General features: G+C 69.8%; 40 protein-coding genes, 1 other RNA gene and 1 pseudogene (1 of these 42 cut by a window edge). 9 read left to right on the top strand and 33 right to left on the bottom strand.

Annotated features, from left to right (window positions below):
• Both BMZ18_RS04155 and BMZ18_RS04150 read left to right on the top strand, forming a co-directional pair.
• On the top strand, positions 1 to 2,464 hold a 2,464-nt coding region (locus BMZ18_RS04155), incomplete at its 5' end, for a type I restriction endonuclease subunit R (protein WP_083400152.1).
• Positions 2,451 to 3,176: a M48 family metallopeptidase gene (locus BMZ18_RS04150; RefSeq protein WP_068365938.1), complete on the top strand. Its 726-nt coding sequence runs from the start codon at positions 2,451 to 2,453 to the stop codon at positions 3,174 to 3,176. The genes BMZ18_RS04155 and BMZ18_RS04150, both read left to right, overlap by 14 nt.
• Positions 3,177 to 3,943: 767 nt before the next feature.
• On the opposite strand, the gene BMZ18_RS04145 is transcribed toward BMZ18_RS04150, so the two are convergent.
• From BMZ18_RS04145 to BMZ18_RS04135, 3 genes are read right to left on the bottom strand one after another with little or no spacing between them, the layout of a single operon-like run.
• The gene (locus tag BMZ18_RS04145; RefSeq protein WP_068365937.1) at positions 3,944 to 4,327 is read right to left on the bottom strand and encodes a hypothetical protein; all 384 of its coding nucleotides are present in this window, start codon (positions 4,325 to 4,327) and stop codon (positions 3,944 to 3,946) included.
• Complete coding sequence (locus BMZ18_RS04140; protein WP_244516401.1) at positions 4,324 to 4,770, bottom strand: ImmA/IrrE family metallo-endopeptidase; 447 nt, start codon at positions 4,768 to 4,770, stop codon at positions 4,324 to 4,326. The genes BMZ18_RS04145 and BMZ18_RS04140 overlap by 4 nt, the downstream gene beginning before the upstream one ends.
• 39 nt (positions 4,771 to 4,809) lie before the next feature.
• Positions 4,810 to 5,253, bottom strand: coding sequence for a helix-turn-helix domain-containing protein (locus tag BMZ18_RS04135; RefSeq protein WP_068101703.1), 444 nt, complete (start codon positions 5,251 to 5,253; stop codon positions 4,810 to 4,812).
• Positions 5,254 to 5,385: 132 nt separating this feature from the next.
• Between BMZ18_RS04135 and BMZ18_RS04130 the strand changes: the two genes are divergently transcribed.
• Positions 5,386 to 5,643, top strand: a complete 258-nt coding sequence (locus tag BMZ18_RS04130; protein WP_068365936.1) for a helix-turn-helix domain-containing protein — start codon at positions 5,386 to 5,388, stop codon at positions 5,641 to 5,643.
• Here BMZ18_RS04130 and BMZ18_RS04125 read toward each other — a convergent pair.
• The 9 genes from BMZ18_RS04125 to BMZ18_RS04085 all read right to left on the bottom strand — a co-directional run bounded on the left by BMZ18_RS04125 (position 5,618) and on the right by BMZ18_RS04085 (position 15,065).
• A complete protein-coding gene (locus BMZ18_RS04125) occupies positions 5,618 to 6,487 on the bottom strand; it encodes an acyl-CoA thioesterase (protein ID WP_068365948.1) in 870 nt (289 codons plus the stop codon). The two genes, BMZ18_RS04130 and BMZ18_RS04125, sit on opposite strands and share 26 nt — an antisense overlap.
• Positions 6,488 to 6,532: 45 nt before the next feature.
• Positions 6,533 to 7,951 (bottom strand): pyruvate kinase, encoded by a 1,419-nt coding sequence (pyk, locus tag BMZ18_RS04120; RefSeq protein ID WP_068365935.1) that lies wholly within the window; start codon positions 7,949 to 7,951, stop codon positions 6,533 to 6,535.
• Positions 7,952 to 8,076: 125 nt separating this feature from the next.
• Positions 8,077 to 8,730 (bottom strand): TM2 domain-containing protein, encoded by a 654-nt coding sequence (locus BMZ18_RS04115; RefSeq protein WP_068365934.1) that lies wholly within the window; start codon positions 8,728 to 8,730, stop codon positions 8,077 to 8,079.
• A complete protein-coding gene (lgt, locus tag BMZ18_RS04110) occupies positions 8,727 to 9,785 on the bottom strand; it encodes a prolipoprotein diacylglyceryl transferase (RefSeq protein ID WP_068365933.1) in 1,059 nt (352 codons plus the stop codon). The genes BMZ18_RS04115 and lgt overlap by 4 nt, the downstream gene beginning before the upstream one ends.
• On the bottom strand, positions 9,782 to 10,567 hold the full coding sequence (gene trpA, locus BMZ18_RS04105) for a tryptophan synthase subunit alpha (protein WP_170851446.1): 786 nt from the start codon (positions 10,565 to 10,567) through the stop codon (positions 9,782 to 9,784). Before trpA ends, lgt begins: the two co-directional genes overlap by 4 nt.
• Before the next feature lie 44 nt (positions 10,568 to 10,611).
• The gene (gene trpB / locus BMZ18_RS04100) at positions 10,612 to 11,880 is read right to left on the bottom strand and encodes a tryptophan synthase subunit beta (RefSeq protein WP_512700186.1); all 1,269 of its coding nucleotides are present in this window, start codon (positions 11,878 to 11,880) and stop codon (positions 10,612 to 10,614) included.
• Between the two features lie 53 nt (positions 11,881 to 11,933).
• On the bottom strand, positions 11,934 to 12,743 hold the full coding sequence (gene trpC / locus BMZ18_RS04095; RefSeq protein WP_068101721.1) for an indole-3-glycerol phosphate synthase TrpC: 810 nt from the start codon (positions 12,741 to 12,743) through the stop codon (positions 11,934 to 11,936).
• Positions 12,744 to 12,867: 124 nt separating this feature from the next.
• Positions 12,868 to 13,524 carry a TIGR02234 family membrane protein gene (locus tag BMZ18_RS04090; RefSeq protein ID WP_068365931.1) on the bottom strand — a complete coding sequence of 219 codons (657 nt, stop codon included), beginning with the start codon at positions 13,522 to 13,524 and terminating at the stop codon, positions 12,868 to 12,870.
• On the bottom strand, positions 13,521 to 15,065 hold the full coding sequence (locus BMZ18_RS04085; RefSeq protein ID WP_068365930.1) for an anthranilate synthase component I: 1,545 nt from the start codon (positions 15,063 to 15,065) through the stop codon (positions 13,521 to 13,523). Before BMZ18_RS04085 ends, BMZ18_RS04090 begins: the two co-directional genes overlap by 4 nt.
• 76 nt (positions 15,066 to 15,141) lie before the next feature.
• Between BMZ18_RS04085 and BMZ18_RS04080 the strand changes: the two genes are divergently transcribed.
• Positions 15,142 to 15,615 carry a MarR family winged helix-turn-helix transcriptional regulator gene (locus tag BMZ18_RS04080; RefSeq protein ID WP_068365946.1) on the top strand — a complete coding sequence of 158 codons (474 nt, stop codon included), beginning with the start codon at positions 15,142 to 15,144 and terminating at the stop codon, positions 15,613 to 15,615.
• Between the two features lie 16 nt (positions 15,616 to 15,631).
• On the opposite strand, the gene hisI is transcribed toward BMZ18_RS04080, so the two are convergent.
• The 12 genes from hisI to nadA form a co-directional block, all read right to left on the bottom strand.
• A complete protein-coding gene (hisI, locus tag BMZ18_RS04075) occupies positions 15,632 to 15,988 on the bottom strand; it encodes a phosphoribosyl-AMP cyclohydrolase (RefSeq protein WP_068365929.1) in 357 nt (118 codons plus the stop codon).
• Positions 15,985 to 16,758, bottom strand: coding sequence for an imidazole glycerol phosphate synthase subunit HisF (gene hisF / locus BMZ18_RS04070; RefSeq protein ID WP_068101733.1), 774 nt, complete (start codon positions 16,756 to 16,758; stop codon positions 15,985 to 15,987). Before hisF ends, hisI begins: the two co-directional genes overlap by 4 nt.
• Entirely contained in the window at positions 16,755 to 17,585 is an 831-nt protein-coding gene (locus tag BMZ18_RS04065; protein ID WP_068365928.1) for an inositol monophosphatase family protein, read from the bottom strand. Before BMZ18_RS04065 ends, hisF begins: the two co-directional genes overlap by 4 nt.
• Positions 17,582 to 18,328, bottom strand: a complete 747-nt coding sequence (gene priA, locus BMZ18_RS04060) for a bifunctional 1-(5-phosphoribosyl)-5-((5-phosphoribosylamino)methylideneamino)imidazole-4-carboxamide isomerase/phosphoribosylanthranilate isomerase PriA (protein WP_068365927.1) — start codon at positions 18,326 to 18,328, stop codon at positions 17,582 to 17,584. Before priA ends, BMZ18_RS04065 begins: the two co-directional genes overlap by 4 nt.
• An 11-nt stretch (positions 18,329 to 18,339) precedes the next feature.
• Positions 18,340 to 18,981, bottom strand: a complete 642-nt coding sequence (gene hisH, locus BMZ18_RS04055) for an imidazole glycerol phosphate synthase subunit HisH (RefSeq protein ID WP_068365926.1) — start codon at positions 18,979 to 18,981, stop codon at positions 18,340 to 18,342.
• A complete protein-coding gene (gene hisB, locus BMZ18_RS04050; protein ID WP_170851439.1) occupies positions 18,978 to 19,607 on the bottom strand; it encodes an imidazoleglycerol-phosphate dehydratase HisB in 630 nt (209 codons plus the stop codon). Before hisB ends, hisH begins: the two co-directional genes overlap by 4 nt.
• Positions 19,604 to 20,791: a histidinol-phosphate transaminase gene (locus BMZ18_RS04045; RefSeq protein ID WP_244516400.1), complete on the bottom strand. Its 1,188-nt coding sequence runs from the start codon at positions 20,789 to 20,791 to the stop codon at positions 19,604 to 19,606. Before BMZ18_RS04045 ends, hisB begins: the two co-directional genes overlap by 4 nt.
• Entirely contained in the window at positions 20,788 to 22,122 is a 1,335-nt protein-coding gene (hisD, locus tag BMZ18_RS04040; protein WP_068365925.1) for a histidinol dehydrogenase, read from the bottom strand. Before hisD ends, BMZ18_RS04045 begins: the two co-directional genes overlap by 4 nt.
• A 95-nt stretch (positions 22,123 to 22,217) precedes the next feature.
• Complete coding sequence (locus tag BMZ18_RS04035) at positions 22,218 to 22,688, bottom strand: SRPBCC family protein (protein WP_068365924.1); 471 nt, start codon at positions 22,686 to 22,688, stop codon at positions 22,218 to 22,220.
• A gap of 52 nt (positions 22,689 to 22,740) precedes the next feature.
• A complete protein-coding gene (nadC, locus tag BMZ18_RS04030; RefSeq protein WP_068365923.1) occupies positions 22,741 to 23,598 on the bottom strand; it encodes a carboxylating nicotinate-nucleotide diphosphorylase in 858 nt (285 codons plus the stop codon).
• A complete protein-coding gene (nadB, locus tag BMZ18_RS04025; protein WP_139203826.1) occupies positions 23,595 to 25,181 on the bottom strand; it encodes an L-aspartate oxidase in 1,587 nt (528 codons plus the stop codon). Before nadB ends, nadC begins: the two co-directional genes overlap by 4 nt.
• Entirely contained in the window at positions 25,178 to 26,224 is a 1,047-nt protein-coding gene (gene nadA, locus BMZ18_RS04020) for a quinolinate synthase NadA (protein ID WP_068365922.1), read from the bottom strand. Before nadA ends, nadB begins: the two co-directional genes overlap by 4 nt.
• 94 nt (positions 26,225 to 26,318) lie before the next feature.
• Between nadA and BMZ18_RS04015 the strand changes: the two genes are divergently transcribed.
• Entirely contained in the window at positions 26,319 to 27,017 is a 699-nt protein-coding gene (locus BMZ18_RS04015; RefSeq protein WP_068365921.1) for an NUDIX hydrolase, read from the top strand.
• Here the strand turns inward: BMZ18_RS04015 and BMZ18_RS04010 are convergent.
• Positions 27,001 to 27,609: a DUF2567 domain-containing protein gene (locus tag BMZ18_RS04010; protein WP_068365920.1), complete on the bottom strand. Its 609-nt coding sequence runs from the start codon at positions 27,607 to 27,609 to the stop codon at positions 27,001 to 27,003. The genes BMZ18_RS04015 and BMZ18_RS04010 overlap by 17 nt on opposite strands.
• 110 nt (positions 27,610 to 27,719) lie before the next feature.
• Here BMZ18_RS04010 and BMZ18_RS04005 point away from each other — a divergent pair, with 110 nt between their 5' ends.
• From BMZ18_RS04005 to treY, 4 genes are all read left to right on the top strand, one after another.
• Complete coding sequence (locus tag BMZ18_RS04005; protein ID WP_068365919.1) at positions 27,720 to 28,310, top strand: TetR/AcrR family transcriptional regulator C-terminal domain-containing protein; 591 nt, start codon at positions 27,720 to 27,722, stop codon at positions 28,308 to 28,310.
• A complete protein-coding gene (locus BMZ18_RS04000) occupies positions 28,307 to 29,227 on the top strand; it encodes an NAD(P)/FAD-dependent oxidoreductase (protein ID WP_068365918.1) in 921 nt (306 codons plus the stop codon). The genes BMZ18_RS04005 and BMZ18_RS04000 overlap by 4 nt, the downstream gene beginning before the upstream one ends.
• A 94-nt stretch (positions 29,228 to 29,321) precedes the next feature.
• Positions 29,322 to 31,673, top strand: coding sequence for a glycogen debranching protein GlgX (gene glgX, locus BMZ18_RS03995; protein WP_068365917.1), 2,352 nt, complete (start codon positions 29,322 to 29,324; stop codon positions 31,671 to 31,673).
• A gap of 9 nt (positions 31,674 to 31,682) precedes the next feature.
• Positions 31,683 to 34,034 (top strand): malto-oligosyltrehalose synthase, encoded by a 2,352-nt coding sequence (treY, locus tag BMZ18_RS03990; RefSeq protein ID WP_068365916.1) that lies wholly within the window; start codon positions 31,683 to 31,685, stop codon positions 34,032 to 34,034.
• Positions 34,035 to 34,097: 63 nt separating this feature from the next.
• Here treY and BMZ18_RS03985 read toward each other — a convergent pair whose 3' ends face one another.
• The 8 genes and pseudogenes from BMZ18_RS03985 to BMZ18_RS03950 all read right to left on the bottom strand — a co-directional run.
• Complete coding sequence (locus tag BMZ18_RS03985; protein WP_074921785.1) at positions 34,098 to 34,910, bottom strand: DUF1295 domain-containing protein; 813 nt, start codon at positions 34,908 to 34,910, stop codon at positions 34,098 to 34,100.
• Positions 34,907 to 36,196, bottom strand: a complete 1,290-nt coding sequence (locus BMZ18_RS03980; protein ID WP_068365613.1) for an SAM-dependent methyltransferase — start codon at positions 36,194 to 36,196, stop codon at positions 34,907 to 34,909. The genes BMZ18_RS03985 and BMZ18_RS03980 overlap by 4 nt, the downstream gene beginning before the upstream one ends.
• Entirely contained in the window at positions 36,193 to 37,455 is a 1,263-nt protein-coding gene (locus tag BMZ18_RS19605; RefSeq protein WP_068105776.1) for an SAM-dependent methyltransferase, read from the bottom strand. The genes BMZ18_RS03980 and BMZ18_RS19605 overlap by 4 nt, the downstream gene beginning before the upstream one ends.
• A gap of 60 nt (positions 37,456 to 37,515) precedes the next feature.
• Positions 37,516 to 38,193, bottom strand: a pseudogene (locus BMZ18_RS19600) (DUF1365 domain-containing protein); the annotation flags it as partial.
• Positions 38,193 to 39,497, bottom strand: coding sequence for an NAD(P)/FAD-dependent oxidoreductase (locus tag BMZ18_RS03965; protein WP_068365614.1), 1,305 nt, complete (start codon positions 39,495 to 39,497; stop codon positions 38,193 to 38,195). The pseudogene BMZ18_RS19600 and the gene BMZ18_RS03965, both read right to left, overlap by 1 nt.
• 68 nt (positions 39,498 to 39,565) lie before the next feature.
• Entirely contained in the window at positions 39,566 to 40,255 is a 690-nt protein-coding gene (locus BMZ18_RS03960) for an alpha/beta hydrolase (protein ID WP_068365615.1), read from the bottom strand.
• A gap of 99 nt (positions 40,256 to 40,354) precedes the next feature.
• Positions 40,355 to 40,725, bottom strand: a transfer-messenger RNA (tmRNA) gene (ssrA, locus tag BMZ18_RS03955).
• A 52-nt stretch (positions 40,726 to 40,777) separates the two neighbouring features.
• Positions 40,778 to 40,942, bottom strand: partial view of an SDR family oxidoreductase gene (locus tag BMZ18_RS03950; protein WP_068365627.1) — the end only. The gene runs 1,353 nt beyond the window's last position; the window shows 165 of its 1,518 coding nt (coding positions 1,354-1,518); its start codon lies off the right edge, out of view — the gene reads right to left on this strand; its stop codon occupies positions 40,778 to 40,780.

Here is a 40,942-nt window from a genome sequence, read left to right as displayed (position 1 = left end):
GGAACTCCTCTGGATGTGCAGCGGGCATGGCTCGGACTCCTCTCCTGCAGCAGCAACGCTACAGATCAGGTGTCCGGAGAACCGGGTCAAGCTCCTCTTCGACTCGGGTGTTAAGAAGGGCCCACGCCACAACCAGTACTTCGGCGTCAAAGCCGCCCAAGACCGCATCGCCAAGCGCGAAGGCGGCATCATCTGGCACACCCAAGGCTCAGGCAAGTCGCTGACAATGGTGTGGCTCGCCAAGTGGATTCGTGAGAACCAACCCGACGCCCGGGTGCTGCTCATCACCGACCGCACCGAACTCGACGACCAGATCGAGAAGGTCTTCAACGGCGTCAACGAGCAGATCTACCGCACCAAGAGCGGTGCCGATCTCATCAGCTCACTCAACGCCAGCGAGCAGTGGCTGATCTGCTCACTCGTCCACAAGTTCCGCGCCGCCGACAGCGACCACGGGGACGATGAGACGACCGCCGAGTTCATCGAAGAGCTGCATGCCACCATCCCGAAGGACTTCGAGGCCAAGGGCAACATCTTCGTCTTCGTCGACGAAGCCCACCGCACCCAGTCCGGCAAGATGCACACCGCCATGAAGGCGCTGCTGCCCGAGGCCATGTTCATCGGCTTCACCGGCACCCCGCTGCTGAAGGCCGACAAAGCCACCAGCATCGAAACCTTCGGCTCGTTCATCCACACCTACAAGTTCGATGAAGCCGTGGCTGACGGCGTGGTCCTGGACCTGCAGTACGAAGCCCGCAGCATAGACCAGGAGCTGACCAGCCCGGCGCAAGTCGACAAGTGGTTCGAGGTCAAAACCAAGGGCATGACCGACCTCAGCAAGGCCGAGCTCAAGAAGCGTTGGGGCACTATGCAGAAAGTCGTCTCCAGCGAGCCGCGCGCCAAACAGATCGTCAACGACATCCTGCTCGACATGGAGACCAAGCCCCGCCTGATGGACGGGCGCGGCAATGCCATTCTAGTCGGCTCGAGCATCTACCAGGCTTGCAAGTTCTACGAGATGTTCGTCGCGGCTGGCTTCAAGGGCAAGTGCGCCATCGTCACCAGCTACACCCCGAATGCCAGCGACATCGCAAAGGAAGACTCCGGCGCGGGCAAGACCGAGAAAATCCGCCAGTACGACATCTACCGCAAGATGCTGGCCGACTACTTCGACGAACCCGAAGACGCCGCCGTGAACAAGGTCGAGGAGTTCGAGCAAGCCGTCAAGCGCCAGTTCATCGAGAACCCCGGCCAGATGCGGCTGCTGATCGTGGTCGACAAGCTTCTCACCGGTTTCGACGCGCCTTCGGCTACGTACCTGTACATCGACAAGAAGATGCGCGATCACGGTCTGTTCCAGGCCATCTGCCGCGTCAACCGCCTCGACGGCGACGACAAGGACTACGGCTACATCGTCGATTACCAAGACCTGTTCAACTCCATCGAAAATGCAGTCGACGACTACACCTCCGGTGCACTGGACGGCTACGAGAAGAAGGATATCGAGGGACTGCTGTCCGACCGCATCGAGAAGGCCCGCGAGAACCTCGATGACGCTCTCGAACTCATCGCTGCCCTTGTCGAACCTGTAGCGCCGCCAAAGAACACGCTGCAGTACCAGCAGTATTTCTGCGCAGCGGAACAGGGCAACGCAGAGCAACTCAAGGCCAACGAGCCGAAGCGCGTCGAGCTGTACAAGGCCGTCGCGGCTGTCACCCGCGCCTACGCCAACGTCGCCAACGACATGGCCGACGCTGGCTACAGCGTGACCGAGGCTGAGGCAATCAAGAAGAAGATCGCGCACTACGTCGACGTACGCGCCGAAGTGAAGCTCGGTGCGGGTGAGAACGTCGACTTCAAGCAGCACGAGGCCGGCATGCGGTTCCTGCTCGACACCTACATCCAGGCCGGCGCCTCCGAAGTAGTCTCCAACTTCGAAGACACGGGTCTGATTGACCTGATCGTCAAGCTCGGTGCCGGGGCAATCGACAAACTGCCTACCGGAATCAGAAAGGACCCCGAAGCAGTCGCCGAGACGATCACCAACAACATGCGCAAGGTGATCATCGACGAGCACGCGCTGAACCCGAAGTACTACGACAAGATGAGCGAACTACTCGACGCCATCATCGAACAGCGCCGCCTGCAAGCTATCGACTACCAGGAATACCTGGCCAAGCTGCTCGACGCCGCGAAGCAGCTTGGCGCCAAGGAGTCGGACACGAAGTATCCCGACTGGGCGGACAACGGCGCACGACGCGCCCTGATCGACTTCGGCTGGCCCAATCCGGCAACGCCGATCCAGGTCGATACTGCGATCCTGACGAGCAAGCCGCACGACTGGGTGGGCAACACGATGAAGGAGAAGGTCGTCAAGCGGGCGATCAGCCGCACGCTTCCCGACGGCTTCGACCGACTCGACGAACTGTTCGAACTGGTGAAGGCGCGCGATGAGTACCGCTAATGCCAACCTCACCATTCGAGGCATCGACATCGACGTCATCTACAAGGACATCAAGAATCTCCACATCGGCGTCTATCCGCCGCTAGGTCGCGTGCGCGTGGCCGCACCCAACCGACTCGACAACGATCAGGTGCGCCTGGCCGTGATCCAACGTCTGCCGTGGATCAAGCGGCAGCGCGACAAGCTGCGTGCGGCCGAGCGCCAGTCCGAGCGCGAGATGGTGACCGGCGAGTCGCACTACGTTTGGGGTGTTCGTCGTCGACTCAAGGTCGTCGAGAGGCCAGGTCGGGCGCACCTCGAGACGGACGGCGACCGGCTGGTGCTCTACGTGCCCTCCGAGACTACTGCTGAGAAGCGGCGCACCCTTCTCGACCAGTGGTACCGCGACCAGCTCCGCCAGGCAGTTCCTGGTCTCGTCAGTAGGTGGGAACAGGTACTCGACGTAACCGTGCCCAAGTGGACGATCCGTCGCATGAAGACCAAGTGGGGCTCCTGTAACCGCGAGACGCGGCACATCTGGTTCAACGTCGAACTCGCCAAGAAACACCCGGACTGCCTGGAATACATCATCGTTCACGAGATGGTGCACTACTTCGAGCGCAACCACGGCGAGCGATTCACGAGCCTGATGGATCGACATTTACCGGATTGGCGTAGCCGACGAGATCAGCTCAATGCGGCACCGCTCGGACCTGAGGAATGGACAACGTAGTTGCGGCTGACACCCAGGCCCGGGACGTCAACCAATACAGGGGTTCGCGCTGGCCCTGGACCTCGCTGCTGACGGAGTGCCCGTCACAGCAACCTGCTGGGTTTTCGGACAACTGCCCAGGCCTCATACATCGGGAGCAGGACCCCGTCACGCAACACGATGAGACGACGCACGCCTCATCAACGCTGCCCGCGTCACCCCTGCTGATGTTCAAGCTTCAGCCAGCGCCTCGTCGCGAATGCAGAATCGAGGTCTCAGCACGAGCAGCCCTGCCGGCGCACGACAACGTCGTCAAAGCCCACCTCACCGCACAGCGGCCCAACGAGGTCGGGCTGACCGGCATCACCGAGCCTTCAGAGTGGCCACCCTCGGTAGTGCGATGCTTGCGCACGCCACTGGTCCAGTACAAGGCTTATCACGGTGAACGGGTCCGAGCCGGGCGGGTACGAAACGTCGATAGCGCGAGACCGACCGCCTTGACTGCCTGGAAACTGGTCCAGTCCACTGGCGAGTGCGACCTCTCCGTGAAAGGACCCACCGCCTCCTCTGCCCTCTAGTACCCCTACCTCGACACCGTCGAGGCGGATTCGGAGGTGGATGTCTGGATTCACGTACACATGGTCGCCCAGCCAAGGCGGTACGTGGAGCGTATCGGCGGATTTTGTGGTTCTCGTGCCAACCAGGCGTGAAGAATCGCCAACGTGGGTGTCCGCATCCGTCCCGCCACGGCCTAATTCAAGTCTGATCGTGGGCACCACAATCCATCGTCATCGCAGCGTCCGCACGTCCAGTGAGAACGTGAATCCCGGGTCGCCGTCACGCATCGCGATCCGAATCACGTGCCGCCCTGTTGTCCGGCAGCGCAACGCAATCGGGAACGCCACGGCCTGCTGCTCGCCGTCGAGAGTCCCGGAGACCGGCAGCACGGCAGTGTGCACCGGCTCGTCGCTCACGGTGTCCGACACCGACACGCGCATCTGTCCCGGCACCCCGACGTCGTCGGGCCCGCGCTGCAGGAGCACCACCAGATACGCCTTCAGGCTGTGCGTCAGATCCGGCAACACGCACCAGTCCCAGACCGCGCCGAGGACGTCGAGCTTGTCGTCCGCCCGGCGGGCGTAGTCGGCCAGGAAGGCCCCGGTCACGATCATGGTGCGTCACTTTCGTTCTCGGCGTTCGCCTCGATCGCCGCCTCGACGACCCGCCGTTCGAGCTCCGTCAGGGCGGTCAATCGTGCTCGCACGGCGGTCACGTCCACCCAGAGGTGCTCGGCGAGTTCCGCCAGGGATTCGGTGCCGCACCACCGGACGGCGTCGACCAGCGCGTCGAGCGACACCAACCGCCGCGCCGCGATCTGCTCGACCACGCGTTCCTCACGGCGCCGACCGCGAGCATCACCGACGGGACGTCCTCGCTCCAGATGAACCAGCTCGTGCGCGAGCGTGGCGCGGCGGCCGGCCTGCCCCAGCCCACGATGGAGCCAGATTCGCCGGCCGACCAGCGCGCCGTCCAACCCCGCCGCCAGCGCATGTCTGGTCACGACCTGCACTGTCGGGTCGTCGGCGATCTCGCGCCACGGGTCGTAGGGCTGCACGACGCGAGTGTGCCGGGACGGTCCGACAGCGTGATCCCGTCAGCTCCCCGCGCGACGTGCGGCGTGCAGTTCGCTCACGGGCGGCGGCGCATCGTCGTCCCGGAGCGCATCGTCGTCCCGGAGCGCATCGTCCCGCGGGGCCTCGTGACCGCTCGCCGCGGCGCGCGCGAGACGACGGCCGATGGCCGTGAGCAGTTCGTCGTCGCTCAGCGCGGACGCGCTGGCCGCCAACTCGATCGTCGCGTCGACCTCACCGGCCTCGAGATACCCGGCCACGACGAGCGCTTCGACCGGATTGCGACCGAAGTGCCGCGCCACCGCGATCACGCGGTCCGCGCTCGGCGTGTTCTTTCCCAGTTTCCAGCGCGAGACCGATGCCGGATCCACCCCTGCGGCCCGCGCGATCTCCACCTGTGATGCCTTGTCGGTGACGCGGTTCAGGTACTCCCACCACGTCTCCCCACCCCCGGACGTCTCCACCATGGCGCGAACACTACTGACACGGACGCAACTCCTCTCGGAGTGTCGCGGATTGCCCGGCTGCCATTGCGTGTGTACCTTCCCTGTCGTGTCCGCAACACCTGCGGCACGATCGATGACTCGGGGGGATTGTCGATGGCTGTCGTCAAGCTGGACAGAGCAGGTCTGGAACGTCTGCGTCGCTACGCGGACATCACCACGGACGGCGAACTCGCCGCCCGTATCGGGGTCGATCCCGCCACCGTGTCGCGCATTCTCAGCGGTAAGTGCGCGCCCGGCACCAAGTTCATCGCCGGCGTCCTGACCGAGTTCGGGTCGGACGCGTTCGGCGAGGTCTTCGTGGTCGTCGATTCGGGGGACGAGCGGGTCAGCGCGACGGGAGGTGGCGGATGAGCCCTTCCTGAACCACCGTCGCGACCAGATCGCCGTTGCGCGAGAAGAACCGACCGGTGGCGAGGCCACGGGATCCCGCCGCGACGGGGGATTCCGTGGCGTACAGCAGCCAGTCGTCGAAGCGGAACGGGCGGTGGAACCAGATGGAATGGTTGACCGTCGCGGCGACGATGCGGTCGAAACCCCACGACAACCCGTGCGTGGTGATGATGGAGTCCAGCACGGTGGTGTCGGACGCGTACCCGAGCGTCGCGACGTGCAGCGTCGGGTCCTCCGGGAGCGGCCCGTCGGCCTTCATCCAGACTCGGTTGTGGTTCAGGCGTTCGCCCGTGCCCTTCATGATCCAGGCCGGATCGTTGGCATACCGCATGTCGATGGGCTTGAGCGCCTCGACGAACATCTGCAGCCGGTCCTCGTACCCGTCGAAATGATTGCCCAGCGGCGGCAACTCCTCCGGGTAGGCGACCTCCGGAACGCTCACGCTGTGCTCGAGGCCGCCGCGCGAATCCTGGAACGCGGCCAGCATGACGAACAACTCCTCGTCCCCCTGCAGGGCCGTCACCTGCCGGTTGGCGAACGCGCGACCGTCCCGGTGGCGATCCACGCGATACTCGATGTCGCGCTTGACATCTCCGCCGCGGATGAAGTGCGCGTTGATCGCATGGACGGGCCGCCGGCCGTCGACGGTGCGACCGGCGGCGACCAACGCCTGCCCGATCAGCTGACCGCCGAACGTCCGACTGCCCACCTCCGCAGGATGGCGGCCGACGAACGTGTCCTCGCCGGTCTGCCTCAGGTCCAGAATGTCGAGCAGAACGCTCAGATCACGCGAACGTTCCTGCACGGCAGTGCGGTCCCCACCGCCTGCCGGCTCCCCCCGGTCGACCACTCAGCGGTCCTCTTCTCCGATTCGATGCACGTGGATCAAGTTGGTGGAGCCTACCGTGCCGGGGGGCGCCCCGGCGACGATGACCACCTGGTCACCGCGGTTGTACCGATCGAGTTGGAGCAGGGCCTTGTCGACCTCGACGACCATCCCGTCGGTGGTCTCGACGAACGGCACCAGGAAGGTCTCGGTGCCCCACGTCAGAGCCAACTGACTCCGCACCTCCGGGATCGAGGTGAACGCCAGCAGCGGCAGTCGCGAGTGCAGGCGCGCCATGCGGCGGACCGTGTCGCCGGACTGCGTGAACGCCACCAGCGCCCGGGCGTCGAGGCGCTCGCCGATGTCGCGCGCCGCGTAGGAGATGACACCGCGCTTGGTGCGCGGAATGTGGGACAACTGCGGAACCGCGTCGCCCTCCATCTCGACGGTCTCGACGATGCGCGCCATGGTCCGCACCGTCTCCATGACGAACTTGCCCACCGACGTCTCGCCGGACAGCATCACGGCGTCGGTGCCGTCGAGCACGGCGTTGGCGACGTCCGAGGCCTCGGCACGCGTGGGCCGGGAATTCTCGATCATCGACTCGAGCATCTGGGTGGCGACGATGACCGGCTTCGCGTTGGCGCGCGCGATCTGGATGGCGCGCTTCTGCACCAGCGGCACCTGCTCGAGCGGCAACTCCACGCCGAGGTCACCGCGGGCGACCATGACGGCGTCGAAGGCGAGCACGATGGCCTCGAGGTTGTCGACGGCCTCCGGCTTCTCGAGCTTCGCGATCACCGGCACCCGGCGACCGACGCGATCCATGACCTCGTGGACCAACTCGATGTCCGCGGGCGACCGCACGAAGGACAGCGCGATGAAGTCGACACCGAGCTCGAGGGCGAACTCGAGGTCGGCGATGTCCTTCTCCGACAGCGCCGGCACCGACACGTTCATGCCGGGCAGGGACACGCCCTTGTTGTTGCTGACGGGACCGCCCTCGACCACGCGGCAGACCACGTCGTTGCCTTCGACGCCGGTCACGACGAGCCCGACCTTGCCGTCGTCGACCAGCAGGCGGTCACCGGGCTGCGCGTCCTGCGCCAATTCCTTGTAGGTGGTCGACACGCGATCGTGCGAACCCTCGCACTCCTCGACCGTGATGCGCACCTGCTCGCCGTTGGCCCACGTGGTGCGCCCCTCGGCGAATCGTCCCAGGCGGATCTTGGGACCCTGCAGGTCGGCGAGAATGCCGACGGCCTTGCCGGTGGCGTTGGACGCCGCGCGCACGCGCTGGTAGTTCGCCTCGTGGTCGGCGTGCTCACCGTGGCTGAAGTTCAGACGAGCCACGTCCATTCCGCTCTCGACGAGATCCTTGATCTTCTCGTCGCTCGCGGTGGCTGGTCCCAGGGTGCATACGATCTTCGTCCGTCGGCTCACACGCCTCAGCCTAGCCGTACCGGGACCCGGTTCTCCATCGCCGCACGGCGGATATGTCTTGACAAAGAGGCTACCGACCAGTAGTTCATCCGCCCGCCGTGTGCGGTTGGGGCAATCGCCGGCGATCAGGGCCGCAACAGCCGCCCGGCGCCGTCACGCGGCGTCCCCGCCAGGACGACGATGCCGTCGACCAAGCACCACAACCACCCGATGACGAGCAGCGGAAGACCGAACACGATGCCGATGATCGTCAGGCACAGCAGAACGCCGACCACGAACACCGACAGCTGCGCGATCGCGACGGCGTTGGTCCCCATGTAGAACCGTCCGATACCGAGCGGCAGCGCGAACACCAGGGGCACGAGCTGCAGCAGGCCCGCCACCACCTTCGACTTCTCGCCGTACGGCTCACCGGTCTGCTGGTGACGGCCGTACGGGGCCGACGGGTCGACCCACCCGCCGAACGGTGGCGGAGCGTAGGGGTTCGAGGCGTACTGGTTCGAGGCGTACGGGTTGGGCTGTCCGTACTGCTGGGTCCCGTACTGCGGAAACCCCTGCTGACGGGATTCCTGCTGAGGAGATTCCTGCTGGGAGACGCCGTACTCGGGCAGCGGCGGGTAGGACGGGTACGTCCCCGAATCGCCGCTCGTGTCGCCCCACGATCCCGACCCCGCCGGGGCTTCGGACGCGGAGCCGTCGGCCCCCTTCTGCAGGTTCGGACGGTAGTGCTGGGTGTCCTGTGTCTCGTCCGGCCGATAGCGGTCGTAGGGCTCGCTCACGACGGCTCCTGTGTGCTCGATTCCTGCTGACCGGACTTGTGCGGGCTCGCCTTCTGCTCGCCCGACGACTCGGGCGCCGCTCCGGCGGTCACGGTGTCGTCGGACCCGGTCCGGTCCCCGTCCGTGTCCTTGTCCTCGGGCTCGACCGGGGTGCGGTCCGTCGTCGCCAGCGTCGCCGGGTCCTCGCGCCCCTTGCGCGCGAGCACCACGTACGCGGCGGCGAGCAGGAACACGATGCCCGACGTGAAGGAGTTCACCCGGATGCCGCCGATCAGCGTGGCGTAGTCGGTGCGCATCAACTCGATGACGAACCGGCCCGCGCAGTACCCCGCGACGTAGAGGGCGAACACGCGCCCGTGGCCGAGGCGGAACCGGCGGTCCACGATCACCAGCAGGATCACCACGACGACGTTCCACAGCAGCTCGTAGAGGAACGTCGGGTGGACGACCCGCTCGACCAGACCGGTCGAGACCCCGGCGAGGGAATCCACGCGACCGTTCGCGTCGACCCGCTGGTAGATCTCGAGGCCCCACGGCAGGGTGGTCTCCCGGCCGTAGAGCTCCTGGTTGAAGTAGTTGCCGATGCGGCCGATGGCCTGGGCCAGCAGGATCGGCGGTGCGACGGCGTCACCGAAGGCGGGCAGCGGGATGCCGCGACGACGGCAGGCGATCCACGCACCGACGCCGCCCAGCAACACCGCACCCCAGATACCGAGGCCGCCCTGCCAGATCTTGAGGGCGTCGACCGGGTTGCCACCCTCGCCGAAGTACGTCGGCGCGTCGGTGATCACGTGGTAGAGCCGGCCGCCGATCAGGCCGAAGGGCACCGCCCAGACGGCGACGTCGAGCACCGTGCCCTTGTCGCCCCCGCGGGCGACCCACCGGCGATCGCCCCACACGATGGCGACGACGATGCCGATGATGATGAACAGGGCGTAGGCGCGCAGCGCCAACGGCCCGACGTACCAGACGCCCTGGGGCGGACTGGGAATGTACGCGAGCAGCGAGGTGGTCCCGAGTGGAGCGCCCGCGACGGGGAACGACGCCGCGGTCATCGACCGGACTCCGCTGCCAAGCGCACGCCGCGGGCGAGTTCCTCGGTCAGCGACGCCACGGCTCCCGACCCCTCGTCCACGGCCGAGACCAGAGCGGATCCCACGATCACGGCGTCCGCGTAGGCGGCGATCTCCGCGGCCTGCTCACCGGACCGCACGCCGAGACCGATGCCGATCGGGATGTCGGAGTGCACGCGAATGCGAGCGGCGAGCTCCGGCGCAGCCGACGAGACGGCGTCGCGGGCACCGGTCACACCCATGGTCGACGCGGCGTACACGAAGCCGGACGACGACTGCACGGTCCGCGAGAGGCGCTCCTCGGTGGACGACGGCGCGACGAGGAAAATGCGGTCTAGGTGATGGTCGTCGGACGCCTGCAGCCAGTCCCCCGCCTCGTCGGGAATGAGATCGGGCGTGATCATGCCGAGGCCACCGGCCGACGCGAGATCGGCGGCGAAGCGGTCGACGCCGTACTTCATGACCGGGTTCCAGTAGGTCATGACGACGGCGGCGCCCCCGGCCTCCGCGACGGCCTCGACGACGGTGAAGACGTCGCGCACGCGCGCACCGTTGGCCAAGGCGGTGCCCGCCGCGGCGGCGATGGTGGGGCCGTCCATCACCGGGTCGGAGTAGGGCACCCCGACCTCGACGATGTCGCACCCGGACTCGACGAGCGCGCGGACCGCGTCCACGGACCCGGCCACCGTCGGGAACCCGGCGGGCAGATAGCCGACCAACGCCGCCCGGCCCTCCCCACGCGTGGCCTCGAAGACGCGATCCAGCCGAGCCGGACCCGCGTGCACCGGAATGGGAGTGGGAGTCTCGCTCACCGGATGTTGCCCTTCTCGTCCAGGATGCCGAAGTAGGTGGCGGCGGTGTCGACGTCCTTGTCGCCACGACCGGACAGGTTGACCAGGATCACCGCACCCTCGCCGAGCTCGCGTCCGAGGACCAGCGCGCCCGCGACCGCGTGCGCGGATTCGATGGCCGGGATGATGCCCTCGGTGCGACTGAGCAGACGGAAGGCGTCCATGGCCTCGGCGTCGGTGACCGGACGGTACTCGGCGCGACCGATGTCGTTGAGGTACGAATGCTCGGGACCGACGCCCGGGTAGTCCAGTCCGGCGGAGATCGAGTGGGACTCGACCGTCTGGCCGTCCTCGTCCTGCAGGAGGTAGGAGAACGCGCCGTGCAGTGCACCGGGCGAACCGGCACCGATCGTCGCGGCGTGTCGGCCGGTCTCGACTCCGTCGCCGGCCGCCTCCAGGCCCACCAGTCGAACACCCGGATCGTCGATGAAGGCGTGGAAGATGCCGATCGCATTGGACCCTCCGCCGACACAGGCGGCGACGGCGTCGGGCAACCGACCGAGGGTGTTCAGCACCTGCGCGCGCGCCTCGAGGCCGATGATGCGCTGGAAATCGCGGACCATCATCGGGAACGGGTGCGGGCCGGCGACGGTGCCGAAGCAGTAGTAGGTGCCGTCGGCGTTGGTGACCCAATCGCGCAGCGCCTCGTTGATCGCGTCCTTCAGAGTGCGGGAGCCGCTGGTGACCGCGACGACGTCCGACCCGAGCAGCTTCATGCGGGCGACGTTGAGGGCCTGCCGCTCGGTGTCGACCTCGCCCATGTAGACGACGCACTCGAGACCGAGCAGTGCGCACGCGGTGGCCGTGGCGACGCCGTGCTGCCCGGCGCCGGTCTCGGCGATGACACGCGTCTTGCCCATGCGCTTGGCCAGCAGGACCTGGCCCAGCACGTTGTTGATCTTGTGCGACCCGGTGTGGTTCAGGTCCTCCCGCTTGAGCAGGATCCGGGCGCCCCCGGCGTGCGCGGCGAGGCCGCGGGCCTCGAAGATCGGGGACGGACGGCCGGTGTAGTCCCGCTGCAGGCGGTCCAGTTCGGCGAGGAAGTCACGGTCCGCGCGAGCCTTCGTGTACTCGGTGGTGACCTCGTCGATCACACCCATCAGAGCCTCGGGGACGTACCGGCCGCCGTACTTGCCGAAGTGGCCGCCGAGGTCCGGATCGTGAGTCGTGCGATCGGTCAACCCGTCGCTGGACACGGGGAGCGGGTTCCGCCCGGGCGCAGAGATAATCACTCCACGAGTCTGCCCGATGGCGCGCCCACCCGACGAGTCGGGTGAGGTCAGCGGCGAGGCTTGGGGCAGGACGGATGCGTCCCCGCGGCCACCAGGTCACGCACCGCGGTCCGGGGATCCCCGCTGGTGACCAGGCCCTCGCCGACGAGCACGGCGTCGGCACCCGCGCCCGCGTACGCCAGGAGGTCCGCGGTCCCCTTCACCCCGGACTCGGCGACGCGGACGATGTTGGACGGCAGCCCCGGCGCGATGCGCGCGAACGTGTCCTGATCGACCTCGAGCGTCTTGAGATTGCGGGCGTTGACTCCGATGACGGTGGCGCCGGCCTCGAGTGCCCGGTCCGCCTCCTCCTCCGTGTGCACCTCGACGAGCGGCGTCATCCCGAGCGACTCGGTGCGATCGAGCAGCGAGACCAACGCGTCCTGTTCGAGCGCCGCGACGATCAGCAGAATCATGTCCGCGCCGTGCGCCCGCGCCTCGTGGATCTGGTACGGGCCGACGATGAAGTCCTTGCGCAGCACGGGGATGTCCACGGCGCGACGGACCGCGTCGAGATCGGCGAGCGAGCCACGGAACCGCCGTTCCTCGGTAAGCACGCTGATGACCCGAGCGCCGCCCTCCTCGTACGCCCCGGCGAGCACCGCCGGGTCCGGAATGTCGGCGAGCGCACCCTTGGACGGGCTGGCGCGCTTGACCTCGGCGATGACGGCGATGCCGTCCTCGGCCAGGGCGGCGGCGGCGTCCAACGGCGGCCGCGCGGCGGCGGCAGCCTTCTTCACGCTGGCGAAATCGACGACTGCCTCACGGGCCGCCGCGTCGGCGCGAACGCCGTCGAGGATCGAGTCGAGAACGGTCATCGTGTCCCCCGCGTCCTTTCGCCAGGTGCGTGGATGTGAGGTGTGGCTCATCCACGCACAGAGCCTAGAGGCCCCCGGAACGGCCACGGCCACTGGGTGTCCGGGTGGTCCGGATCGTCTCTCGTCAGGTGTGGTCGGGCCCGGTCGCGTCCGGCGCGGTCGGGTCCCGACCGGCGTCGAGCGCGTCCCAGAGCGCGCGCTCGGAGACGTCTCCCGTGTCCCCCGGGCTCCCGGAGCGCTCCCCTGCCGCGGTCGCGTTGCCGGCCCGTTCCCGGCGCACCGCCGGCGCGTCGTACCGCGAGGACAGTCCGCGCGTCGATCCGGCCGCCCGCGCGATCGTCACCGCACCGACGAGCGCCAGCACCGAGCCCAGCGCGGCCAGCGCGGCGGGCCACCGGGACGCGTCCGCCGAGAGCACCTCGGCACGGTCCGGCAGTTCCGCGAGCGCCGCCGCTCGGCCGAGGTCGACCGTCGTCACGAGCAGGGTCACCGCCGGAACGGCGGCCGCGACGGCGACGAGCACCACCACGGCGGCCACCACCAGCGTCCACCGTCCCCGTACCGCGAAGGTCGCGGCGATCGCGGCGATCAGCACCAGCGCCAACGGCGTCGTCGCGGCGGCCCAGGTCGCGCCCAGCAGCGAGTCCACGCGGGGTTCGCCCAGGCCGTCCGAGCTGACCACTCGCACCCACGTGGCGCGCGAGGACGCCCACAACGCGGCCGCACCGAGCGCGAGCAGCAGGACCGCCACCGCGAGCGGCCGGCGTGCCGACGTGCTCATCGGTCGTCCCCGTATCGACGCACCGTCTCCGCGGCCGCGACGGCGCCCAGGACGGCCATGGCCTTGTTGCGTGCCTCGGTGTCCTCGTACTCCGCCACCGAATCGGCCACCACGCCGGCGCCCGCCTGGACGAACGCCGTGCCGTCCTTCATCAGCGCCGAACGGATGCAGATCGCCGTGTCGGCGTCGCCGGCGAAATCGAGGTAACCGACGATGCCGCCGTAGACACCGCGACGGGTCGGCTCGAGCTCGTCGATCAGCTCCATCGCGCGCACCTTCGGTGCACCGGACAGCGTGCCGGCCGGGAAGCACGCGCGGACGGCGTCGAGCGCATGACGCCCGTCGTCCAACCGGCCGGTGACCGTGGAGACCAGGTGCATGACGTGGCTGTACCGCTCGACGTGCCGGTAGTCGGTGACCTTCACGGTGCCGGGCTCGCAGACGCGGCCGAGATCGTTGCGGCCGAGATCGACCAGCATGAGGTGCTCGGAGTTCTCCTTCTCGTCCGCGAGGAGATCCTTCTCGAGCAGGAGGTCGTCCTCCTCGCTCGCCCCGCGCCACCGGGTTCCCGCGATCGGGTGCGTCGTCGCCACCCCGTCAGCGACGGTGACCAACGATTCCGGGCTGGACCCGACGATGGAGAACGCGGTGGACCCGTCGGGCGCCGGTACGTGCATCAGATACATGTACGGGCTCGGGTTCGACGCGCGCAGCATGCGATAGACGTCGATCGGCGCAGCCTCGGTGTCCATCTCGAAGCGCTGCGAGAGCACAACCTGGAATGCCTCGCCCGCCTCGATCTCCGACACCAGGCGTTCGACGTCGGCGCCGAATCCCTCGGACGTGCGCTGGCGGCGGTAGACGGGAGTGGGGCGGGAGAACCCGGCCACCGTCGACTCCGCGGGAGCCGACAGCGCCGCGGTCATCCGGTCGAGCCGGGCGACGGCGTCGTCGTACGCCTCGTCGACTCGCTCGTCGGTGCCGTTCCAGTTCACCGCGTTCGCGATGAGCGTGATCGCCCCTTCGTGGTGATCCACGGCCGCGAGGTCGGTGGCCAGCAGCATCACCATCTCGGGGATCTGCAGATCGTCCTCGGTGGTCTCGGGGAGCCGTTCGATGTACCGCACGGCGTCGTACCCGAGGTAGCCGACCATGCCCCCGGTCAGCGGCGGTAGATCGGCGAGACGTTCGCTGCGCAGCAGTTCCAGCGTCGCCCCGAGCGCGTCGAGGGGATGCCCACCGGACGGCGCACCCGAGGGCACCTCGCCCATCCAGACCGCCTCGCCGTCGCGCACCGTCAGCGCCGACGGGCTGCCCGCGCCGATGAAGGACCACCGCGACCAGGACCGCCCGTTCTCGGCGGACTCGAGGAGAAACGTCCCCGGTCGGTCCGCCCCGAGCTTGCGGTAGGCCGACAGCGGAGTCTCCGAGTCGGCGAGCACCTTTCGCGTGACGGGGACGACGCGGTGCTCGGCGGCCAAGCGCCGGAAGACCTCGCGCGAGGTGGTGGCGGCATCGACGGGGTCGGTCGTGACGGACATGCGGTCATTGTCCCGGGTGGCGGCGTTCCGGGTGCCACGGCACCCGGGCGTTCGCGCCGGTGCGAGACTGACCGGCATGGCAGAGAAGCGGTGGCTGACCGCCGAACAGCAGACGGCGTGGCGGGTCCTGGTGGCGTTCACCACCCGTTTGCCGGCCGCGCTCGACACCCAGCTGCAACGGGACTCGGGACTGACGCACTTCGACTACTTCGTGCTGTCCACCCTCTCGGAGGCGCCCGATCGCCGACTGCAACTGCGGGTGCTCGCGGACTTCGCCAACGCCTCGCTCTCCCGGTTGTCGCACGTGATGACGAAACTCGAGAAGGCGGGCTGGGCGCGACGGGAGTCGACGCCGGGTGTCCGGGGGTCGCAGGCCGTGCTGACCGACGCCGGCTACGCGAAGGTGGTCGACACGGCGCCGGGGCACGTCGACACCGTGCAGTCCCTGGTCTTCGACGGACTCGACGACGAGCAGGTGCGCACCCTGACCGAGCTCGGCACCACGTTGTTGGACACTCTCGACGCCGGGATCGCGCGCGGCCGTCGCTGAGCGCGACGGCGGGGGTCTATCGGTCGTCGGACAGCAACACGTCCGCGTCGAAGCAGGTGTGGTCGCCGGTGTGGCAGGCCCCGCCCTCCTGATCGACCGTGAGCAGCACGGTGTCGCCGTCGCAGTCGAGTCGCACCTCGTGCACGTACTGCGTGTGGCCCGAGGTCTCGCCCTTCACCCAGTACGCCCCGCGCGAGCGTGACCAGTAGGTGCCCTTGCGGGTGGCCAGGGTCATGGCCAGCGCGGTGTCGTCCATCCACGCCACCATGAGCACGTCGCCGGTGCCGCGCTCCTGAGCGACGGCGCAGACCAAGCCGTCCCCGGTGCGCCTGAGCTTCGCGGCGATCGCCGGGTCCAGAGTGGGGGTACTCATCGAACCGGCACCCCCTCGCCGCGCATCGCGGTCTTGACGTCGCCGACGGTCATCTCCCCGAAGTGGAAGACGCTGGCGGCCAGGACCGCGTCGGCCCCGGCCTGCACGGCGGGCGCGAAGTGTTCCACGGCTCCGGCGCCGCCGCTGGCGATCACCGGCACCGACACTGCCGCGCGCACGGCGCGGATCATCGCCAGGTCGAAACCGGCCTTGGTGCCGTCCGCGTCCATGGAGTTGAGCAGGATCTCGCCGACCCCGAGCTCGGCACCCCGCTGCGCCCACTCGACGGCGTCGATGCCGGTCCCCCGCCGCCCGCCGTGGGTGGTGACCTCCCACCCGGACGGGGTCGGCGCCTCGCCCTCCGGCACCGTCCGCGCGTCGACCGACAGCACGATGCACTGCGAACCGAAGCGAGAACTCAGCTCGCGCAACAACTCCGGGCGTGCGATCGCCGCCGTGTTGACCGACACCTTGTCCGCACCGGCGCGCAGCAGGGCGTCGACGTCCTGCACGCTGCGGACACCGCCGCCGACCGTCAACGGGATGAAGACCTGCTCGGCGGTCCGAGTCACCACGTCGAGCATGGTGGCCCGCCCGCCCGACGACGCCGTGACGTCGAGGAACGTCAACTCGTCGGCACCCTCGGCGTCGTACTTCGCGGCCAACTCCACCGGATCGCCGGCGTCGCGGAGGTCGGCGAAGTTGACGCCCTTGACCACACGACCGGCGTCGACGTCGAGGCACGGAATGACGCGCACGGCGAGGCTCACGGGCGGGATCCTTTCGAACGATGATCGTCGGGGTCGCCGACACCCCGCACGAGGTCGAGCACCTCGTCGTGGACACCGGGGGCGGCGGCGAGGACCGATCGCGAGGCGATGGTCCACTCCTCGCCGGCGAGGTCGGTGACGACACCGCCGGCGGCGCGGACGAGCATCGCGCCGGCGGCGTTGTCCCAGGCGTGGTGACCGAACACCAGGGAGGCTCCGAGTGTTCCCGCGGCGGTGAAGGCGAGGTCGAGACCGGTCGAGCCGTGCATGCGGATGCGCGAGGACACCCGGCTGAGCTCGGTGAGGATCTGCAGCCGGTACGCGCCGGGCAGGCGCCCGCGACTGTCGGCGTTGAAGGCGCCGAATCCCACCATGGAGGACCCCAGAGTGGTCGGCTGCAGCGCGGGCAGCGCCTCGTCGCCGCGGTGGACCGACCCGCCGTCGACCGCCCAGAAACGATGGCCGGACAGCGGCAGCCAGGTCAGGCCCACCACGGGCCGACCGTCGACGAGCAGAGCGAGAAGCGTTCCGGCCGTGGGTAATCCGTAGGAATAGTTGAAGGTGCCGTCGATCGGATCGAGCACCCACACGGCACCGGACTCCAGATCGGGGCCGCCGAACTCCTCACCGTGCACGGGGATCGAGGTGCGATCCTCGAGCTCGGCCGTCAGGCGGCGTTCCAGCTCGAGGTCCACGGCGGTGGCGAAGTCGTCCGGCCCCTTGGCGACGGCACTGGGCGCGCCGACCCCGGCCAGGAAGCGGTCGTGGACACCGTCGAGCAGCAACCGCGCCTCGGCCGCCAACCGGTCGAGGTCCAGCGACGTCACGCGGACGCGCCCCCGGACACCGCGGCGAGCGCGTCGGGCAGCGTGAACTTCCCGGCGTAGAGCGCCTTGCCGACGATCGACCCCTCGACGCCGCGGTCCGTCAGGGTCGCGATGGCGCGCAGGTCGTCGATGGTGGACACTCCGCCGGACGCGATGACGGGCGCGTCGGTGGCGGCGCAGACCTGCTCGAGCAGCTCGAGATTGGGGCCGGTGAGCGTGCCGTCGCGGGTCACGTCGGTGACGACGTAGCGCGAGCAGCCGTCGCGATCGAGGCGCTCGAGCACCTCCCAAAGATCCCCACCGTCGCTGACCCAGCCGCGTCCGCGCAGCCGGTGTTCCCCGTCGACGATGCGGACGTCGAGCCCGACGGCGACGCGGTCGCCGTACTCGCCGATCGCCCGACGGCACCACTCGGGATCCTCCAGGGCGGCGGTACCGAGGTTGACCCGGGCGCAGCCGGTGGCGAGTGCCGCGCGCAGCGACTCGTCGTCACGAATCCCGCCCGACAGCTCCACCTTCACGTCGAGCTCCCCCACCACCTCGGCGAGCAGCTCCCGGTTCGAGCCTCGCCCGAAGGCGGCGTCGAGGTCGACCAGATGGACCCAGTCCGCACCGTCGTTCTGCCACGCGAGTGCGGCGTCACGGGGTGAGCCGTACGCGGTTTCGCTGCCGGCCTCCCCCTGGACGAGACGAACGGCTTGTCCGTCGGCGACATCGACGGCGGGAAGAAGTACCAGGCTCACGTGCGGAAAGATTACGCGAGGGTACGCACCCAGTTCTCGAGCAGGGTGGCGCCCGCGTCACCGGACTTCTCCGGGTGGAACTGGGTTGCGGACAACGGGCCGTTCTCCACCGCGGCGAGGAAGTCGCCGCCGTGATCGGCCCACGTGAGGACCGGAGCGGCGAGGCTGTCGCTGGGCAGCATCTCCCACGTCTGCACGCCGTAGGTGTGCACGAAATAGAAACGGGTGTCCGGGTCCATGCCGGCGAACAGAACGCTGCCCTCCCCGGGCCGCACGGTGTTCCACCCCATGTGCGGCAGCACCTCGGCCTGCAGCCGCTCGACCGTGCCCGGCCACTGGCCGCAGCCCGTGACCGGCTCGTCGAACTCCACGCCGCGATCGAACAGAATCTGCATGCCGACACAGATGCCGAGCACCGGTCGGCCGCCGGCGAGCCGCTTGTCGATCAGCTCGTCACCGCGCACGGAGAGCAGTCCGTCCATGCACGCGGCGAACGCTCCCACCCCGGGCACCACCAGACCGTCCGCCGCAAGGGCCACCCGATGGTCGTCGGTGACGGTGACGTCGGCACCCACGCGCGCGAGGGCCCGCTGCGCCGAGTGCAGGTTGCCCGAGCCGTAGTCGAGCAGGGCGACCGACGGGGACGAGGTCACAGGGTTCCTTTCGTGGACGGCACGCCCGTCACGCGCGGGTCGGGCTCGACGGCCTGACGCAGCGCCCGCGCGACGGCCTTGAACTCCGCCTCGGTGACGTGGTGCTGGTCGCGGCCGCAGAGAACCCGCACGTGCAGGGCGATCCGGGCGTTGAGCGCGATGGACTCGAAGACGTGACGGTTGATCACCGTCGCGTAGGGCGTCCCGGGGTAGCCGCCGATCACGGCGTGCAGCAGGTGATCCGGCTCGCCGGTGTGCACGCAATAGGGGCGTCCCGACACGTCCACCGCGGCGTGGGCCAACGTCTCGTCCATGGGGACGAACGCATCGCCGAAGCGGCGGATTCCCTTCTTGTCCCCCAACGCCTCGCCCAGCGCCTGTCCCAGCACGATGGCGGTGTCCTCGACCGTGTGGTGCGCCTCGATCTCGATGTCGCCCTGCGCGCGCACGGTCAGATCGAACGACGCGTGGGTGCCCAGCGCCGTCAACATGTGGTCGAAGAACGGCACCCCGGTGGAGACGTCCACGGCGCCGGCGCCGTCGAGGTTCAGCTCGACGGAGATCGACGACTCCTTGGTGGTGCGCTCGATGCGGGCGATGCGCGGGGGGCTCACGGTGCTGGTCACGGGTGTCCGTTCTGCGTCGAGGACGTGGAAGTGGTGGGCGCACGGCCCGGGAACAGGGACGACGCGAGCTGCGCGCTCACCTCGAGGAAGCGATCGTTCTCCGACTCCAGGCCGATGGTGACGCGCAGGTGGCCGTCGATGCCGACGTCGCGGATCAGCACGCCGTGGTCGAGGTACGTCGACCACACGGCGGCGGCATCGTCGAAGCGGCCGTAGAGCACGAAGTTCGCGCTCGACGGAATCACGTGGAAGCCGAGCCGGGCGAGCTCGGCGGACACCCGATCGCGCTCGGCGGACAGGGCCGCCACCGAGGCGAGGGTCTCGTCCGCGTGCCGCAGCGCGGCCCGCGCGGCGACCTGCGTCAGCACCGACAGGTGGTACGGCAGACGCACCAGCAGCAGCGCGTCCACGACGGCGGGCGCCGCCACCAGGTAGCCGAGGCGGCCGCCGGCGAACGCGAACGCCTTGCTCATGGTGCGACTGACGATCAACCGCGTCGGGAACTCGTCGATCAGCGTCACCGCACTCGGCGCGTCGGAGAACTCCGCGTACGCCTCGTCGACCACGAGGATGCCGGTGGTCGCCTCGGCGAGCCGGCGCACGTCCTCGGTCGAGAGCGCGTGACCGGTCGGGTTGTTCGGGCTGGTGACGAACACGACGTCGGGCGCGAGCCGGTCGAGCGCGGCCACTGCCGCGTCGACGTCCAGCGAGAAGTCGTCGCGGCGATGGACGTCGAGGAACTCGGTCTGCGTCCCGGCCGAGATGATCGGGTGCATCGAGTACGACGGCACGAAGCCGAGCGCGCGGCGACCCGGCCCGCCGAAGGCCTGCAGGACCTGCTGCAGAATCTCGTTGGATCCGTTGGCCGCCCACAGGTTGTCGGCGGTCACCGGCACGCCGGTGCGTCGCGCGACGTACGACGCCAGGTCGGTGCGCAACGCGACGGCGTCACGGTCCGGATACCGGTGCAACTCGGCCGCGGCGTCACGGACCGACGTGGCAACGTCGTCGATCAACGCCGCCGTCGGCGCGTGCGGATTCTCGTTGGTGTTCAGGCGGACGGGCACGTCCAGTTGCGGAGCGCCGTACGGCGACTTGCCGCGGAGCGACTCGCGCAGCGGCAGGTCGGCCAGCTCGGCGCGGCGTCCGGGGATCGCGTCGGGCACGCCGACGGAGCCGGTCACAGCGCCTCGAATCGCACCCGCACGGCGTCGCCGTGGGCGGGCAGGTCCTCCGCATTCGCCAGGGCGACGACGTGCTGCGCGACGTCCGCGAGGGCGTCGCGCGAGTAGTCGACGATGTGGATGCCGCGCAGGAAGGTCTGGACGGACAGTCCCGACGAGTGCCGGGCGCAGCCCGCCGTCGGGAGCACGTGGTTGCTCCCCGCGCAGTAGTCGCCGAGGCTGACCGGCGCCCAGGGTCCGACGAAGATCGCGCCGGCGCTGCGTACCCGGGCGGCGACGTTCGAGGCGTCGCGCGTCTGGATCTCGAGGTGCTCGGCGGCGTACGCGTCGACGGTCCGGATGCCGTCGTCGATCGTGTCGACGAGGACGATGCCGGACTGGTCACCGCCGAGCGCGGTTCGCACCCGGTCGACGTGCTTGGTCCGTCCGATCTGCTCCGCGACCGCCGCGTCGACGGCGTCGGCGAGCTCGGGGGACGTGGTGACGAGAACACTGGCCGCGAGGACGTCGTGCTCGGCCTGCGAGATCAGGTCGGCGGCGACGTGGACGGGGTCGGCGGTCTCGTCGGCGAGGATCGCGATCTCGGTGGGTCCGGCCTCGGAGTCGATGCCCACGACGCCGCGGCACAGGCGCTTGGCGGCAGTGACGTAGATGTTGCCGGGACCGGTGATCATGTCCACGGGCGCCAGCTCCGCGCCGTCCGTGTCCTGACCGCCGTGGGTCAGCAGCGCGACGGACTGGGCGCCGCCGACGGCCCACACCTCCTCGACTCCCAGCAGCGCTGCGGCGGCGAGGATGGTCGGGTGCGGCAGACCGCCGAACTCGGCCTGCGGCGGCGAGGCCACCACGAGGGACGTCACCCCCGCCACCTGCGCGGGCACGACGTTCATCACCACCGAGGACGGGTACACCGCGTTGCCGCCGGGCACATAGAGGCCCACGCGATCGACCGGCACCCACTTCTCGGTGACCGTGCCGCCGGGCACCACCTCGGTCACGGTGTCGCCGCGCCGCTGGTCACCGTGCACGATTCGCGATCGCTCGATGGACACCTCGAGGGCGGCGCGCACGTCCGGGTCGAGCTCCGCCAGAGCGCGGTCGAGCGCCTCGGCGGGCACACGCACGGTCGCCGGGCGCACCCCGTCGAACTGCTGCCCGTAGTCCAGAGCGGCCTCGGCGCCGCGCTCGCGCACGGTGTCGACGATGGGCGTCACCAGATGCAGCACCGAGTTCACGTCCACTCCGCCTCGCGGGAGCACCGACCGGAGTTCGGTCGTGGACGGGGAGCTGCCGCGAAGATCGACGCGTCTCAGCTCGGTGCGGGCGGTCATGTGAGGTCCTTTCGGGGGACGGCTCGACGAGGGATTTGCCCGTCGATTATCGCGCATCGCCGACGCCGTCACCCGACCGGAGTGCCGACGCGGTCCTAGCCGCGGTAGCGCGCGGCGAGCTTCTCGAGCGTGCGCTCGATTCCCTTCGCGTTCTGCGCCGGCATCTTCAGCAGTTCGAGCACCTTCGGTGCCTTGGCGGTGTCGTAGCGAAAGCTCTCGGTGACCTCGGTGGTCTCGGGACCGGTCGAGGCCAATTCCCAGCGCCACCGATGGCCCATCGGGTGCTGCCATTCCACGACGCGGTGATCACCGGTGGCGACCACCTCGGTCACCCGGCTCGTGATCTTGTAGGGCACTCCGTACTGCTTCATGGCCACGGAGAACTTGTCGCCGGTCGACACCGCCGTCGGACCGGTGACCTTGTCCTGCACGGTCCCGGAGCCGTCGAGTTCACCGTGTCGGTGCGGATCGGCCACCTGCGCGAACAGCTCGTCCACGGGAGCGTCCACCGTCACCTTCCGCGCGACCGTCCGGGCACCTCTGTCGACCTTCTGCACTGTTGCCATGTCTGCCCTGTTCCCGCTCGGACCGGGTGGGCAAACGCCGCCCGCGTCGGACTCAGCGAAAGTCGAGCCCCAGATCGAGCACGGTCACCGAGTGGGTCAGTGCCCCCACGGCGAGGTAGTCGACACCGGTCGCGGCGTAGTCGGCCGCCTGCTCGAGGGAGAGCCCGCCCGACGATTCGAGGCGGGTCGCCGGGTTGATCCGATCGCGTCGTTGCACGGCCGTCTGGGTCTGCCACAGCGGGAAGTTGTCCAGCAGCACCAGGTCGGCGCCCTCGGCGAGCACCTCGTCGAGTTGTTCGAGGGTGTCCACCTCGACTTCGCAGGGCAGGTCGGGCGCGACCGCGCGGACGGCGCGGAGCGCGGCGACCACGGATCCGGCGGCGACCACGTGATTGTCCTTGATCAGCGCCGCGTCCCCGAGACCGAGGCGGTGGTTCTCTCCCCCGCCCGCGCGCACAGCGTACTTCTGCAGCAGGCGCAACCCCGGCAGCGTCTTGCGGCTGTCCCGCACCACGCAGCGGGTTCCGGCGACCGCGTCCACCCACGCCGCCGTCGCCGTGGCGATGCCGGACAGATGACACAGCAGGTTCAGCATCGTCCGCTCCGCCGTGAGGACGGGGCGGGTGAGTGCCTCGACCTCGAGGACCACGTCGCCGGGCGCCACTGCGTCGCCGTCGGTCAGCCGCTGCAGGATTCGGTACTCGCCCACCACCTCGTCCAGCACCGCGAGCGCCACGTCGACGCCCGCCACCGTGCCCTGCGCGCGAGACACGACCGCCGCGCGGGTGCGCGCGTCCTCGGCGACGGTGGCGAGGGTGGTGACGTCGGGCCCGTACCGCAGATCCTCGGCGAGCGCACGCCGGACGACGTCGAGAATCTCGTCGCGATCGACGGGAACGAGGGCGGTCATGACACTCCTGCGGGGACGAGGCGGCGGGCGAGGTCGCCGCGGCGGACGGTGAGGGCTCCGTCGCCGTCCCGGCTCAGCACGAGGCTGCGGCACTGCGCCGGGTCGGTGATCGGATGGTCGCGTCGGGTGTGGGCGCCGCGGGTCTCCGTCCGCAGCGCCGCGGCCGTCGCCGTCGCGTCCAGGAGCGTGGTCAGCGCTGCGTCCTCGACGTCGTGCACCGTGGTCAGCGGTCCGTCCACGGCACGCGCGGCGACCTGCCGGGCGGCTCCCACACCGTCGGCGTCGCGCACCACGCCGATGCCGGCCGACGCCGCGGCCTGCAGGACCGCGCGATCCAGCCGTCGGGCGGCGCGGGGCACCACCGGATCGCCGGGAGTGTCGGTGCCGACGCGATCGCGTGCGGCCGCAGCCACCCGCCGGCCGAGGACGACACCCTCGAGCAACGAGTTCGACGCCAATCGGTTCGCACCGTGCAGCCCCGTCCGCGCGACCTCGCCCGCGGCGAAGAGGCCCGGGACGCGGGTGCGTCCGACGAGGTCGGTGACGATGCCACCGCAGGCGTAGTGCGCCGCCGGGGCCACGGGGATCGGCGTCGTCACCGGGTCGACGCCCCGCTCGCGACACGAACGGGTGACCGTCGGGAACCGGTGGGCGACGTCGGGCACGCCCCGAGCGTCGAGCAGGACGTGCGAGGCGCCCGACTCGGCGAGTCGCGCCGCGACGGCGCGCGAGACCACGTCGCGGGGAGCGAGGTCGCCGAGCGGGTGGGCGTCGCCGACAACGGGGCGACCGTCGAGGTCGACGAGCCTCGCACCCTCCCCGCGCAGCGCCTCGCTGATCAGCGGGAGCCGGCCGTGCCCACCGGGGGCGAAGAACACGGTCGGATGGAACTGGACGAATTCGACGTCGGCGATCTCCGCGCCGGCCGCCAACGCGAGCGCGATGCCGTCGCCGGTCGCACCCGTCGGGTTGGTCCCGGTGGCGAAGAGCATGCCGCTGCCGCCGGTCGCGAGCAGGACCGCGGGCGCGTGGATCACGCCGACGGACTCGAGCGCGCCGGAGGGGGCGGCCGTCGCGACGACGACGCCCGCGGCGCCGTGCGGCCCGGTGATCACCGACCGCACCACCGAGTCGATGAGCGCGGTCGGACCCGCGGCCGTGAGGGCGCGTTGGATCTCCGCGCCGGTCGCGTCGCCGCCGGCGTGAACGATGCGGGCCGTGCGATGCCCGCCTTCGCGTGTGCGCGCGACGCGCCCGTCCGCGGTCGTGTCGAAGCGCGCACCGAGGGCGGTGAGGGCCGCGAACGCCGCCGTGCCGTCGCCGACGACGGACCGCACGGCCGCCGGATCGCAGAGCCCCGCACCGGCCGCGATGGTGTCCTCGGCGTGTGCGGCGACGTCGTCGACCGTCGAGGTCGCCATGCCGCCCTGGGCGTAGCGCGTCGAGGTGTCCCCCGCGTCCTTGGCGACGACCAGGACGCGCAGCCCGAGCCGGACCGCTTCCGTCGCCGCCGTCAGCCCGGCGACGCCGGCGCCGACGACCACGAGGTCGGCGGCGGCGTCCCAACCACCCGTCAGGGTCACTCGCCGCCGCCCGGCGATCCGATCGCGATCATGCGCTCGACGGACGTGCGGGCCCGCGCGGCGACGTCGGCGTCGACGTGGACCTCGTCGGCACCCTCGGTGAGGCACCGCAGCAACGCCGCCGGGGTGATCATCTTCATGTAGGGGCAGGACGCGCGTTCGTTGACCGCGCGGAAGTCGACCTCCGGTGCGGCGCGGCGCAATTGGTGCAGCATGCCGATCTCGGTGGCCACCAGCACCTGCCGGGCACCGGTCTCCCGAGCCGCGTCGAGCATGCCGCCGGTGGAGAGGATCTTGACCTTGTCCTCGGGCACGAACCCCTCGCCCGCGAGGTACAGCGCTGACGTGGCGCAGCCGCACTCGGGGTGGACGTAGAGCTCGGCGTCCGGATGCGCCTTGGCCCGCGCGGTCAGCTCGTCGCCGTTGATGCCCGCGTGGACGTGGCACTCGCCGGCCCAGATGTGCATGTTCGTGCGACCGGTCTGCCGACGGACGTGCGCGCCGAGGAACTGATCGGGCAGAAACAGCACCTCGCGGTCCGGATCGATGGACTGCACGACCTCGACGGCGTTGGACGAGGTGCAGCAGATGTCGGTGAGTCCCTTCACCTCGGCGGTGGTGTTGACGTACGACACCACGACGGCGTCGGGATGTTCGGCCTTCCACTCGCGCAGCTGGGCGGCGTCGATGGAATCGGCGAGCGAGCACCCGGCCCGCGCGTCCGGGATCAGCACCGTCTTGCTCGGCGACAGGATCTTCGCCGTCTCTGCCATGAAGTGGACGCCGCAGAAGACGATGGTCTCCTCCTGCGCCTCGGCGGCGATGCGCGAGAGCGCCAGGGAGTCCCCCACGTGGTGGGCGATGTCCTGGATGGCCGGCAGCTGGTAGTTGTGCGCGAGGATGGTCGCGTTCTTCTCCGCGGCCAGGCGCCGGATCTCCTCGGCCCACTCGGGTCCGGCGTCGACGCCCGTCCAGCCGGTGGGTCCGTCGTGGATCTCCGTGAACAGCCGGTCGGCGGTGGTCGACGGCGTGGTGATCGACATGGGTGTCTCCTCGCGTGCGTCCGACGCGGGGGTCGCATCGGGTGCGGACCCACTCGAGTGGACCCGGCCGGGTTTTCGACTTAGGGTCGAAAACATGTCACATGGTAGCACCGCCCGTCACGAGGTCCTCTCCGTGGTGTTCCGTGTGTCACCCCCGGCCCCCGACGCACCCGCGGAACTGTGCGTCCTGCTGTGGCAACGCGCCCTCGCGCCCGACCGCGGTGCCTGGGCTCTCCCCGGCGGCACACTGGGCGACGACGAGAACCTCCCCGACTCCGCGCGCCGCCAACTCGCCGAGAAGGTCGACGTCCGGGAGGTCCGCCACCTGGAGCAACTGTCGGTGTTCGCCGAACCCGGACGTGTGCCCGGACTACGCACCATCGCCTCGACGTTCCTCGGGCTGGTCCCCCTCGTCGCCGATCCGGTCCTGCCCGTCGACACCCGGTGGCATCCGGTGTCCGCCCTGCCGCGGACGGCGTTCGACCACGGCACCATGGTGAGCCACGCCCGTACCCGACTGGCGGCCAAACTCTCCTACACCAACATCGCGTTCGCGCTGGCCCCCGACGAGTTCACCCTCTCGACGCTGCGCGACATCTACTGCGCCGCACTGGGATACCAGGTGGACACCACCAACCTGCAGCGCGTCCTGACCCGCCGCGGCGTCATCGCCTCCACCGGCCGCACCGCTCCCCCGGGCCCCGCCGGCGGCCGGCCCGCCACGCTCTACCGCTTCGCCGACGCGCGGCTGCGCGTGACCGACGAGTTCGCCGCGCTCAAGCCGCCGGGCTGACGGGGCCGTCGTCCTTCCCGGGGCCGTCGTCGTCGCCCTCGGGACCGCCGGCGCCGGCGGTGTCGGTGTCGTCGTCGGTGTCGTCGGGCGCGAACGCGACGAGGACCACCAGCGTCACCGCCGCGGCCAGGGGCCCGGGCAGCACGGCCATCGGGGTGGCCAGATCCGGCGCGAGGGCCACCACGGTGCCGGCGGCGGCGCCGGCGGCGTCGGGATAGCGCCACGCGGCGAGTCCGAGACCCACACCGGCGGCGCTCACCGATCCGACCGCGGCGCTCGCCACGATGCCCAGTGCACGACGCGGAGTTCCCTGCCCCGCCCGCCACATCGCCGCGGCACCGACCACCCCCGCTGCCGCCGTCACCAGGGCGAACAGAGCCACCGCGTCGAACCGATGCAGGCTCTCACCGGTGAGCACGGCGGCCCGTCCGTCGCCGAGGACGCCGACGTGCCGAGGCGGGACGAGCAGCGCCCATCCGACACCGAGGAGGGCGCCGACCACGGCAGCGACGACGGTCCACCGTGCCCACTGTGTGGAGTGTGTCCACTGTGTCCACCCGGGGACGGACGTGCGAACGCCGGTTTCGACCACGACGACGACCCTAGTTCGTCGGCCCACCCGCTCGGCGGCCGTGCTCGCTAGGGTGGCGGCAGTTCGACGACCATCCGGCGTCGACGAGGCCGGGAAGGACGGACGATCGCGTGCAGCTGACTCGCACCGACGTGGTGGACGCCGCGGTCGCGCTGCTCGACGGGTACGGCCTCGCCGATCTGTCGATGCGTCGGCTCGCGACCTCCCTCGGTGTCGCCCCCGGCGCGCTCTACTGGCACGTCGCCAACAAGCAGGCGCTGCTCGGCGCTGTCGCCGACCGAATCCTGCTGCGCGTCGCCACGACCGACCTCCCGGCCGAGGACGAGTGGGATGCACGCCTGCTCGCCGTCGCCGGCGCTCTTCGCGACGCGCTCCTGTCCCACCGGGACGGCGCGGAAGTGGTCGCGGCCAGCCTCGCCGCCCGGCAGGTGAGCGTGCCGATCCGCGAGCGTCTCGCAGAGCCGGTGCGCGCCGCCGGGTTGGCCGAGGACGAGGCCGACCCCGCCGCGCTCGCGGTGTTGCACTTCGTCCTGGGCGCGACCACGGACGAGCAGTCCCGGATGCAACTCGATTCCCTCGGAGCCCTGCCCGACGACGAGGGACCGGTCGCGCTGGGGACCGACGCCGCGGCCGGATTCGCCCTCGGGCTGACGCTGTTCGTCGACGGCATTCGCCATCGCGTCCGTACGCTGGAGCGGTGAGCGAGACCCCCGTCACCATCGTCGGCGCCGGAATCTCCGGTGCTGCTTGCCTTCTCGCGTTGCGACGCGCGGGTGTCCCGGCGCGGCTCGTCGACCGGGGTCGCGCACCCGGCGGCCGCATGGCGTCGCCGCTCCTGCACGAGCGCCGCGTCGACATCGGCGCCGGCTACTTCACGGTGCGGGACGACGAGTTCGGCGCAATCGTCGACGACTGGGCCGACCGCGGCCTCGTGCGCGAGTGGACCGACACCTTCACCGTCCTGCGCGCCGGCGCCGAGCCGGAATCCAAGACCGGGCCGACGCGCTGGGGCACGCCGGGAGGACTGCGCTCGCTGGTCCGGGATCTCCTTCGTGACGTTTCGATCGAGCAGACCGACGTCGAGTCCCTCCCGCCGGGTGACGTGGTGCTCGCCATGCCGGATCCGCAGGCCGCTCGGCTCACCGCGGTACCGTACGCGGTCGCGTACGACCCGGTGATCACCGTGGTGCTCGGCCTGGCCACCGCGTCGTCGCTCCCCTTCACCGACGCCGCCTTCGTCCAGGACGACCCGGACGTGGAGTTCCTCGCGCTCGACGGCGCCCGTCGCGGCGACGGCGCGCCCGTGTTGGTCGCGCACACCACCGCCGCGCGCGCCCGCCGTCATCTGGACGATCCGGACTCGGCCGTCGATCCCGTCGTCGACGCCGTCCGCCGACTCACCGGCATCACGGCGCCGGAGTGGACGCACGCCCACCGGTGGACGTTCGCAAAGCCGTCGTCGAGTCACGAGGCGTCCTTCGGCCTCGTCGAGCACGACGGCCGGCTCGTCGGCTTCGCGGGTGACCAGTGGTGCCCGGAAGGGTCGCCGCGGGTGGAGTCTGCGTGGCGGTCCGGGACCGACCTCGGCGCTGCCCTGGCGGCGCAGCTCGGCGCCTGATCGGCACGGCACGGCTCGGCGCCTGATCAGCCTCCACCAGCGGCCCTGGTCACAGACCGGGGGGTTCGGTCACCGGCGGGATAGGGTTCGGTCCATGTCCGTCGAACCCGCACGCGAGTCCTCGATCCAGGTTTGGCCCGGCAGTGCGTATCCCCTGGGAGCCACTTACGACGGAGCCGGTACCAATTTCGCCCTCTTCTCCGAGGTGGCCGAAGCCGTCGATCTGTGCCTGGTGGAGGCGGACGGAACAGAGACGCGCATCCGCCTCGAGGAGGTGGACGGCTACGTCTGGCACGCGTACCTGCCGAGCGTGCAGCCCGGCCAGCGCTACGGGTACCGCGTCCACGGACCGTGGAACCCCGGCGCCGGACAGCGGTGCGACGCCAGCAAGTTGCTGGTCGATCCCTACGGCAAGGCGTTCGTCGGCGCCTTCGACGGCGACCGATCGCTCTTCAGCTACGACATCGACCTCCCCGCACGGACGCCGCACATTCCGGTCACCGACGACATCGCCGTGATCCCGGGCGCCGCGCACGACACGGCGCCGGCGGGGTCGGCCGCCGCCTCGAAGACCGTCGACGCGATCCGCGACAACGCCCCCACCGCGGCCGTCGTGCCCGACGAGGCCGACGAGGCCGACGAGGCCGACGAGGCCACGAGCGCGCAGGACGAGTCGGCCGACGCCGACTCGCACTTCCCGCAACACGATTCGCTCGGCCACACCATGCTGACCGTCGTCGTGAACCCGTTCTTCGACTGGCAGAACGACCGGTCCCCCCGCCGCCCGTACAACGAGACGGTCATCTACGAGGCCCACGTCAAGGGCATGACGATGACGCACCCGGACGTGCCCGAGGATCAGCGCGGCACCTACGCCGGCCTCGCCCACCCGGCGGTCATCGACCATCTCACCCGGTTGGGCGTCACGGCGATCGAACTCATGCCGGTGCACCAGTTCATGCAGGATCAGACGTTGCTGGACAAGGGATTACGGAACTACTGGGGGTACAACTCCTTCGGATTCCTCGCTCCGCACAACGAGTACTCGTCGTCTCCCGTGGCAGGGTCCGCGGTGTCGGAGTTCAAGACGATGGTGCGGTCCTTCCACGAGGCGGGCATCGAGGTCATCCTCGACGTGGTCTACAACCACACCGCCGAGGGCAACCACATGGGCCCGACCATCGCGTTCCGCGGCATCGACAACGCCGCCTACTACCGCCTGGTGGACGACGATCCGTACTTCTACATGGACTACACCGGCACCGGGAACAGCCTCAACGTCCGCCACCCCCACACGCTGCAGCTGATCATGGACTCGCTGCGGTACTGGGTGACCGAGATGCACGTCGACGGGTTCCGCTTCGACCTCGCCTCGACGCTGGCGCGTGAGCTGCACGACGTCGACAAGCTGAGCGCGTTCTTCGATCTGGTGCAACAGGATCCGATCGTCAGCCAGGTCAAGCTCATCGCCGAGCCGTGGGACGTCGGCGAGGGCGGCTACCAAGTGGGCAACTTCCCCGGCCTGTGGACCGAGTGGAACGGGATGTACCGCGACACCGTGCGCGACTACTGGCGCGGCGAGCCGGCGACGTTGGGCGAGTTCGCCTCACGACTCACCGGTTCGTCGGACCTGTACGAGGCGACCGGGCGACGACCGGGCGCGAGCATCAACTTCGTCATCGCGCACGACGGATTCACGATGCACGATCTGGTGTCCTACAACGAGAAGCACAACGAGGCCAACGGCGAGGACAACAACGACGGCGAGGGCCACAACCGATCCTGGAACTGCGGCGTCGAGGGCCCCACCGACGATCCGGAGATCCTGTCCCTGCGCGCTCGGCAGATTCGCAACATGCTGGCCACCTTGATGCTCAGCCAGGGCACCCCGATGCTCGCGCACGGTGACGAGATGGGTCGCACGCAGCAGGGCAACAACAACGTCTACTGCCAGGACTCGGAGCTGGCGTGGATGGACTGGTCTCTCGCGGAGACCAACGCCGATTTGGTCGAGTTCACCTCTCGCGTCATCGCGCTGCGGAACGCCCATCCAGTGTTCCGCCGTCGTCGGTTCTTCGAGGGCCGCCCCATCCGGTCGGCCGAGCAGACGCGCGACATCGCGTGGCTCACGCCCGCCGGTGAGGAGATGACCGAGGCCGACTGGGATTCCGGCTTCGGCAAGTCGCTGGCGGTGTTCCTCAACGGCGAGGGCATTCCGGAGCCGGACGCGCGGGGCAACCGCGTCGTCGACGACACGTTCTACCTCTGTTTCAACGCGCACCACGAGCCGCTCGACTTCACCACCGTCGACGGGGAGTACGCATCGGAGTGGACCGTGGCCCTCGACACCGCTGTCTCCACCGGAGTGCGCGACACCGTCGTCGCGGCGGGCAAGAGCGTTCGGGTGCAAGCACGGTCACTGTTGGTGCTGCGGAAAACGGGGTAACACGGGGCCATGACAGCCGACGCGATCAGCTCGACCTACCGACTGCAGCTCCGGGGTGATCGCTTCGGCTTCGCCGAGGCCGAGGCCCTCGTGCCGTACCTGGCCGATCTCGGCATCTCGCACCTGTACCTGTCGCCGATCCTCACGGCCGCCGAGGGCTCCACACACGGGTACGACGTCACCGATCCGACCACCGTGTCGGCCGCCCTCGGCGGCCGCGCGGCGTTCGAATCGCTCTCGGCCACAGCGCGATCGCACGGTCTGGGCGTCGTCGTCGACATCGTGCCCAACCATCTGGGCGTCGCGACCGCACGGGAGAACCCGTCGTGGTGGGACGTTCTGCGGCACGGCCGGGCCTCCGCTCACGCGCACGTGTTCGACATCGATTGGACCGCCGGCCGCATCGCCCTCCCAGTGCTCGGGGACGATGCCGACGTCGCCGAGTTGACCGTCGACCGCACCGGCGACGAGACCACCCTCGCCTACTACGAGCACCGTTTCCCGGTGGATCCGAGCACCGACGACGGAAGCGACGACGCTCGGGTCGTGCACGACCGCCAGGCCTACGAGTTGGTCGGGTGGCGATCGGGCCGGATCGGGTACCGGCGCTTCTTCTCCGTCAGCGATCTCGCGGGAATCCGTCAGGAGGATCCTGCCGTCTTCGATTGGTCGCACGAGCAGGTGCGCTCGTGGTTCACGGACGGGTTGGTCGACGGCGTACGCGTCGACCACCCGGACGGCCTCACCGATCCCGCGGACTACCTCCGCCGTCTCCGGGACCTGATCGGTCCCGAGTCGTGGCTGGTGGTCGAGAAGATCCTCACCGCCGCCGAGCCGCTCGACGCCACCCTCCCGGTGGACGGCACCACGGGGTACGACGCACTCGCCGACATCGGCGACGTGCTGCTCGACCGGCGCGGCGAGGACGCTCTGACGCGCCTCGCCGAGGACACCACCGGCGACGCGGCCGACGCCGCGTGGGTTCACGCGGCGGAACGGACCCTCAAGCGCGACACAGCCCGGACTCAGTTGGCTCCCGAGGTGCGCCGCCTCGCCGCCGCCGTCCTCCGGGACACCGACAGCGACATGAATGCCGACTCCGTCGGAGAGGCCGCCGTCGAGGTGGTCGCCCGGATGCCGGTGTACCGCTCGGACTACGCCCCGCTGACCGGGCTGCTCCCTCGACTGATCGGCGAGGTGGAGGCCGACCAGCCCCGGCTCTCCGAGGCCCTCGCCGCGCTCGCGGCCGCCGTTGCCGTCGGGGGCGAAGCCGCCGCGCGGCTGCAGCAGGTGGCCGGCGCGGTGATGGCCAAGAGCGTCGAGGACTGCATGTTCTACCGTGCGGCCCGGCTGGTCTCGTTGCAGGAGGTCGGCGGCGATCCCGCCCGGTTCGGTCTGTCGACGCCCGAGTTCCACGTTCGCCAGGCCGAGCGCGCGCGCTGGTGGCCGCGGGCGATGACGACCCTGTCCACGCACGACACCAAGCGTGGCGAGGACGTGCGCGCGCGGATCGGCGTGCTCTCGCAGGTACCGGAACTGTGGAGCCGGTGCCTCGCCGACTGGAACGACGCCGCACCGGCGCCCGACGGGTCGACCGGACTGTTCCTGTGGCAGAACGTCATCGGGACGTGGCCCGCCGACGGGAACCTCACCGACACCTACCGCGAGCGACTGCACGCCTACGCCGAGAAGGCGATGCGCGAAGCCGGGTCACGCACGTCCTGGAACGATCAGGACTCCGAGTTCGAATCCGCCGTCCACACCTGGATCGACACCCTCCTGGGCGGACCGGTCGCGCAGTCCGTCACCGAGTTCGTGGCAGGCATCGCCCCGCACGGATGGAGCGATTCACTGGCCCAGAAGCTCGTGCACCTCACCGGCCCCGGCATCCCCGACGTCTACCAGGGCACCGAGGTGTGGGAGGACTCGCTGGTCGATCCCGACAACCGGCGCGACGTCGACTACGCGGCGCTGCGCACACTCGCCGAGACCACGACGTCGGCACCCGCGGTCGACGGAACGGGCGCGGCCAAGTTCTGGGTCACGCGCCACGCCGTCACGCTGCGGCGTGAACGCCCGGCGAGCTTCGTCGGCGGTGACTACGTCCCGGTCACCGCGTCGGGGTCGGCGTCCGATCACGTCGTCGGCTTCTGCCGGGGCGAGCACGGCGCCGCTCCGGACGTCGTCGTACTGGCCACCCGGGCGTCCCTGGCGTTGATCGACAACAACGGGTGGGGTGACACGGCGATCGCTCTGCCCGACGGCGAGTGGACCGACCGCCTCACCGGGGCGACGTACTCGGGGACGGCGCCGGCCGCGACGGTGTTCGGCACGCTGCCCGTCGCCCTGCTGGTGCGCTGACCCCGATCGTGTGCAGCAGTCCGCGTTGCACACGGACTGCTGCACACGGTCGACCGCCGACTGCTATCCGCGCGGCGGGAGCGGCACGAAGTAGCTGGTGCGCTGCTGGTACTCGCGGTAGCCCGGTCGCTCGGCCATGTGCCGCTCGAGCAGTCGGGCCCCGGTCGCGAAGACGAGGAAGTAGGTCATCGCGACCGGGGAGAGCACGGTGGCCACGGCGGGCCCGACCAGCGAGCCCGCTCCGCCCGCCGCGACCAGATACACGCCCCACCACACACACGCGTCGCCGAAGTAGTTGGGATGGCGCGTGTAGCGCCACAGACCGCGGTCCATGATGCTGCCCTTGTTCGCCGGGTCGGCCTTGAACGCGTCCATCTGGCGGTCACCGACGGTCTCGAAGGTGATCCCGAGCAGCCACAACGCCGCACCCACGACGGTCAGCACCCCAACGGTGCCGGCGGCGGACGCGGCGACCTGCACGGGGAGCGAGACGAACCACAGGGCGAGCGCCTGCGTCAGATAGATCTTGCGCAGCGCCGTGACCACCGGGTGTCCGCCGGCCCGAGCCAGCATGTCCTCGTACCGGGGGTCTTCGCCCTTGCCGCGGGAGCGCCGCGCCATGGAGACCGCGAGCCGAGTTCCCCACAGTCCCACCAGAATCGCCAGCAGAACGCGGCGCCACAGCTCACCCTCGCCGGCGATCGCGGCCACCACCGCGATCACCACGAAGCCGGCGCCCCAACTGACGTCGACGACGTTGTGCCGCCCGATGCGGAACCCGACGACGGCGGTGAGTCCGAGGACTGCCAGGGCCACCAGCAGCGACAGGCCGGCCAGCCCCGCGAACGCGGAGAGGTCGAACGACGAAGAGTTCACGCGTACGTCGCTCGCGTCGGCGGCATGGTGGTGTGGCCGTGCTCGTCGGGTCGCGTCGCCAGGATCTGGTCGACACCCATGCGCCCGTCGCGGAAAGCCATCCCGCCCCCGACGAGGTACAGGCGCCACACGCGGGCGACCTCTTCGCCCACCATCGCGACCACCTCGTCCCAGCGCGATTCGAAGGTCTCGTACCAGGCGTCGACCGTCCGCACGTAGTGCTCACGCAGCGCGTGGACGTCGCGCACCTCCAGGCCGGACTCCTCGATCATCGCGACGGTGGCACCCACCGGACGCATGAACATGTCCGGGGCGATGAAGGATTCGATGAACGCGCCGCCGCCCGGGTTGTCACCGGCTCGACGTGACATCTGCTGCACCAGCACGCGTCCGCCGGGGACCACGTTCTCGAACAACGCACGCGCGTAGACGGGGTAGTTCTTCTCCCCCACGTGCTCACCCATCTCGATCGAGGCGACGGCGTCGAACGGCCCGCCCTGCACCTCGCGGTAGTCCTGGATGCGAATCTCCACTCGATCGGCCAGTCCGCGGTCCGCGATCCGCTTGTCCACGAACGCCTTCTGCTCGCGCGAGATGGTCACGCCCACCACCTGCGCGTCGAAATGCTCGGCGGCGTGCAGGCTCAGCGAACCCCACCCGCAACCCACGTCGAGGAACCGCATGCCGGGCCGAGCGTCGAGCCCGATCTTGCGGCAGACCAGGTCGAGCTTGTCGCGCTGCGCGTCGACCAGTCCGTAATCGGGGGCATCCGACATCCAGTAGCCGCTCGAGTAGGCCATCTGCGGATCCAGAACGAGTTCGTAGAAGTCGTTGGAGAGGTCGTAGTGGTGGCTGATCGCCGCACGGTCACGCATCAGCGAATGCAGTCGCCCGGTCACGACGGCCTGCGACGCCGGCGGGGGCAACGGCCGGCCGATCGCCCCGAGCAAGGACGCCGTGCGGACCAGATCGACGAGTGCGCGCGGGGACGGGCGCACCGCGGACAGCTGCCGCGTCCGCACGACCTCCCAGACGTGCGTCAGGGCCTCGTTCAGGTCACCCTCGACGTCCAGCTCGCCGGTGACGTAGGCCTGCGCCGCGCCCAGCTCACCGGGACTCCACAGCAGTCGCCGCAGCGCATCGGGGCTCCGCAGCGTCACCGCGGGGGCGTCGACGGGGCCGGCCGTCGAGCCGTCCCACGCCGTCAGGCGGACGGGCAGCTCCCCACCCACCACCGGCCGCAGCAAGGTCTCGAGGCGGGCCGCCACGGTTCCGGTGGTGGTCATCGGTCGCTCCTTCGGTCGAGCACGATCTGATGGACGTCGAGGTACCCGGTGTCGAACCCGGCCTCGGAGTAGCAGAGATAGAAGTGCCACATGCGGGCGAACGTCGGGTCGAAGCCCAGCAGATGCACGTCCTCGAGATTCTCGGCGAACTTCTCGTCCCAGGCGCGCAGAGTGCGAGCGTAGTGGTCCCCCATCGAGAACCGTTCGCGCACCCGCAGCGACGTCTCCCGCTCGGTGACGGTGTCGATCGCGTGGACGGACGGGAGGAATCCGCCGGGGAAGATGTACTTGTGCACCCAGGTGTACGTGTTCCGCGTCGCGACCATTCGGTCGTGCGGCATGGTGATGGCCTGGATGGCGACGCGGCCGCCCGGCGCGAGCACCGAGTCGATGGTGCGGAAGTACGTGCCCCAGAACTGGTGTCCGACAGCCTCGATCATCTCGACCGACACCACGGCGTCGTACTCACCGTCGACCAGGCGGTAGTCCAGGAGATCCACCTGGACGCTGTCCGACCAACCTGCGGCGTCGATGCGCTTGCACGCCAGTTCGAGCTGCTCGGTCGAGAGCGTGACCGACCGGACGGTGGCTCCCCGCTCCGCAGCGCGGATGGCCAGTTCGCCCCAGCCCGTGCCGATTTCGAGAACCCTCGACCCGGCCGTCACCCCGGCCGCGTCGAGAAGGCGGTCGATCTTCGCCCGCTGCGCATCCGCGAGCGAGGTGGTCGCGTCCGCGAACAGCGCACTGGAGTAGGTCATCGTCTCGTCGAGGAAGAGCTCGAACAACTCGTTCGACAGGTCGTAGTGCCGAGAGATGTTGGATCGGGTGTTGCTCGTGGTGTTCGTCTCCGACCCGGGCGGCTTGGGTACGTACAGCGACCGAAGGCGTTGCAGCGGAGCCGGAATCAACGTCGCCATGTGTTCGGCGAACACCGACAGCGCCGCCGTGAGGTCCGGTGCGTCCCAGTCGCCGGCCATGTAGGCCTCACCGAACCCGATGAGCCCGCTCTCACCGACCCGGGCGGCGAAGTCGCGAGGACGATGCACGATCATCGTCGGCGCGGTCGGATCCTGCGCTCCCCCACCGACAACGACGCCACCGGGCATCTCGATCCGGATGTGCAGTCCGGCGGCGGCGCGGCGGAACAGCGCGTCCGCGACGGGCGCGGCCAGGCGGGCCTTCGGCGACGTCGGAACGTGGTCGAGTCCCGGCCAGCGACGCGCGTCGACGACGGGTGGGGCGGCGAACGTGGTGGGCATCGGCTGACTTTCGGTGTGAAGGGACGGCGAGGTGGGGGTCTCGGCTCGGTTGCGCGGAACGATCGGCAGGCCGCGAAGCCAGAGTCCGATGCCCCGTCGACGGATACGAGCGGACACCAGATGTGGCGCCAGCGGCGCCCGCACGGCGGTCCGCACGAGAGTGCGGGTGGTGGCGGGGCGTCCGGTGCCGGTGACGGTGGCGACGAACGGCGGGTGACCGTCGCGGACGAGCACGACCGACAGGTCGAGCGTCCCGTCCGGTTCCGGAAGGCGCATGCGGTACTGGCCGTCGACGTCGTTGAAGGGAGAGACGTAGAACTCCTTGTCGACCCGGGCGCGACCGTTCGCGTCGGGTCGCACCGCGTAGTGGTGCCGGCCGCCGTAGGTGTTGCGGACCTCGGCGACCACCCAGTCGAGGGCGCCGGCGTCGTCGTGCACCCAGTACACCGTCAACGGGTCGAAGGCGTGGCCGAGCGACCGGACCCCGGTGAGCATCGTGATGTGTCCGGTGGTCGCCGTACCGCCGTGGGCGATGAGCACGTGGTCGATCTCCGCCCGCAGCGACCGGCCGTTCGCAGTGTGGTCCGCCGGATCGATGCGGCCGAGGGCCCGCAGCGGGCGCGGCAACGTCGGGAGGTCGTCGATGTCGACGAACCAGGCATGACCGCGGTAGGTGAAGTCACTGCGGACCGGCGCCGACCGCACGTGCCGAATCGTGGTGTCGAACACCGCGGGCATCATGTCCACACTCCGCCCAGCCGTTCGGCCGCACGCAGTCCCGAGGCGGCGCCGTCCTCGTGGAAGCCCCACCCGTGATAAGCACCCGCATAGGCGGTGCGGTCGGTGTTCAAACCGGGCAACAGACGCTGCGCCGCAACGGATTCGGTGGTGTACAGCGGGTGTTCGTACTGCATGGTGTCGAGCACCGCGGCGGCGTCGACCCCGACCCGCCGGTCGGTGGGGTCCCCGAGGGTGACCGAATAGCGTTCCCCGGTGTCGGGCAGTAGCTGCAACCGCGTCATGTCGTACGTGACGACGACGGCACCGGGCGTCGCCGCGCACGTGTCCATCCGGTAGTTCCAGGACCCGCGGGCTCGCGGGGTTCGGGGCAGGACGGAGGTGTCGGTGTGCAGTCGGGCCACGTTGGGCGAGTAGGTGATCGCGCCGAGCACCCGGTGCTCGGCCTCCGTGGGATCGGCCAGCAGCTTCAGGGCCTGCTGCGGATGCGTCGCGACCACGACGGCGTCGTACTCGGTCGACTCCCCCGCGGCGGTGTCCACGGTGACGCCGTCGGCGTGACGACGCACCGAGGCGACGGGTGACGACGTCCGCACGTCGCCGATGTGGGCGGCGACCCGCTCGACGTAACGTGCCGATCCCCCCGTCACCGTGCGCCAGGTGGGCGATCCTCCGACGCTCAGCATGCCGTGGTGGTCGAGGAACGTGAACAGGTACCGGGCCGGATAGTCCAGTGCGCGAGCGGGTTCGCAGGACCACACCGCCGAGACCAGCGGGGTCATGAAGTGGGACCGGAAGTAGGTCCCGAACCGGTGCCGCTCCAGGAACTGCGCCACGGTCTCCGGCGACTCGTCGGTCGACGGCTCGGTAGCGATCAGCGCGGCGGCGACACGGTGGAACCGCACGACCTCCGCCAGCATGAGCAGGTAGCGCCCACGGCGCGCGGTGCGCAGCGACGGCAGAATGCCCGAGATGCCCTGTCCGCCCGAGTATTCCAGCCCGCAGCCGTCGCATCGAATGGACATGCTCATGTCCGATTCCTGTGTGGGCACGGACAATTCGCGGAACAGACGCTGCAGGGTGGGGTAGGTCCGGTCGTTGTGGACGATGAACCCGGTGTCGACGGCGAGGTCGCCATGAGTGCGGGTGGCGACCGTGTGCGTGTCGGCATGGCCGCCGAGTCGCGCGTCCGCCTCGAACACGGTCACACGCTCGGTGCGGGACAGCACGTACGCGGCCGTGAGGCGGGCGACGCCGCTACCGACGACGGCGATGGACCGCGTGGTCCCGGAGCCGTGAGGCATGTGACTTCTCCCTGAGTTCCGCAGCCTGTGGTTGGACTGTCGATCAGGATTTCGTTGGCGACGGCGAACTAGATGGGTCTGTCGGACTGACCGATCCGGTCTCTGACCGCAGGATCCGGGGCGAACAGGACATCTCGGACGGCCTCCCGCGTGAGACGTGACCACCGCCACGAGCAGTACAGCATGAAGTGCCCGGCGCCGCGCATCGAGACGAATCGTGCGGTGACACCGCGTCGCTCGGCCCTCGTCGTCGCGGCGTGCGAGAGCGTCGCGTCGGTCCACCGATCGCGGGTGCCGTGCGCGACGAGCAGGCGCGACCCCGGTGCCATCGTGTCGGTCTCGGTGCCGCTCGGCCACCACGGCGCCAGGGCCACCACACCGGCCACCGCGGGGTGGCCGGCCACCGCAGCCGCGGTCCGACCCCCCATCGAGTGACCGACCAGGACCACGCGTGTACCCGGGTCGCGTCCGCGGAGCACCTCGTCGATCGCCCACTGCGCATCGGCGACCGGGCTGCGCTCGGCACCGTTCCACCCCCGGTACCGACAACGCAGCAGCACCACGTCGGCGTCGGAGCCCACGGCTCGGCGCAGCATCCGGGCGATGGGGACCATGCGGAGGTACGACAGATGCCACGGGCGTACCGGGTCGTGACTGGCGACCTTGCCGCCGTGCAGGAGCAGCACGACGGGTGTCGACGACCCGGCGGAACCGGCGGAGCCGGTCCGGCCGTGCAGGGTGGGAGCGATCGGAGCCATGCTCTGTGTTCGTGGCCCCGCGCGCGACGGACGACCGCCTGTGGTGCAGTCGACGAGAAACGGCGGCCCGGACACTGGCCGTGTCCGAACCGCCGTTCGAGGTGGAGCTGCCGGGAATCGAACCCGGGTCCTGCGTCGTGTTACCAGGGCTTCTCCGTGTGCAGTTCGCTACGCCTCTGCTTGGATCTCCGGATCTCGCGAACACGTCCGGATGACGATCCCAGTCACTGTTGGATGTTCCACGTCAACCCGTGACCGGCTGACGCGGTGAGCCCTCTAGCTGATGCCAGTACCCGGCCCGAGGGCGAAACCGGACTGACAGACACGCAGTCGCTACTTAGGCAGCGAGTGCGTAGTCGCGCTGATTGGAATCGGCGCTTATATTTTTGCGATGACGCTTGCGGTGGTCTCTCGCCTGCACCGACACGCTTCCCCTGACTCGACGTACACAGTCGAAACCGTTCAGCCCCTTTCTCACCCGAGGGTGACGTTCACCCACCGATTTGCGGTGGGCTGCTCAGTCTAACGCGTCGCCGCGGGCGTTTCATCCCGGTTGTCGTGCGCGGCGCGTTCGGCCTTGGTGGTGATGTTCTCGAGCATGCCGCGGAAGATCACGCCGTGGAACGGCATGATGGCGAACCAGTACAGTCGGCCGCCCAGACCACGCGGGAAGAAGATCGCCCGCTG

Origin of the sequence: Rhodococcoides kroppenstedtii, assembly GCF_900111805.1 — a bacterium.
GTDB classification, from domain to species: domain Bacteria; phylum Actinomycetota; class Actinomycetes; order Mycobacteriales; family Mycobacteriaceae; genus Rhodococcoides; species Rhodococcoides kroppenstedtii.
Note: the sequence above shows the minus strand (reverse complement) of the source record. Positions and strands in the feature narration are given on the sequence as shown.

Bases quoted from the DNA above. Each gene is read 5' to 3' on its own strand.
- BMZ18_RS04150 (WP_068365938.1), top strand. From the start codon at position 2,451: ATGAGTACCGCTAATGCCAACCTCACCATTCGAGGCATCGACATCGAC.
- BMZ18_RS04145 (WP_068365937.1), bottom strand. From the start codon at position 4,327: ATGATCGTGACCGGGGCCTTCCTGGCCGACTACGCCCGCCGGGCGGAC.
- BMZ18_RS04135 (WP_068101703.1), bottom strand. From the start codon at position 5,253: ATGGTGGAGACGTCCGGGGGTGGGGAGACGTGGTGGGAGTACCTGAAC.
- BMZ18_RS04130 (WP_068365936.1), top strand. From the start codon at position 5,386: ATGGCTGTCGTCAAGCTGGACAGAGCAGGTCTGGAACGTCTGCGTCGC.
- lgt (WP_068365933.1), bottom strand. From the start codon at position 9,785: ATGACCGCGGCGTCGTTCCCCGTCGCGGGCGCTCCACTCGGGACCACC.
- trpC (WP_068101721.1), bottom strand. From the start codon at position 12,743: ATGACCGTTCTCGACTCGATCCTCGACGGCGTTCGCGCCGACGCGGCG.
- BMZ18_RS04090 (WP_068365931.1), bottom strand. From the start codon at position 13,524: ATGAGCACGTCGGCACGCCGGCCGCTCGCGGTGGCGGTCCTGCTGCTC.
- BMZ18_RS04085 (WP_068365930.1), bottom strand. From the start codon at position 15,065: ATGTCCGTCACGACCGACCCCGTCGATGCCGCCACCACCTCGCGCGAG.
- BMZ18_RS04080 (WP_068365946.1), top strand. From the start codon at position 15,142: ATGGCAGAGAAGCGGTGGCTGACCGCCGAACAGCAGACGGCGTGGCGG.
- hisI (WP_068365929.1), bottom strand. From the start codon at position 15,988: ATGAGTACCCCCACTCTGGACCCGGCGATCGCCGCGAAGCTCAGGCGC.
- hisD (WP_068365925.1), bottom strand. From the start codon at position 22,122: ATGACCGCCCGCACCGAGCTGAGACGCGTCGATCTTCGCGGCAGCTCC.
- BMZ18_RS04035 (WP_068365924.1), bottom strand. From the start codon at position 22,688: ATGGCAACAGTGCAGAAGGTCGACAGAGGTGCCCGGACGGTCGCGCGG.
- nadC (WP_068365923.1), bottom strand. From the start codon at position 23,598: ATGACCGCCCTCGTTCCCGTCGATCGCGACGAGATTCTCGACGTCGTC.
- nadA (WP_068365922.1), bottom strand. From the start codon at position 26,224: ATGTCGATCACCACGCCGTCGACCACCGCCGACCGGCTGTTCACGGAG.
- BMZ18_RS04015 (WP_068365921.1), top strand. From the start codon at position 26,319: ATGTCACATGGTAGCACCGCCCGTCACGAGGTCCTCTCCGTGGTGTTC.
- glgX (WP_068365917.1), top strand. From the start codon at position 29,322: ATGTCCGTCGAACCCGCACGCGAGTCCTCGATCCAGGTTTGGCCCGGC.
- treY (WP_068365916.1), top strand. From the start codon at position 31,683: ATGACAGCCGACGCGATCAGCTCGACCTACCGACTGCAGCTCCGGGGT.
- BMZ18_RS03980 (WP_068365613.1), bottom strand. From the start codon at position 36,196: ATGACCACCACCGGAACCGTGGCGGCCCGCCTCGAGACCTTGCTGCGG.
- BMZ18_RS19605 (WP_068105776.1), bottom strand. From the start codon at position 37,455: ATGCCCACCACGTTCGCCGCCCCACCCGTCGTCGACGCGCGTCGCTGG.
- BMZ18_RS03965 (WP_068365614.1), bottom strand. From the start codon at position 39,497: ATGCCTCACGGCTCCGGGACCACGCGGTCCATCGCCGTCGTCGGTAGC.
- BMZ18_RS03960 (WP_068365615.1), bottom strand. From the start codon at position 40,255: ATGGCTCCGATCGCTCCCACCCTGCACGGCCGGACCGGCTCCGCCGGT.